This window comes from Mycobacterium asiaticum, assembly GCF_001668675.1.
In the GTDB taxonomy this organism is placed as follows: Bacteria; Actinomycetota; Actinomycetes; order Mycobacteriales; family Mycobacteriaceae; genus Mycobacterium; species Mycobacterium asiaticum_D.
In genome coordinates this window covers 1-53,593 of sequence record NZ_LZKQ01000033.1, presented here as the reverse complement: position 1 = coordinate 53,593, position 53,593 = coordinate 1, and the positions used below count along the sequence as shown (strand labels likewise).

Here is a 53,593-nt window from a genome sequence, read left to right as displayed (position 1 = left end):
ACCAGCGCTCCGGTGTGTCGGCGCGGTTCGCGATCGCCGCGGCCGAGACGGTCGCCGCGGCGGCCCGGCACCGCGGCGCGATCCTGGGCGAGACCGACCCGGTCGCCCGGGTGGTCGACCTGGGCACCATCATCGACGTGTTGCGCGGCAAGCTGGAATTCGAGTCCGGCGAGGAGGGCCGCGAGCAGGCCGTGCTGGAGCATCTGCTGCGCCGCGCCACCGCCGACACCGCCTCGCGCGTGCTGGGCGGCATCGACGTCGGCACGCTGGTGTCCGCCGTCGAGAGTGGTTCCGCGGTGACGACGGGTGAACGGGTGTCGGCCAAGGATGTGCTGGCCGCGGTGCCGGGCTTGCCGGTGGTGGAGAAGATCGCGGCGAGACTGGGCGCCGAATCCGAAGGGGAGCGGGCCGCGGCATTGGAATTGGCCCTGGAGGCGTTGTACTTGGCCAAGCGCGTGGACAAGGTCTCCGGTGAAGGGCAGACGGTTTATGGCCAATAGAGGGCACTCATCGCGATACTCGGCGTATACCGGCGGGCCCGACCCGCTGGCTCCGCCGGTGGATCTGCGTGAGGCCCTCGAACAGATCGGGCAGGACGTCATGGCCGGCACCTCGCCGCGCCGCGCGTTGTCCGAGCTGCTGCGACGGGGTACCGAGAACATGCGCGGCGCCGACCGGCTGGCCGCCGAGGCCAATAAGAAGCGGCGAGACCTGCTGCGGCGCAACAACTTGGACGGCACCCTGCAGGAAATCAAGAAGCTGCTCGACGAGGCCGTGCTGGCCGAGCGCAAGGAATTGGCGCGCGCGCTCGACGATGACGCCCGTTTCTCCGAGCTGCAGCTGGAGGCGTTGCCGCAGTCGCCCGCCAAGGCGGTCCAGGAACTCTCCGAATACGACTGGCGCAGCAACGAGGCCCGCCAGAAGTACGAGCAGATCAAGGACCTGCTCGGCCGGGAGATGCTGGACCAACGCTTCGCCGGCATGAAGCAGGCGCTCGAGGGCGCCACCGACGAGGACCGTCAGCGCGTCAACGACATGCTGGACGACCTGAACAATCTGTTGGACAAGCACTCTCGCGGCGAGGACACCCAGCAGGATTTCCAGGACTTCATGAACAAGCACGGCGAGTTCTTCCCCGAGAACCCGCAAAACGTCGAGGAGCTGCTGGACTCGCTGGCCAAGCGGGCCGCCGCCGCACAGCGGTTCCGCAACAGCCTCAGCCAGGAGCAGCGCGACGAGCTGGATGCGTTGGCGCAACAGGCCTTTGGATCACCATCGCTGATGCAGGCGCTCAACAGGCTCGACGCTCACCTGCAGGCTGCCCGTCCCGGTGAAGACTGGACCGGCGAGCAGCGCTTCTCCGGTGAGAACCCGCTGGGCATGGGCGAGGGAGCGCAGGCGCTGGCCGATATCGGTGAGCTGGAGCAGTTGGCCGACCAGTTGTCCCAGGCATACCCCGGCGCCAGCATGGACGACGTGGACCTTGACGCGCTGGCCCGCCAGCTCGGTGACGAGGCGGCGGTCGACGCCCGTACGCTTGCCGAACTCGAACGGGCGCTGGTCAATCAGGGCTTCCTGGATCGCGGTTCGGACGGTCAGTGGCGGTTGTCGCCGAAGGCCATGCGCCGTCTTGGGGAGACGGCTTTGCGTGATGTGGCACAACAGCTTTCGGGTCGGCACGGGGAGCGCGACCACCGGCGGGCCGGTGCGGCCGGTGAGCTGACCGGCGCGACCCGGCCCTGGCAGTTCGGTGACACCGAGCCGTGGAACATCTCCCGCACGCTGACCAACGCCGTGCTGCGCCAATCAGGCACGCGCATCTTCGACGGGACGCGGCCGTCTTTTAAAATCACCGTCGACGACGTCGAGGTCTCCGAGACCGAGACCCGCACCCAGGCCGCGGTCGCGCTGCTGGTCGACACCTCGTTTTCGATGGTGATGGAGAACCGGTGGTTGCCGATGAAGCGCACGGCGCTGGCGCTCAATCACCTGGTGTGCACCCGGTTCCGGTCAGATGCGCTGCAGATCATCGCCTTTGGCCGCTATGCACGTACCGTCTCGGCGGCCGAGCTGACCGGGCTCGAGGGTGTGTACGAGCAGGGCACCAATCTGCACCACGCGCTCGCCCTGGCCGGGCGCCACCTGCGTCGGCATCCCAACGCCCAACCGGTCGTGCTGGTGGTGACCGACGGCGAGCCGACCGCGCACCTGGAGGACTTCGACGGTGACGGCACGTCGGTCTTCTTCGACTACCCGCCGCACCCGAGGACCATCTCCTTCACCGTCAAGGGTTTCGACGAGATGGCTCGCCTGGGTGCGCAGATCACCATCTTCCGGTTGGGTAGCGACCCCGGCCTGGCGCGATTCCTCGACAAGATCGCCCGCCGCGTCGAGGGCCGCGTTGTGGTGCCCGATCTCGACGGGCTGGGCGCCGCCGTGGTGGGTGACTACCTGCGATCCCGACGCCGCCGTTAGCTACGCCGAGCAGACGCAAAAGTCCCCGCACGCACGGCGTGTCGGGGCCTTTTGCGTCTGCTCGTGCTAGGTCCGCAGGCCGTGTACTTCATTGGGCTGGACCTGGCCTGGGGCATGCGTAACCGCACCGGCATCGCCGTGGCCAGTGCCGATGGTGAGCTGGTATTCCTGGCCTCCGCAGTAACCGACGACGAGATCCTCTCGGCGGTATCACCGTTCGTGAAGGGCTCGTGCTTCGTCGGGATCGACGCGCCGTTGGTGGTGGTCAACCCGGCAGGAATGCGCGCCGCCGAACGGGCACTGAATCGGGACTTCCGGCCCTTTGATGCCGGCGCCTATCCCGCCCATCTGGGACTCGCGCCGTTCCGGGACGCTCCCCGCGCTGCTCGCATCGCCGAATCCCTTGGGCTGGAAGTGGATTCGCAGTCACCCGCGCAGCGCCGAGCTGCTGAGGTTTATCCGCACGCGGCGGCGGTGGCACTGTTCCGGCTGGGCCGGACGCTGAAATACAAGCGGCGCAAGGGCAGATCCCTCGAGGACCGCAAATCGGCGATGCTCCAGCTGATCGGATTGATCGAAAGTCTCGCGAACCGGGCACCGCCCATGCGGGTTACGGCCAGCGCGGAATGGCTGCGGCTGCGTCAAACCGTTGAGCGGGCGGCGCGACCGGTCGATCTGGACAGGGCGGAGGATCCGATCGACGCCGTGCTGTGCGCCTACATTGCGCTCTACGCCACCCGGCGGCCGGACGACATGACGGTCTACGGGGACCTTCCGACCGGTTACATTCTGACCCCGACGCTGCCCACGGATCTCGTGCCCGGCTGACGGCTCTACCCGCCGGCGCCGCACGGCGGCCGGCCGGGCGCGACCACGCCGGGCCGGATCAGGTCTTGCGGCAGGCCGGCGAGCACCGCGGCCATGTTGTAGCCGCTCATCCGCAGCTCTCCGTTGCTGCCCAGGCGGGCGTAATCTGAATGGCCGTACGCGCGTTCGTGAAATGCCCCGTCGCCGTTCCGTTCGCCGAACGCGTAACCGTCAAGGCTGGACAGCGCCGTCATGCCGGGCACGTCCTGAAGGGCGGGACCGAACGCGTCGAATTCGGAAAGAAACTCCGCGACCACGTCATCGACTCCGATCAGATAGTAGGCGTGGCCGGGCGCCACCCCGAGCTGCGACGCGTCGGCGAGTTCGGCGCCCGGCGAACCGTAGAGGACGACGTCGCTCACCGGTGCCCCGCCCTGCAGCGCCAGGCTGGTGGTCAGCGAACCGTAGGAATGTCCGAATGCGGTGATGTGTGGCGGTTCGGCGGTATTGCCAGCGGCCGCCAATCCCTTGAAGAAGGTGTTCAGTGGCCCCGCGGCATCACGTGCCTGCCAGTCGTGTATCACGTCGCGCAAGCTGTCGGGTGCGTCGTAACCCAGCCACGCAATGGATGCCACCGCATCGGCTCTCGTCCGGCCCGCCGCAACGCGGAGTTCACAGGCTTTGTTACGTTGTGCGGCAGCCTGATTCACCATGGCCCCGACGCTGGTGCTGACCCGGGTGTTGAGCCCGCCGACCGTGACGCCGACGCGTTCGGCGTTATCGACATCACCAACACCCACCGCCGCCAGCACTTTTCGCGGATTACTCGTGGCGTCGAGCAGGATCAGGCTGGTGCCCGGGGTTGTCACCAGTGCCTGCTGCAGTGCCTGCAGATCCGCTAACTTGTCGGGGTCGGTGCGCCAGCCGTAGGCGCCGATCCAGCCTTGCTTGAGGCGGTCGATTTCACCTTGTGGTGCAACGGTATTGAGCTGGCTGCGGACCGCGACCGGGATGCCGTCGAGGTTGCGGACGGTCTCGGGCGCCCATTGTTTGGCGCGGTCCTGCTGGGCCGGGGTCAGCGCGTGCCACCACGCGCTGACCTGGTCGGGGGTCCCACCCGACTCCAGCACGGGCAACAGGGCTGCCATCTTCGGTGGTTGATGACTGAGTTGTGCATCGACCCGATCAACGGGAAGGTCGCCGTCGCTGGCGCGGATCGCGGCGGCGAGATCTTCGTCCGCGACTTCGGCGTCGGACAACAGCTGTCGTAGCCGTTCGGTGAGCCGCACCGCGTCGTCGAGGATCCGTTGCTGGTCAGCGGGGGAGAAGGCGGACAGGGTGGACGGCGGCAGTGCAGCACCGGCCGCTTCGTCGATCACCAGGTGGGCTTCTCGCGCGAGGCCGCGAATGTCCTTGAGCCGCTGCTTGATGGCGGCGATCTCATCCGCCGCCTGTTCGGCCGCCCGCGCGACCGCCTCGCAGGCCTCGGCATGATCGTCCAGCATTCCGGTGGTGCGGGCGCCGGCTGCGTGCGCTGCCTCGGCGGCATCACCTCCGAAAGGCGTCAGCCGCATCAACTCGGTGATGGCTGCCGACGCCGTGCGGGTTCCGTGTGCGCGTCTGATCGCGGCATCGAATACGGCCCTGACGGCCTCGGGATCCCAATGTTCGATATCGGTCACCGTAAGAGTCATTGTCAGGGTCATCGCAGCGATGCGGCGTTGCGCTGGTCAAGCTCGGCGCACTCGGCGGCGGCGGTCCGCATGCCACCGGCATATTCAGCAATGCTGTTGAGGTGGCTCGCACCGGCGGCGGCCCACCGATCCAGCAATCCCGTCAACGCCGCCGCCGACGAGCCGACCCAACCGCGTTGCGCGCCGCCGACGTCGTCGTGGCAGAGTTGCTGCACCGCCAGCAGCGACTGCCCGTGGTCCGCCAATTGGTTACCGACGTGGGACAGCACGTCGGGGTTCGCTCGCAACTCTCGCGCCACAGCGACCCGCTTTCGCCGATGCCAATGTTCGGCGGAAGTGTGGCACCCCAGAAAACGCCGGGCCACTCACTCGGAGCGGCCCGTGTTGATTACTTGCGCGGCTTGCGGGGCTTGCGCTTGATGCCGACGCCGCCCCACAGGGAGAATCCGCGGATCTTGACCTGGGGTGCGCCCGGCGAACCATCACCGACGACCGCGTGGTCGAAGTTGCCCATCACGCCGCGCCCCTCGATCTCGACGTTGACCTCCGGCGGCAGCAGGATCGTTTGCGCGCCCATGATCGAGTACGCGTGAATTTCGACCTGCGTCGAGGTGAAGTCGGCGTAACGCAGATCCACCACGCCGTTGCCCCACAGCGTGAACGTGGTCAGCTTCTTCGGCACGTTCCACCGGCCGCGGCGCTCGAACCCGCTCATGATGGCCAGCAGCAACGTGGACGGCGCCGGATTGCACTGGCCCCCGCGGCGCGGGCTCACGGCTGCGCCGGGCAAATCGGCACGCAGCTGGTCGAGCTCCTGGTACGTGGTCGCTGCGTAGGCCTTGGTTAGCCGATCTTCGTACTCGTTGAGCTGCAGGCGGCCCTGCTCGGCCGCGTACGCCAGCAACTGCGCAATCTGGATGCGATCAGTGTCCTCCGCGCGCGACCGGGCGGCGCGCGCGGTTTCTACGTCACGCTGGGCTGGGTTGGTCATCTCACCCGCGAGCTTACGACTTCAAGATTTTGCTGCAAGGGGTGTTGGCTAAACTGCAACGTTCGCGCCGGGCCAACGCCTGTCGCGCGGTCGCCTCACGAAGAGGAAACCCAGCTCGGAGGCCGTTTCTGCAGGAAAGCCAGCATGCCTTCGCGGGCTTCGCTTGAAACGAACAGCCGTGCCGACTCCTCGGTGAGCCGCTCCGCATCGCGGTCGAAGCCGGCCAGGATCGCGGCGGTGGTCAGCGCCTTGGACGCCGCCAGGCCCTGCGGCGACCCCCGACCGACGTCGGCGACCAGAGCGGCCACCGCGGCATCCACGTCCTCGGCGGCCAGGGTCACCAAACCGATTTCGGCGGCTTCGCTGGCGCCGAACGTTTCGCCGGTGAGGTAATAGCGTGCCGCCGCGCGCGGCGACAGCTTCGGCAGCAACGTCAGCGAGATGATCGCCGGCGCGACGCCGATGCGAGCCTCGGTCAAGGCAAACGTGCTGCGCGGTCCCGCCACGACCATGTCGCAGGCGCCGATGAGGCCGAAGCCGCCGGCCCGTACGTGCCCGTTGATGGCACCGATCACCGGGCGCGGCGACTCGACGATGGCGCGCAGCAGCGCGGTCATCTCCCGCGCCCGCGCCACCGCCAAGTCAAAGGGATCACCCCCACCCGCCTCACTCAGGTCCGCGCCCGCACAGAAGGTGCCGCCGGTGTGGCCCAGCACCACGACCCGCACCGCCGGGTCCGCCGCGGCGTCCCGCAAACCCTGGTGCAGTTGATTCACCAGGGTGGTCGACAGCGCGTTGCGGTTGTGCGGGGAATTCAGCGTCAGGCGGGCCAGCGGGCCGCCGGTCTCGGCGGGACCCGCGTATTCGACGAGGGTGTCCATCAGTAGCTTCGGGGCAGGCCCAGCGACGTCTGGGACACGAAGTTCAGCACCATCTCGCGACTGATCGGCGCGATCCGGGCCAACCGCGACGCGGTCAGCATTGCCGCCACGCCGTATTCCTTGGTCAGTCCGTTACCGCCCATCGATTGCACGGCCTGATCGACGGCGCGGGTCGACGCCTCGCCCGCCGCGTACTTGGCCATGTTCGCGGCCTCGGCCGCGCCCCCGTCGTCGCCGTGGTCGTAGAGCGTCGCGGCCTTCTGCATCATCAGCTTGGCCAGCTGCACCTCGATGTGGCACTGCGCCAGCGGGTGCGACAAGCCCTGGTGCGCGCCGATCGGCGTTCCCCAGACCTGGCGTGTCTTGACGTATTCGACGGCCTTGCCGAGGGCGAACCGGCCCATCCCGACGGCGCTGGCCGCGCCCATGATCCGTTCGGGGTTCAGCCCGGCGAACAGCTGGGCGATGGCGGCGTCCTCCGCGCCCACCAGCGCGTCCGACGGCAGCCGCACGTCGTCCATGAACACCTGGAACTGGCGCTCGGGGCTGATCAATTCCATCTCGATCGGCGTGTAGGTGAAGCCCGGCGCGTCGGTGGGCACCACGAACAACGCGGGACGCAGCTTGCCGGTCTTGGCTTCCTCGGTGCGCGCCACCACCAGCACCGCCTGGGCCTGGTCGATGCCGGAGATGTACACCTTCTGGCCCTTGAGCAGCCAGTCGCTGCCGTCGCGGCGCGCGGTGGTGGTGATCTTGTGCGAGTTCGATCCCGCGTCCGGCTCGGTGATGGCGAACGCCATCGTCAAGGTGCCGTCGGCGATACCGGGGATCCAGCGCTTCTTCTGCTCCTCGGTGCCGAACTTGCTGATGATGGTTCCGTTGATGGCCGGGGACACCACCATCAGCAGCAGCGCGCTACCCGCCGCCGCCATCTCCTCCATTACCAGCGAGAGCTCGTACATGCCGGCGCCGCCGCCCCCGTACTCTTCGGGAAGGTTCACCCCGAGGAAGCCGAGTTTGCCTGCCTCAGCCCACAATTCGTCGGTGTGCTCCTGGGCGCGCGCCTTCTTGAGGTAGTACTCGGCGCCGTAGTTGGACGCCCACTCGGCGACCGCCTTGCGCAGCGCCTGACGGTCCTCGCTCTCGATGAAGCTGGTGTCGCTCATGACGGATCTCCTTCTGCTTCAGGCGCTTCCACTCTGGCGAGGATTGCACCTACTTCAACTTGTTGGCCGGTCTTGACATTGATCTCCGCGAGCACGCCATCCGTGGGCGCGGTGATGGTGTGCTCCATTTTCATCGCCTCCAGCCAGATCAGCGGCTGGCCGGCGGTGACGGTGGCGCCCTCCTCGGCGCCGATCCGGATGACGTTGCCCGGCATGGGCGCCACCAGCGACCCCTGCTCGACGGCCGAGCCCGGTTCGGGGAAGCGGGGCAACGCGACCAGGTGCACGGGTCCGCGCGCCGAGTCGACGTAGATGTCGTCACCGAAGCGTGCCACCGCGAAGCTGAACGCCACCCCGTTCTCGGCGAGCACCACTTCATTCGGCGATGCCGAGACCAGTTGCACGGCTGGATCGTCCGGCAACGCCAGAGCTGTTCTGGTGAAACGGTATTGGACGTTCTGTTCGGTGTCCGCGTCGTCGCGGTAGGTCTTGGTCTGGAATCCCGATGGCAGGTTTCGCCAGCCGCTGGGGACCCCGCGCAGGATTCGTGCGGTGGCGCGGTTGTGTGCGGCGTCGGCCAGTGCGGCCGCGATCGCCGAAAGCCGCACCGTGGCGGCGTCGGCAAGCGGTGCCGAGAGTTCGGTGAGGCCGTGCGTTTCGAAAAACGCTGTGTCCGTGGCGCCGTCGAGGAAGGCCGGGTGGCGTAGCACGTTCACCAGCAGTTCGCGGTTGGTGCGCAGGCCGTGCACCTGCGCGCGGGCCAACGCGTCGGCGAGCACCAGCGCCGACTGCCGGCGAGTCGGTGCGTAGGAGATGACCTTGGCCAGCATCGGGTCATAGAAGATCGACACCGCCGAGCCGTCGACGATGCCGGAATCCAGCCGGATCCCGGTCCGGTGCTCCAGCGTGCTGAACTCGGTGCGCACCCCGGGCACGTGAATCCGGTGGACCGTGCCGGCCTGCGGCTGCCAGCCGTGCGCGGGGTCCTCGGCGTAGAGCCGCACTTCGATCGAATGACCCTGCGCCGCCGGAGGTTCCGCGCTGAGCCGGCCGCCGCCGGCGACTTCGATCTGCAATTCGACCAGGTCCAGACCGGTGGTTTCCTCGGTTACCGGGTGCTCGACCTGCAGCCGGGTGTTCATTTCCAGGAAGAAGAATTCGCCGTTGTCGTCGGCGAGGAACTCGACCGTACCGGCGCCGGTGTAGCCGATCGCGGCGGCGGCCAGGCGGGCGGCCTCGAACAGTTTGGTGCGCATTCCGGGAGTCCGCTCGACCAACGGCGACGGCGCCTCTTCGATCACCTTCTGGTGGCGGCGCTGAATGGAGCATTCCCGTTCCCCGACAGCCCAGACCGTGCCATGGGTGTCGGCCATGACCTGCACCTCGATGTGGTGACCGGTGGGCAGGTAGCGCTCGCAGAACACCGTAGGGTCGCCGAACGCCGATTGCGCTTCGCGTTGGGCCGCCTCGACTTCGCCGGACAACGCCGACAACTCCCGCACCACCCGCATGCCCCGTCCGCCGCCTCCGGCGGATGCCTTGACCAGCACCGGCAGCTGCGCCTCGGTGACGGTTTCGGGGTCGAGCTCCTCGAGCACCGGCACCCCGGCCGACGCCATCATCTTCTTGGACTCGATCTTGGAGCCCATCGCGCGCACCGCATCCACTGGCGGCCCGATCCAGGTCAAACCCGCCTGTTGGACCGCCGCGGCGAATTCGGCGTTCTCCGAGAGAAAGCCGTAACCAGGATGGATAGCGTCGGCGCCTGCGGCACGGGCGGCGTTGATGATCGCCTCGGCGTTGAGGTAATCGTTGGTCTGCACCAGCCGCACCCGGGCGTCCGCTTCCGCGACATGCGGGGCAGCCGCATCCGGATCGGTGTAGACGGCGACGGTGCCCAGGCCCAGCCGACGGCAGGTGGCGAACACCCGCCGGGCGATCTCGCCGCGATTGGCGACCAGCACTCGAGTAAGCATGGGACTCACATCCGGAAGACGCCGAAGTTCGACGTCCCCTTGATCGGGCCATTGGCGATGGCGGACAAACAGATTCCCAACACGGTGCGGGTGTCGCGCGGGTCGATCACCCCGTCGTCGTAGAGCATCCCGGACAACACCATGGGCAGCGACTCGGCCTCGATCTGGCCTTCGACGGCGGCCCGCATCGCGGCGTCGGCCGCCTCGTCGACCTGCTGGCCGCGGGCTTCGGCCGCAGCCCGGGCCACGATCGACAGCACACCCGACAACTGGGCCCCGCCCATCACCGCGGATTTGGCGCTGGGCCAGGCGAACAGGAACCGGGGATCGTAGGCGCGCCCGCACATGCCGTAGTGGCCCGCGCCGTAGGAAGCCCCGATCAGCAGCGAGATGTGCGGCACGGTCGAGTTCGACACGGCGTTGATCATCATCGAGCCGTGCTTGATCATGCCGCCCTCTTCGTAGTCCTTGCCCACCATGTAACCGGTGGTGTTGTGCAGGAACAACAGTGGCGTGTCGGAGCGGTTGGCCAACTGGATGAACTGGGTGGCCTTCTGGGATTCCTCGCTGAACAGCACGCCGCGAGCATTGGCCAGGATGCCGATCGGATAGCCGTGCAGCTGCGCCCAGCCGGTCACCAGCGAGGAGCCGTACAGCGGCTTGAATTCGTCGAATTCGGAGCCATCGACGATGCGGGCGATCACTTCGCGCGGATCGAACGGGATGCGTAGATCGGCGGGCACGATGCCGATCAGCTCCTCGGCATCGAACAACGGCTCGGTCGCCGGATTGGGCTGCGGGCCTTGCTTCTTCCAGTTCAGCCGAGCCACGATGCGGCGTCCGATGCGGATCGCGTCGGGCTCGTCGACGGCGAAGTAGTCCGCCAAACCCGAGATGCGGGCGTGCATTTCGGCGCCGCCAAGCGACTCGTCGTCGGACTCCTCCCCGGTGGCCATCTTCACCAGCGGGGGACCGGCCAGGAACACCTTCGAGCGTTCCTTGATCATCACGACGTGATCGGACATGCCGGGAACGTAGGCACCACCCGCGGTGGAGTTACCGAAAACCAATGCGATGGTGGGGATCCCGGCGGCAGATAGCCGGGTCAGGTCGCGGAACATGCGCCCGCCCGGGATGAAGATCTCTTTCTGGGTGGGCAGGTCGGCGCCGCCGGATTCCACCAGCGAGATGACCGGAAGCCGGTTCTCGAACGCAATCTGGTTGGCGCGCAGAATCTTCTTCAGCGTCCAGGGATTACTGGTGCCACCTTTGACGGTGGGATCGTTGGCGACGATCATGCACTCCACGCCCGCTACGACGCCGATGCCGGTGACCGTGCTGGCGCCGACCTTGAACGGGCTGCCCCACGCCGCCAGTGGACTCAACTCCAGGAAGGGCGAGTCCGGGTCGACCAGCAGCTCGATGCGTTCCCGAGCGGTCAGCTTCCCGCGAGCATGGTGGCGTTCCACATATTTGGGACCGCCGCCCTCGACGGCGTTGGCGAATTCGGCGGCGATCTCGTCGAGCTTGGTGGTCGCGGCGGCTGCCGCCTCGGCGAAGGTGTCGGCGTTCGGGTCGAGCGTGGACCGCAGGACGGTCATGACCACCTCCGACGATTCAGAACGATCATGACTGGTAGCCAAGCAGCTTGGCCGCCAGCGCGGTCAGAATTTCCGTGGTCCCGCCGCCGATGCCGATGATCCTCATGTCCCGGTATTGGCGTTCGATCTCCGATTCGGCCATATAGCCCATGCCGCCGAACAATTGGACGCCCTGGTTGGCCACCCACTCGCCGGCCTCGACGGCGGTGTTCTTGGCGAAGCAGACCTCCGCGATCAGGTTCGTCTCGCCGGCCAGCTGCCGTTCGACCACATGCCGGGAGTACACCCGGGCGACGTCGATCCGACGGGCCATCTCGGCCAGCGTGTTCTGCACGGCCTGCCGCGAGATCAGCGGACGGCCGAAAGTTTCCCGGTCGCGGCACCATTGCGCGGTGATGTCCAGGCAGCGCTGCGCACTCGAATACGCCTGCGCGGCAAGCCCGATGCGTTCGGAGACGAATGCCTGAGCGATCTGGGCGAAGCCGCTGTTCTCCTCGCCGACCAGGTTGGTTACCGGCACCCGCACGTCGGTGTAGGAGAGCTCTGCGGTGTCCGAGGACCGCCAGCCCATCTTGTCCAGCTTGCGGCTCACCTCGAAACCGGGTGTGCCCTTGTCGACCACCAGCAGCGAAACCCCGCCCGCGCCAGGGCCGCCGGTGCGTACCGCGGTGACGACGTAATCGGCGCGGACCCCGGAGGTGATGTAGGTCTTGGCGCCGTTGACCACGTAGTGGTCGCCGTCGCGGACCGCGCTGGTGCGCAGGTGACCGACGTCGGAACCGCCGCCGGGCTCGGTGATGGCCAGGGAGCCGATCTTCTCGCCCGCCAGCGTGGGCCGCACGTAGGTCTCGATCAGCCGCTCGTCCCCGGAGGCAATGATGTGCGGCACCGCGATGCCGCAGGTGAACAGCGATGCGAACACCCCACCCGGCGCGCCGGCCTCGTGCATCTCCTCGCAGATGATCACCGCATCGGCGCCGTCACCGCCGCCACCGCCAGCCGACTCGGGAAAGTTGGCGCCCAGCAAGCCCGCGTCGCCGGCCCGCCGGTGCAGGTCGCGCGGCAATTCGCCGCTGCGTTCCCACTCGTCGATGTGCGGCAGAATTTCCCGTTCGGCAAAGGAGCGCACCGTTTTTCGCAGCTGCTCACGCTCCGGTGTGGTCCACAGATTCATAACAGTCCTTCTGGAATATCGACGTGGCGGCTGCGCAGCCATTCGCCCAGCCCCTTGGCCTGCGGGTCGAAGCGCGCCTGGTAGGCGACGCCTTGCCCGAGGATTCCCTCAATTACAAAGTTCACCGCCCGCAGATTGGGCAGCACGTGCCGGGTCACCGGCAAGTCGGCCGTTTCGGGAAGCAGTTCCTTGAGCAGCTCGACGGTCAGTGTGTTGGCCAGCCAGCGCCACTGGTCGTCGGTGCGCACCCAGACACCGACGTTGGCGGACCCGCCCTTGTCGCCGCTGCGGGCGCCGGCGATCAAACCGAGCGGCGCTCGGCGGGTGGGCCCGGCCGGCAACGGGTCGGGCAGCGCCGGTGTCTCGGCCAGCTCCAAAGCCAAGGTCTCTGTGGCCGGCGCGATTTCGCTTCTCGTGCCATCGGGGTGGACCGCGATGTGCGGCACCAGGCCGGCGTCGACGTAGCCGGGGGTGAACACTCCGTACACCTGGCCGTCGCCGGGAGGGGTGGTGGCGGTGAAGCCCGGATAGCTGGCCAACGCCAATTCCACTGCGGCGCCGGAGAATTTGCGTCCCACGTTGGCGGGATCGGGATCGCGCACCACGCAACTGAGCAGCGCGCTGGCCGCCTCTTCGGTGTCGGCGTCGGGGTGGTCGGTGCGGGCCAGCGTCCATTCCAACTCGGCGGGCTTGACCGTCAGCGTGGCTTCGAGTTGACGCCGCACCAATTCCGCCTTGGCTTCGATGTCCAACCCGGTCAGCACAAAAGTCATCGCGTTGCGGAACCCGCCGATGCTGTTCAGCGACACCTTCAGGGTGGGCGGCGGCGGTTCACCCACCACTCCGCTGATCCGGACCCGGTCGGGCCCGTCGGACGACAGCTCGATGCTGTCCATCCGGGCCGTCACGTCGGGGTTGGCGTACCGGGCCCCGGTGATTTCGTAGAGCAGTTGCGCGGTGACTGTGTCGACGCTGACCAGGCCGCCGGTGCCCGGGTGCTTGGTGATGACGGCGGTGCCGTCAACGTTGACCTCGGCCAACGGGAAGCCGGCGTACGTCAGGTCCGGTATCTCGGTGAAGAAGGAGAAGTTACCGCCGGTGGCCTGCACGCCGCACTCGATGACGTGACCGGCCACGACCGCCCCGGCGAGCTGGTTGTAGTCGGTGCGGCCCCAGCCGAAGTGCGCGGCCGCGGATCCGACGATCACCGAGGCGTCGGTGACCCGGCCGGTCACCACCACATCCGCCCCGGCATTGAGGCAGTCCGCGATGCCCCAGCCACCCAGATAGGCGTTGGCCGTCAGCGGCGAACCGAGTCCCAACTCGGCCGCCCGGGCCTGCAGATCGTCGCCTTCGACATGGGCGACCCGTGCCGGCACGCCCAGCCGCTCGGCCAGGGCGCGCACCGCGTCGGCCAGACCGGCCGGGTTCAGACCGCCGGCGTTGGCCACGATGCGCACGCCGCGCTCGTGAGCCAGGCCCAGGCATTCCTCGAGCTGGGTCAGAAAGGTCTTGGCATAGCCGCGGTCGGGGTTCTTCATCCGGTCACGGCCCAGGATCAGCATGGTCAGCTCGGCCAGATAGTCGCCGGTGAGGAAGTCCACTTCGCCGCCGGTGAGCATCTCGCGCATGGCGGACAACCGGTCACCGTAGAAACCGGAACAGTTCGCGATACGCACGGCACCAGACTCGGGGGCCAATGCGTCCTCCCTCCATTGGGATGCGCGGCGAGCGCAGTCGAGCAACCAACCAACCGGTAGGTTAGCGGGTGGCGCGGGTATCCCGCCAACTGGCTCGGCGCCTCCCGTCATTTTGGCGACCGGCGGCTCACCGACTACCCTTGACAACAACTGTCGCCGTTCGGCCGTCCAGGTCATGAAGCGCGACACACCCGTCCGTAACCCCGACCGAGGAGTTAGGCCCGACCATGGCCGTACCTAAGCGCAGAATGTCGCGCTCGAACACCCGCAGCCGGCGCTCGCAGTGGAAGGCCACCTCGACCGAGCTGGTCGGCGTCACCGTGGCCGGCCAGAAGCACAAGGTGCCTCGTCGGCTGCTCAAGGCCGCCCGCCTGGGCCTCATCGACCTCGACAAGCGTTAATACCTCGGCGCGCCTCTCAGGCCGCTCTCAGGCGTTCGTACGAAACTAGGCGACGTGCGAATACTTGTCGTCGACGACGATCGCGCAGTGCGCGAGTCGCTGCGCAGGTCTCTTTCCTTCAACGGCTACTCGGTTGACCTGGCCCACGACGGGGTCGAGGCGCTCGAGCTGATCGCCAGTGACCGGCCCGACGCGCTGGTCCTGGACGTGATGATGCCGCGGCTGGACGGTCTGGAAGTGTGCCGTCAGCTGCGCAGTACCGGCGACGACCTGCCGATTCTGGTGCTCACCGCCCGCGACTCGGTGTCCGAGCGCGTCGCCGGGCTGGACGCCGGCGCCGATGATTACCTGCCCAAGCCGTTCGCCCTCGAGGAGCTGCTGGCGCGGATGCGGGCGTTGCTGCGGCGCACCAAGCCCGACGACGCCGCGGAGTCGGTGGCGATGACCTTCTCCGACCTGAGCCTGGACCCGGTCACCCGTGAAGTGATCCGCGGGCAACGCCGCATCAGTCTGACCCGCACCGAGTTCGCGCTGCTGGAGATGCTGATCGCCAACCCGCGGCGGGTCCTGACCCGCAGCCGGATTCTGGAAGAGGTGTGGGGATTCGACTTTCCCACCTCGGGTAACGCCCTCGAGGTCTACGTCGGGTATCTGCGCCGCAAGACCGAGGCCGACGGCGAGCCGCGGCTGATCCACACCGTCCGCGGCGTGGGTTACGTGCTACGCGAAACCCCGCCTTGATACTTCGGCTCCGCCGTCCTGGCCGGGTGAGGCGCGCACCGTTGCGGGCCACCAGCTCGCTGTCGCTGCGGTGGCGGGTGATGCTGCTGGCGATGTCCATGGTGGCGATGGTGGTGCTGCTGATGTCGTTCGCCGTCTATGCGGTGATCTCGGCCGCGCTGTACAGCGATATCGACAACCAGCTGCAGAGCCGGGCGCAGTTGCTGATCGCCAGCGGCTCGCTGGCCGCCGACCCGGGCAAGGCGATCGAAGGCACCGCCTACTCGGATGTCAACGCCATGCTGGTGAACCCCGGCAAATCGATCTACACCGCCAACCAGCCGGGCCAGACGCTGCCGGTCGGCACACCGGAAAAGGCGGTCATCCGGGGTGAATTGTTCATGTCCCGGCGCACCGCGTCCGATCAGCGCGTACTCGCCATTCATCTGCCCAACGGCAGCTCGCTTCTGATCTCGAAGAGTCTGAGGCCGACCGAAGCCGTCATGGGAAAACTGCGCTTTGTGCTGCTGATGGTCGGGGGCGTCGGTGTTGCGGTCGCCGCGGTGGCCGGCGGCATGGTCACCCGGGCCGGGCTGCGTCCGGTCGGTCGCCTCACCGAAGCGGCCGAACGTGTCGCGCGCACCGACGACCTGCGGCCCATCCCGGTGTTCGGCAGCGACGAACTCGCCAGGCTCACTGAGGCCTTCAATCTGATGTTGCGGGCATTGGCCGAGTCGCGGGATCGCCAGACGCGACTCGTCACCGACGCCGGACATGAATTGCGCACCCCGCTCACGTCGTTGCGCACGAACGTCGAACTGCTGATGGCCTCGATGGAGCCGGGCGCGCCGCGGTTACCCGAGCAGGAGATGGTGGATCTGCGCGCCGACGTGTTGGCCCAGATCGAGGAATTGTCAACTCTGGTAGGCGATTTGGTCGATCTCACCCGCGGTGACGCCGGTCACGCGGTGCACGAGCCGGTCGACATGGCCGACGTCATCGACCGTAGCCTCGAACGAGTTCGCCGGCGCCGCAACGACGTTCACTTCGACGTCGATATCATCCCGTGGCAGGTCTACGGCGACACGGCGGGGTTATCGCGAGCGGCACTGAATCTCATGGACAACGCGGCCAAATGGAGTCCGCCGGGCGGTCATGTGGGAGTGGTGCTGCGCCAACTGGACCCGTCCCACGCCGAGCTGGTGGTGTCGGATCAGGGTCCCGGCATCCCCCCGCAGGAACGGCGCCTGGTGTTCGAGCGCTTTTACCGCTCGACATCGGCGCGCGCGATGCCCGGGTCCGGTCTGGGTCTGGCAATTGTCAAACAGGTCGTGCTGAATCACGGTGGATCGTTGCGCGTCGAGGACACCGACCCGCGCAAACAACCGCCGGGCACATCGATTTTCGTGTTGCTTCCCGGTCGCCCGATGCCCGCGCCGGCATATCCGGCCGAGGTCGACGACGCAACGGACGAGCCGCCCGCAACATCTGATCAGCCCGACTCCGGAGACGGCGCGGACTCACGGGGTTCGGCGAACGTCATCTCAGTCGATTCTTAGTTCGCGCACGCAAGGTGGTTGTGCAGTTAGTGTTAAAGACCAAAGCCATGCACGCAAGGCATGCGCGAGTCGGCCTTACCCGAGCCCCCGAAGTAGAGAAGAGCGTTCTAGCGTCATGACGAATCACCCGAGGTATTCGCCACCGCCGCAGCAGCCTGGCTATGGCGCCGCGCCAAACCAGCCGGTGCCGCCTGCCTATGCCCACGGGCAGCAGCACTACAACCAGCAGTTCGACTGGCGCTATCAGTCGCCGCAGCAGCCGCAGTACCGGTCCTCCTACGACCCGCTCAGCGGTACGGGCGTGGGCGCGATACCCGGCCACACCGGCTCGGGCCCGATACCGGGCAACACGGGCACGCATGCGATACCCACCGGAACCGGCTCGCATCCGATCCACACTGGGCCGGGTCCGATTCCCGGCGGGACCGGGCCGGGGCCCATCCCGGCGATGATGCCGCCGCCGATGGGACCGCCGCCCCGCCGGCGCCGGTCTGGCGGGCTGATCTTCGGTGCGCTGGCCATCGCGGTGGTGTCCGCCGGTATCGGCGGAACGGCGGCGACCGTGGTGGAGTTGGGTCACACGACTGGCGGCACCCCCGGTACGACGGCCGCGTCGGGCGGCGCGCCCAGCGTGCCGGCAGCCAACATGCCGCCGGGCTCGGTCGAGCAGGTGGCCGCCAAGGTGGTGCCCAGCGTCGTGATGCTGGAGACCGACCTGGGTCGCCAATCCGAGGAGGGCTCGGGCGTGATCCTGTCGGCGGACGGGCTGATCCTGACCAACAACCACGTCGTTGCGGCGGCCGCCAAGCCGCCCGCGGGCAGTCCTCCGCCCAAGACGACGGTGACGTTCTCCGACGGTCGCACCGCCCCGTTCTCGGTGGTCGGTGCCGATCCCACCAGCGACATCGCCGTGATCCGGGTGCAGGGCGCGTCCGGTCTGACGCCGATCGCCATGGGCTCGTCATCCGGCCTGCGGGTTGGACAGCCGGTGCTGGCCATCGGATCGCCGCTGGGCCTGGCCGGCACCGTGACCACGGGGATCGTCAGCGCACTCAACCGGCCGGTGTCCACCACCGGTGAGGCCGGCAACCAGAACACGGTCCTCGACGCGATCCAGACCGACGCCGCGATCAACCCCGGTAACTCCGGGGGCGCGCTGGTGAACATGAACGGGCAGCTGATCGGCATCAACTCGGCCATCGCCACCCTGGGCGCGGACTCGGGCGATGCCCAGAGCGGCTCGATCGGCCTGGGCTTCGCGATCCCGGTCGACCAGGCCAAACGCATCGCCGACGAGCTGATCAGCACCGGCAAGGCGTCGCACGCGTCTCTCGGGGTGCAGGTCACCACGGACAAGGGAGTGCCGGGTGCCAAGGTGATGGAGGTCGTCGGCAACGGCGCGGCCGCCAACGCCGGGCTACCCAAGGGGGTCGTCGTCACCAAGGTCGACGACCGCACGATCAACAGCGCCGACGCGTTGGTGGCCGCCGTTCGTTCGAAGGCCCCGGGTGACAAAGTGACGCTGACCTATCAGGATCCGGCCGGCGGTACCCGCACGGTGCAGGTGACGCTCGGGAAGGCAGAGCAGTGATGAACGCGGAGGGTCAGCTGTCTGACCTCGGATATACGGTGGCACCCATGGAACAGGGTGCGGAGTTGGTGGTGGGCCGGGCTCTGGTTGTCGTTGTCGACGACCGCACCGCGCACGGCGACGAGGACCACAGCGGCCCGTTGGTCACCGAACTGCTCACCGAGGCCGGTTTCGTGGTCGACGGCGTGGTGGCGGTCGAAGCCGACGAGGTCGAGATCCGCAACGCGCTGAACACCGCGGTGATCGGCGGGGTCGACCTGGTGGTGTCGGTCGGCGGCACCGGTGTGACGCCGCGCGATGTCACTCCCGAGGCCACCCGCGAAATTCTGGACCGGGAGATCCTGGGCATTGCCGAGGCCATCCGTGGCTCCGGCCTGTCCGCGGGCATCACCGACGCGGGCCTGTCGCGCGGGCTGGCCGGTGTCTCGGGCAGCACGCTGGTGGTGAACCTGGCCGGTTCCCGCTACGCCGTGCGCGACGGGATGGCCACGCTGAATCCGCTGGCCGCCTACATCATCGGGCAGCTGTCCAGCCTGGAGATCTGACTTTCGAGGCTAGGCGTCGGCGCGCGGCCCGTAGTTGGGTGGCGGTGAAACCTCGGGCGCTTCGTGGGAGCCGTGCTTTCCGGTGGAGGAATCGCCGTTGGTCTGGGCGAGCAGGTCGCGGATCTCTTGCAGCAGGACCACCTGCGCGTCGTCGGCCTGTTCGACCTCGCCCTGCTTGCGCAGCCTGCTGTAGGGCAGCACGACCAGGAAGTACACCACCGCGGCGACCAGCAGGAAGTTGATTGCCGCCGCGAGCACCACGTTGAGGTTGATGTAGAAGGCGCCGGCAACGTGGATGTTCAGGGCGCCGATATTCGGATCTTTGCCGACACCGATCGAACTGACCAGCGGCTTGATGATGCTGTCGGTGAAGGCCGTGACCAACGCCGTGAACGCCGTACCGATGACCACCGCGACGGACAGGTCGACGATATTGCCCCGCGAGAGAAACTCCTTGAACCCTTTGAGCATGAGGACGTCCCTTCCTGGACTGGACCGAGTTTGCTATCGGTCACGTGCCCAACGGTGGCAACGCGCTCAATGCAGGGTCAACGTCACCGTCTGACCCAGCGCCGAGCCCGCCACCGTGTTCGCCACGCGAGCCGGCAGCGCAACCAACACTACGCGGTCACCCTCGCTGGACTGGAGCTTTGACTTCGCCGACACGAGCACCACGATTGCGTCGGTCGCGATGACCCTGCTCACCGCGGGTGCCGACGGCTGCGCTCCGTTGGCGGGCGCGGCAAGCACATCGACCACGTCGCCGACCCGGATCAAGTCGACGAGCGCGTCGTCGGTCAGATGCAGCGGCACGATCCTTGCGCCTGGTCCTGCGGTGGACTCGGCCAGGCGGCTGTTGAGCAGTCGGACGTCGGTGAACACCTCGCCGCGGCGGGTCGGGCCGGCCAGCGTCGCGCCGAGCACCGCATGCGGGTCCGCCTGCGAGCCGTCGGGAACCGTTGTGGCCAAACGGCTTTCGGATCGCACATCAGCGGCGGTGAGTGCAGTACCGGGGCCCAGATCGCGCGCGGCGACCAGCACGTCCACGCGATCGCCGTCCGGATTGGCCCGCAGCGCGGCAATGCCGGCCAAGACGACGAGTCCGCCGGCGGCCAGCCGTCGGGCCAGTACGGTCCTGGTCCAGTCCGGACGCCACACCGTCGAGATACGGCTGAAGAGTGATGGATTCAGCGGCGGTTCATGCACGCGGTCACCGTAGGCACAGTGGACCGTCGGTTGCTGCCGGCCGCAGCCGGTGTGTGGATAACCGCTTAGGTGGACGCGGCGGCGGTGGCGGAGGCGGCCTTCTCGGTCGAGCCGGATGACTTGCTGTCGCTGGAGCTCGAGCTGGAACTCGAGCCGGAGTCGCCCGAGGACGAGCCGTTGGTCGAGCTGCCCTCTTTCTTGCCGTTCTTGCCGGATTCGCGGCTGTCGGTGCGGTAGAAACCGCTGCCCTTGAACACGACTCCGACCGAGTTGAAGAGCTTGCGCAGCCGGCCGGAGCACTGCTCGCAAGTGGTCAGCGCGTCATCGGTGAAGGCCTGCACCTTGTCGAAGCGGTGGCCGCATTCGGTGCACGCGTAGCTGTACGTCGGCACAAAAACCTCCGGTGGTCATCAAGTCTGACTTAGCACTCTACCGTCTCAAGTGCTAGAACCGCCACGTGATGTCACTCATTCCCGATCGGCAGGGCGATTAATCCTCGTCCCGGAGCGAGCGCGTGCGTCATCGGCACATCGTGTGGCTCGCTGGGCAACTCGTCGGCCAGCTCGTCGTCGCGCACCACTGCGACCAACCGGGCGCGCGGGTCGCGGGCGGCCAGCGACCGGTCGTAGAAGCCGCGACCCCGGCCCAACCGCGCGCCGCGGCGGTCGACCGCGAGGGCCGGTACCAGTACCAGGCTGGCCTCGCCCAGCGCCTCTCCCGGCAGCCAGGGCGGAGCCGGCTCGAGCAATCCCCACCGCGCTGACACCAGCCCGCCTGGCCGGTATTCCCCCCACTGCAACGGCAACGGCGTGTCGTCGACCGAGGTGCGCGCGATCGGCAGCAGCACCCGGCCCGCGCGGCGCAGCAACGCGTCAAGCATGTCGAGCGAGCCGGGTTCCGAGCCCACCGGCACATAGGCGCAGACGGTGCTGTGCGGGTCTACCAGCTGCTCCAGGTGGTCAATGAGCTTGACGGCGTCGGCGGCGCGCACCTCGTCGGGTACCCGGCGCCGGGCCGCCGCGAGTCTCTCCCGCAACGCGGCCTTGCTTGCGGTGCCCATGGCGTCAACGATGACAGACCCGGGCGGGACCCGCGTTTTCAACGCAGGACAGTGGTTACCCAGCCGGTGAGAGATATGGTGTGAGCGATGTCAATACCCTCAGCTTCACGAGTTCCGGTCCCGTTCACGGCGATCGTCCCTGCCGCCGGTCTCGGTACGCGTTTTCTGCCCGCGACCAAGACGGTGCCCAAAGAGCTGCTGCCCGTCGTCGATACGCCCGGCATCGAGCTGGTCGCCGCGGAGGCGGCCGAAGCCGGCGCCGAGCGTCTGGTGATCATCACCTCCGAGGGCAAGGACGGCGTCGTCGCGCACTTCGTCGAGGACCTGGTGCTGGAGGGCACGCTCGAGGCCCGAGGAAAAAAGGCCATGCTGGCCAAGGTCCGGCGCGCCCCAGCGCTGATCAAGGTCGAATCCGTCGTGCAGGCCGAACCGCTGGGGCTGGGGCACGCGATCAGCTGTGTGGAGCCCACCCTGGCCGCGGACGAGACCGCCGTGATGGTGTTGTTGCCCGACGACCTGGTGCTGCCGACCGGCGTGCTGGAGACCATGTCGCAGGTGCGCGCCGAGCGCGGCGGCACGGTGCTGTGCGCCATCGAGGTGTCCCCGGAGGAGATCAGTGCCTACGGTGTCTTCGACGTCGAGCCGGTTCCCGACGGCGGTGACGACGTCTTGCGGGTCAAGGGCATGGTGGAAAAGCCCAAGGCCGAGGACGCCCCTTCGCCGTATGCCGCGGCCGGACGCTACGTGCTCGACCGCGCCATTTTCGACGCGCTGCGCCGCATCGACCGGGGCGCCGGCGGTGAAGTACAGCTCACCGACGCCATTGCGCTGCTGATATCCGAGGGTCATCCGGTCCATGTGGTCGTGCACCGCGGATCCCGACACGACTTGGGAAATCCCGGCGGCTACCTCAAGGCTGCGGTTGACTTTGCATTGGATCGTGACGACTACGGCCCGGAATTGCGGCGGTGGTTGGTAGCGCGATTGGGCCTGACCGAACAGTAGCCGGCACGCCGGCGTCGGGTTCGGGCCCGCACGGCAGGAAGGCGCACGGTGCGTTCTGTAGAAGAGCAACAGGCCCGGATATCGGCCGCGGCGGTGGCCCCGAGGCCGATCAAGGTTGCCATAGCCGAAGCGCAGGGACTGTTATGCGCCGAGGAAGTCGTGACCGAACGACCGCTACCCGGATTCGACCAGGCCGCCATCGACGGCTACGCCGTGCGCAGCGTCGACGTCCTGGGCGTGGGTGATGCGGGCACGCTCGAAGCGGTCGCCGATGACGGTGGTGTCGAGGGTCGCGATGGAGTGGTCCTGCCGGTGATGGGCACCATCGAGGCCGGCGCGCGCACGCCCAGCAGGTTGCAGCCGCGCCAGGCGGCCCGGGTGCAGACCGGGGCGCCGCTGCCCACGTTGGCCGATGCGGTGCTGCCGCTGCGCTGGACCGACGGTGGGATGAACCGGGTCCGGATCCTGCGCGGGGCGCCGTCGGGCGCCTATGTGCGGCGGGCCGGCGACGATGTGCAACCGGGTGATGTCGCGGTGCGGTCCGGGACGATCATCGGCCCCGCCCAGGTGGGGCTGCTGGCCGCGGTCGGCCGGGAACGGGTGTTGGTCCATCCGCGTCCGCGGGTGTCGGTGATGGCTGTCGGCGGTGAGCTGGTGGACATCTCCCGCAGCCCCGGCAACGGCCAGGTGTACGACGTGAACTCCTACGCGCTGGCGGCGGCCGCGCGCGACGCCGGCGCCGAGGTGAATCGCGTCGGCATCGTCAGCAATGACCCCCGCGAACTCGGCGACGTCGTCCAGGGACAGTTGAACCGGGCCGAGGTGCTGGTGATCGCGGGCGGGGTTGGCGGCGCGGCGGCCGAGGCGGTCCGGGCGGTGCTTTCCGAACTCGGCGATATGGAAGTGGTGCGGGTCGCGATGCACCCGGGCTCGGTTCAGGGCTTCGGGCAGCTGGGCCGCGACGGGGTGCCCACCTTCCTGTTACCGGCCAACCCGGTGAGCGCGCTGGTGGTCTTCGAGGTGATGGTCCGGCCCCTGATCCGGCTGTCGCTGGGCAAGCGTCATCCGATGCGACGGATCGTGCAGGCCCGCACGCTGTCGCCGATCACCTCTGTCGCCGGGCGCAAGGGCTACCTGCGCGGCCAGCTGATGCGGGACCAGGAGAGCGGCGAATATCTGGTGCAGGCGTTAGGCGGGGCACCGGGGGCGTCGTCGCATCTGTTGGCCACCCTCGCCGAAGCGAACTGTCTGGTCGTGGTTCCCAGCGGCGCGGAGCAGATTCGCACGGGGGAGATCGTCGACGTTGCCTTCCTGGCTCAGCATGGCTGAGCCCGCCTTGGTCTCGTGAATCTGTTGCGGTCCAGCTCCCGGCATCCCGGCTGGCCGATGAGCGTGGGACCGCTGCGTGTCGACGCCGGGGTCATCCGGTTGCGGCCGGCCCGGATGCGAGACGGGGCCCAGTGGAGCCGGATCCGGCTGGCCGACCGCGCGCTGCTGGAGCCCTGGGAGCCCAGCGCCGACGGCGACTGGACCATGCGGCACGCGGTGGCCGCGTGGCCGGCGGTGTGCTCCGGCCTGCGGGCCGAGGCGCGCAAGGGCCGGATGCTGCCGTTCGTCATCGAACTGGACGGACAGTTCTGTGGACAGCTGACCATCGGCAACGTCACGCATGGCGCGTTGCGCTCGGCGTGGATCGGCTACTGGGTCTACAGCGAGTGCACCGGCGGCGGGGTGGCCACCGGCGCCGTGGCGCTCGGGGTCGACCACTGCTTCGGTCCGGTGATGCTGCACCGGGTCGAGGCCACGGTTCGGCCGGAGAATGCGGCCAGTCGCGCGGTGCTGGCCAAGGCCGGGTTCCGTGAAGAAGGGCTGTTGCGCCGTTACCTGGAGGTGGACCGGGCCTGGCGGGACCACCTGCTGGTGGGGCTGACCGTGGAGGAGGTCTACGGATCGGTGGCGTCGTCGCTGGTCCGCGCCGGACGCGCCAGCTGGGTCTGACTTCTCGATGTGGCCGCGCGGGCGTGCCGCTGTCGTCGAGCGTCACGCTAGCGCGACGCTCGGCGCTGACCGCCACTCAGGGGTGACGCTCGGCGGAAGCGGTGGTCGACTGGCCGCGCCGAGGACGCGCCATCTTGAGGAAACCGAAATAAAAGTGTGGCTAGCGTGACATATGTGGCGTGTGATGCTTGGAAAAGCGAAATTACAGGTGTGTAATTGCCCTGGTCGCAGTGACCGGGCCCGCGCTGGCCAGAGATGAGGCCTCGCGGGGGAGCGGAACCGAAGAGAGCAGGTCATCATGCCAAGCATCCCGCAGTCGTTGTTGTGGATCTCGCTTGTGGTGCTGTGGCTGTTCGTGCTGGTACCCATGCTGATCAGCAAGCGCGACGCGGTCCGGCGCACCAGCGACGTTGCGTTGGCGACCAGGGTGCTCAACGGTGGTGCGAGCTCCCGGCTGCTCAAGCGATCCGGGCCTGCGGCCGGGCACCGCAGCGATCCGGACTGGAAGCCCGAGGACGAGTGGGAGACCGAGCCGATCGACGCGCCGTTCGCCGACGCCGACAAAGACCACGATCAGGACATGCCGGTCCTGGAGGACGAGGACACCGACGTGGTGATGCGCCGCCGTTCGGTGATCACCGCAATGACCAAGGTGGACAAGGGCGTTGAGGTTGCCGACGAGCCGGACTACCTCGACGTCGACGTGATCGACGAGGATGCCGCCGCGCTGCCGGTGGGTGCCAGCGCGCAGGCCGAGCAACCCGAGGTGGCCGTCGTGGAAGATGGTGTGGCAGAGGCCGAGCCTGAATCCTCCGAAGCCCGTGCCGAGGCCGCTGACGACGAACTTGACGAGGACGAATACGAATACGTCGAGGACTCTTCGGGTTTGGAGCCCGAAGAGGACGACGAGGACGAGCGCGACGCTCCGCCGGCCTACGCGTCGGGGGTCAACCGGCGTCGCCGGTATGACAACAAGACCGCCGCGGCCGTCAGCGCACGCAAGTACGCCTTCCGCAAGAAGGTGCTGATGGTGATGGCGGTGGTGCTGGTGGGTTCGGCCATCGCGGCCTTCGAGGTGACGCCGGAAGCCTGGTGGCTGTGCGGCACCGCGACGACGGTCACGCTGTTCTATCTGTTCTATCTGCGCCGGCAGACGCGGATCGAGGAAAAGGTACGCCGCCGCCGGATGCAACGGATGGCTCGCGCGCGGCTCGGGGTGGAGAACACCGAGGACCGCGAATACGACCTCGTGCCGTCGCGGCTGCGCCGCCCGGGTGCGGTGGTGCTGGAGATCGACGACGAGGACCCGATCTTCGAGCATCTGGAGTACGCCACGTCCATGCGCCACTACGGCTGGCCGCGGGATCTGCCACGCGCGGTCGGACAGTAGTGCACGGTTCGGTCCTTCGGGGCTACGGCTGGTAGCCTGCTTAGCGATCAGGGGCTATGGCGCAGTTGGTAGCGCGACTCGTTCGCATCGAGTAGGTCAGGGGTTCGAATCCCCTTAGCTCCACAGAGTTTGCGCAGGTCAGGGTGTATTTGAGTGGGCTGTGCAACTTCGTCAATAGCGTGTCAGCGACGTCGACCAGGCTCGCCGCCCCACGCGTGCTGTGAACGCATCGAGTGCGGCCAGTACTTCCGGAGAACACCACACTTCGGTTCCGCGGCCCGCTGGTCGTCTCGATCAGCACTCCTAGCTCCGTGAGCGGGCAACATCCCGCACCGGGATTTCGTGGCCATGCCCAACACAGCCGCCGCCTGCCGACCCGGATGTGTGCTCAGTCCGGCAGTCCGCACACAGTAGCGGCAACAGTTGCCAATTGCCGGGCACGAGCGGGTGCTAAGTCTCGACGGCGCGCAAGGCAAAGATCCGCACCGCATCTGACTTCCCTTTCAACTCATGAAATCCCCGGTCGATGAGACCGGGCGGACGAGTGCTTAGGGCATCGGCCGATCGCTGGGTGAGCAGTATCGCGTCGCGCGTTGTCTTGGTCAATTGTTCGACGCGGGCGGCGACGTTGACAGCGTCACCGATCAGGGTGAACTCCAGTTTCCCCCCGCCGCCGATGGTGCCGGCGATCACCACGCCCGTGTTGATCCCGATGCCGATCCGAAGCTCCCCGCCGAACCGCTCGGCGACGAGGCGTTGGATCGATACGGCCGCACTTAGCGCCGCGTCAGCGTGGTCGGCAAGGTCATTCGGTGCGCCAAAGACTGCCAGCGCGCCGTCGCCGAGGAACTTGTTGACGTGCCCCCCAGCGCCGACGACGGCGGGCACGACAATCTCGAATAGAGCGTTGAGTCGGGCGACGGTGTCCTCGGCGGTATTGGCTTCCGCGTATGGGGTGAAGTCGCGGATGTCGATGAATACCACCGTCAGCTCGCGACGCTCACCCGCGAACACGTCGTCACCCTGCTCGAGTAGTCGGGTCGCGAGAACGGGATCGACGTAGGTGCCGAACGCGGCTTGAAGTCGTTGCCGCTCAGCCAATCCCGCCTGCATGCGGTTGAATGAGGCGGCCAGCGCACCCAGGTCATCGTCTTGGACTACCGGAAGACGTTGGCTGTAGTCGCCCGCCGTAACACGTTCAGTTCCTGCGGCGAGGTCCCGAATGGGTTGCAAGGACGGCGAAAACGAGGAGAGAAGGGTGATCGGCACTCCCATGCCGAAGGCCAACCCACAAGCGATTGCGACGGTAATTATGGGAACTTCACCGCTCTGAGGGAGAACCGCCGCCAGCATTGCGCCCGCGAGGGCGAACACGAAAGCGGCGCAGACCATGAACGCGTTGGTCCACGCCGCAAAAGTCGGACGCGCGCGGGGCAGAGAATCCCCAATTCCCGTACCGCCGGTCAGCGCAACTCGCGCCGGCCGTAGCGATACTTCCACGAAGCTGTGGAATGCCGCGAGTTGGGTGCTGGCGCCGAGGACGGCACCCCAAATCCCGTACTGGACAAGCCGCGAGGCGCTCGCACCCGCAATTGCACCGATGCTGACCGAAACCACGACCGCCCAAAAGGTAGTGACGATTACGCTTCGGAGAAACGCCTCCCGAACGTAGGCGTAGCTGTCCTCCAACGCCGTCGTCCGATCCACTTGCTGGCCGGCTGCCCACCGCTCAACTGACCGGATGCGGCCTAATCCGGGCAAGAAATCGCCATAAACCAACACCGGCGCGGCGGCAACGGTGACGGCGGCCGCCTGAACGTAGTGAGCAGAGTGCTCGTAAGCGGTGATCATCATCGCCGAGACCAGCCAGGTCGGGAGCACAACCACCAAGCTGATCGCGAAGATCGCCCAGCCGTACCTCGCTTTGTATCGATCCCACGCCCACTGCCAAATGCGATCCATGACGGGAGACTAAACGACAACCCAACCCTGTCATGCGCGTTTCACCGCGCAGGGTGCTGAACCGGGTTTGCCGAATGGCTAAGCTGCTCCACCGCAACGTGTTTGGCGCGTCACGACGGCTGGGCCGGCCAGCGGCACCGCCAACAACCCCGGCGCCGCGTCGATGACAGCCGGTATCGCGTTGACCGCTGCCATCGCCGTCGCGGCCACACCGGGATTGGTGGCGTCGCCTTCCGCCGGATCCAGCCGTAGGTCGAGCGTCATGCTGGGTGAGCCCTTGACCCGGAACACCATCCCACCCTGGCCGGGTTTGGCTGGGCGCGGCCAGGTTTCGGGCCACGGCGTCGACGTAACCGTCGCGAAGTACTGAACCGACACCACCGGTCGCCCTTCGCATATCGCGGCGAGCTGCCAGCGGTGCGCGCAAATCGTGTTCTGTGGAATCACACCGAGTGCCGTGTCGAGGTTTTCCGGGGCAAGGATCGTCTCCCAATCCAGCGCCACACGTTCGACGTCAACGGACAGGGTGTCAGCGATGTAGCGCACCACGGGTTCCCAGTCGTTGTTCACCTTTCCCGACGCAATGCGAATCGGAACGTGGCCGTCGGGCTTGCCGAAACCCATCGACTCATGCAGGACTTCCCAGATCGGGTAGGCCAAGTCGAGGTCGAGGGCGTACTCGTCCATGCGGTAGGAATCGACCACGCCGGCGCCCGTCAGCAGCGCGGTAGGAAGGTTCAGGCTCACGAACCCGGGTTCGCATCCGGTGGCGTAGAACGTGGCGTTGCCCTTAAGGGCGGCTTGTTCGATCGGATCGCGCCACTTCGCCGGGGCCGCTGGTGGATACACCATCGGGATCGCGGAGATGGTAACGACATTGATCCCGGCCTCCAGGTAACCGACGATGTCGGCGATCACCTCGTCCTCACGTCGCACGGCCGTCGCGCAATAGGCGACGCAGTCCGGCGCAGCCGCCAGGACGGCGGTCAAATCGCCCGTGGCGGTGACGCCCACATCCGGCCGGCCGCATAGCCGACCGGCGTCGGTGCCGACCTTCGCCGGAGTGGACACCTTCACCGCGATCAAATCCAGCGCTGGGTCGTCGATGATCGCGCGCAGCGCCACGCGGCCGGTCATGCCGGTGCCGACGTGAACCACGCGGCGCTGTGCAGAACGAGATGAGGTCACGGCCGGATCATAGGCCCACCGTTGGTAAAGCCAGGTAACTAGTTGCTGACGTGATCGGCGCAGTCGACCCGTAGGTCCGAGATCGCCATCGGGATGTCGTAGACCTTGCAGCGGAAGCTGCGGTTGTCCGCCAGCGTCGTCTCCAGGTGCGTACACGTGCTGCAGGCGCGCACCACCGGCATCAGCTGCGCGTCGTGCATCTTGGCGATGACCAGCAGCAGCGTGTCGAGCAGCTGCTCTGCCTCGAGCCGGTCCAGCTTCGAGGTGGCGATCTCGGCGGGTGCGGTCCACCTCGACAACGTCGCCGCGGTCTTGCGGCCGGCCTGGGTCAGCGTCAGATCGTGGCGTCGGCGGTCCAGCGGGTCGCGGGTGCGAGCCACCAAACCTTTGCGGATCAATGCCGCAATCGCATCGCTCACGGTGGGGTCGGAGACGTTGAGTTCCCGGGCCAGCGAGGTGCTCCGCGCCAATGGTGGCGGCCCGACGAAAAGCCAAACCAGCACCCGCATTTGGGTGCTCGACAGATCGTGGGCCTCGGCGCTGCGGCGCGCCAGGACGTGCAGCGCGTCTCCCACGCGGTCGAGGGCGGCGACGATCTTCGAGTCGAGGCTGCGGTGGCGCGCGCCGTCGGGTTTCAGGGCACAACCTCGTTGTCAGTGGCCACGCTTCTCCCTCTCGCTTCAGCCCGGTAGGCGCTCGCACCGGATCGTAACCGCGGCCGGATCCGCGGCTGAGGATGCAAATCTGCTTGATCCTAATCATTAGGACTCCTTGGAATATGCATCATCATGGACACCGTTCGCGTCATCGCAGCTAGACCGACGCCGGTCCAGCGATGGCAGCCCATGACGGACAAGGACGACTGATGCCCAAACTCACTCGCAGCGACTGGTACGACCTCGCCCGGGACACCAACTGGACCTTCCGCTACGTCACCGAAGACGAGGTGTTTCCCGAGGAACTGTCCGGAACGCACCGCGTCTCCGCCGAAGGGTGGCTCAAATGGGATGAGCCCTACAAGGTCGGCTACCGCGAGTACGTCCACAACCAGGTCACCAAGGACACCACCACGTACTCGCTGAAGAACGCGATCGGGCGCTCGAAGTTGTTCGAGCAGCTCGATCCGGGCTGGAAGTCGGTGATCGTCGCGCACTACGGCGCGATCACCATGCCCGAATACCTTGCCTCCATCGGCGAGGCCCGGATGGGCCGGTTCGGCCGCGCCGCGGCGTGGCGCAACACCGCGACGTTCGGCACTCTCGACGAGATCCGGCACGGCCAGATTCAGGCCTTCTTCCCGTTCGGCCTGCTCGATAAAGAACCGCGCGGGGACTGGGCGCTCAAGGCATTTCACACCAACAACTGGATCGTGCTCGCCGTCCGCTACCTGTTCGATGACATGTTCGTCGCCAACGACGCCTTGTCCATCGCGTTGCAGCTGACGTTCACCCTCGAGACCGGTTTCACCAACTTGCAATTCCTCGGGATGGCCGCCGACGCCATCGACGTCGGCGACCTCGAGTTCGGCGCGCTGATCAGCTCCATCCAGACCGATGAGGCACGCCACGCCCAGCAGGGTGAGCCGACCATCAAGGTGCTCACCGAGAACGGCGAAGGCGAATGGGGGCAGTTCCTCATCGACCACATGTTCTGGCGATCGTGGCGCATCTTCGCTCTGCTGACCGGGCTGTCCATGGACTACTACACCCCGCTGGAAAGCCGCAGGATGAGCTTCAAGGAATTCATCGAGGACTGGGTGGTCAAACAGTTCGCCGATCAGTTCCGCGATTATGGCCTCGATTTCCCCTGGTACTGGGACGAATTCATCAACGAGCTGACCTGGTACCACCACGCCATCCACCTGGGCGTCTGGTATTACCGCCCGACGGTCTGGTGGAACCCCGACGCCGGGGTATCCGAGGCGGAACGGCTGTGGCTCGAAGAGAAGTATCCCGGCTGGAATCGGGACTTCGGCAAGAACTGGGACGTCATCACCGAGAACATCCGAAACGGCGACATCACCGCGACGCTGCCCGAAACGCTGCCGATCACCTGCAATCTGTGCCAGCTGCCGATCGTTCGCGCCGCCGGGGTAACCGTTGGCGCCCACCAAGACCCGGCACCACTGACCCACGTGCACAACGACCGCAAGTACCTGTTCTGCTCCGAGCCGTGCCGGTGGATCTTCACCCAACGGCCGGACCGGTTCGCCGGGCACCAGTCGCTGATCGACCGGGTTCTCTCGGGCGAGATCAGCCCGCCGGATCTGGGAACCGTGCTGCAGTACTTCGGTCTATCGCCCGAAGAGCAAGGCCAGGACGCCGACGGGTATGCGTGGGCGCAGAACGGATCGAACAACGGATCGAGGGGCTGACGACCATGGCGCTGCTTCCACTGACCGCCCTTTTCGAGGGCGACGTCCTCGAACTGCTGATCCCCGTCGACGACGCCGACACCGTCGAGGCGGTGAGCGCCGCGATAGCCCATCACGTCGTCGGGCACCGCGTCGCGCAGCGTGATGCGCCGATCAGGCTGCGGCACAACGGCAAAGTGCTCGACCCCCAAGTCGGCATCGCTGCCGCCGGCGTCGGCCCGCTCGACCATGTCGAGGCCTTCTATGCCTGACGTGCAAACGTGGACCCCCGTCGCGACCGTCGACGAGTTGTGGGAAGGCGAAGTCAGCGAATTCTTCGTCGGCGACCGGTCGATCCTGTTGGCCCACCTCCGTAACGGGGAGATCCGGGCTTACGACGGCGTGTGCCCGCACGCCGGATTCCCGCTCGCCGACGGCGAAGTCGAGGGTGACGTCCTGACCTGCGCCGCGCACAGCTGGGAGTTCGACCTGAACACCGGTGCCGGCGTGAACCCCGCCAGCTGCCGCTTACACAGCCACCCGGTGCGCCGGGACGGCGACCAGATCGCCGTGGCGCTCACCGACGAAGGGATCCACTGATGACAACAACCGCAGACCAGGCCAAGCTGGTAGGTCCCGTGGTGCGAGGCTTCGACCCCGACATCGTCGCGGCGGTCACCGAGGCAATCCGCGTCGACAACCCCGATGTCGCCCTGACAATCGACGACCACGCCGGCTACGTGCGCATTCACGCGGCGCGCTTCCTGCGCGTCACCCGCGCGAGCCTGGAAGACGCTGCCGGACAACCCTTCCCGTTGGCGACGCTGGAGCCCGCACTGGTGGCATTCGCCGGGCGATTGCGCTATGTCGGCGACGACGAACTGCACTGGTACCTGGACCGAGAGGACTGACCGATGACCACAACCGTCCCAAGGCGGCTCAAGACCTGGAGCATCGCCGGCGACACCCGGCGCAAACCGACCGAGTACGAGGCCGTCACCGGCCGCTTCCACTACCACTTCGGCCGCAAGCCGGCCCCCTTCGACCTCGACCCCGACAGCGCGATCAACCGGTGGTACCTCAAGCACCGCGAAGGCTCACCGCTGCAGGCCGACGACTGGGAGGGCTTCCGGGATCCCGCCGCGCTGAACTACCGGCGTTACATTGCACTGCAACACAATCGCGAGGTCTACGCCGAGGGCGTGGTCGACCATTACGAGGCGCTCGATCACGATGCACGGTTGGACCCCGACTGGGTCGAGACACTGAACCGCGTCTACGTGCCGGCCCGCTACGCGTTTCACGTCCTGCAGATCACCAGCCTCTACGTCGGTCAGCTGGCGCCCAGCGCCTACATCACCAACGCGGCGTTCTTCCAGGCCGCGGACGAATTGCGGGCGCTGCAGTGGATCGCCTACCGGGCCAAATCGCTGTCGCTCAGCCATGGCACGCATCTGGCCAACACCGAAGCGACGCGGCGCATTTGGGAAACCGACGAGGTGTGGCAGCCGGCTCGCGAAACCCTCGAACGGCTGCTGCTGGCCTACGACTGGGGTGAGGCGTTCACCGCGCTGAACCTGGTGGTCAAACCGGCGCTGGACGCGGTGTTCAAGGAGGCGTTCGTCGACCTGGCCACCAGCAACGGTGACGGCCTCACCGCGGCCCTGCTACAGGAATCCCGGGTGGACACCACGCGCAATCAGGCGTGGAGCGTCGCGCTCGCCCGCTACGCGCTGGCCGCGAACCCCGCCAACCGCTCGGTGATCGACGGCTGGGCGGACAAGTGGCGGCCGCTGGCCGATCGCGCCGTCGAGGGTCTTGCTGCGACATTCCCGGATCCCGCCGCGGCCCGCCGCCGCGTCGCCGAATCCGTCGCAGCCCTCACCGCGCAATGGACGGACTGACCGCTGTCCTCAGGGATGGGTGACCAGGTAGGTTTCGTTGTCCAGGCCCGCCGTCAGGGCCGCGACGTCGAACGGTTGCTGCAGGCGTGCCGCTAGCTCGTCGCGGTTGACGAGCAGGCTGATTTCGACGGTCTGCCGGGCGAATAGCCGTGTGATCTGCGGATATAGCCGCCGCATGATCGCGCGTTCCGCGGCGGTGCATCGGGACGCGCAGTACCCCACATGCCCGATCTCGTCGGTGAGAATCTCCTTGTAAAGCAACTCGATTCGTTCGGCGACCGCGGGTTCATCGGCGAAGAGTTCAACGGCGACGCGGCGCAATTCGTCGAACATGACGCAGCCGGCCATCTCGGCGGCGCCAATGAACATGAAGCTGAGCCGCTCGGGGATGAAGACGCCGGCCTTGACGAACTGGCGCATCACGAACGGTGGGGGCACCACTTGGAACGTCAGGTCGAACACATCGAGCGCGTACGCCAACAGTCGGGTGTGATAGTGCTCCTCCAGCTCAAGATAGACCTTTTCCGGGGGCAGGTTTTCGTCACTGTGGAGACCGTAGGTCTCGCCGAGGCCGACTCCGAAGCGTTCCGCCTGATTGAGCTTTGCGGTGGCCAGCAGGAACAGCATCTTTCGGTCCAGGCCGGCTTCGGGCCGTCGGCGCCGCAGGTTGCGCAGGAAGACTTCACGGTCGGCGGAATGTTTCGAGCGGACCGGGTTCGTAACCAGTTGGGTGAAGAAGTCTTCGCGGTTGGCCAGGCGCCGATTGAGCAGGTCTGCCTCCCCGTCGCGGCGCTTCAAGAAGTCACGGTAACCCTCGATTCCGTTGTTGCTCATCGTGATTCCATTCCCTTCACAATTGTTGTCACGTACCGCGCCAGGATGGCGTCGGCCGCAGGATCATGCGCGCCGGTGGCGAGCAGGGCGAAGAGCCCCGTCAGGAAGAACACCGTGAGTTCACCGGCGTCCCGCTGCGCCGGGACGCGACCCGCGTTCTGGGCGTTGGTGATTGCGGCGGCGACGAAGTCCGCCAACGGATGTTCGGTGAGTTCGTCCTCTACCGGGCGGGTCGCCGAAAAGTGCAGACCCAGCATGTCCCGGAACACCACCCGGCCCAACTGGCGCTCGGTGGCGGCGATCCGAAGCACGAGGGTAGTGAGTAGGCACACCAAATCGTCACTGTCGTCCTGGCTTTCGGCCAGCTCGGCGACAATGCGGGCCTCTTCGCTGCGCTCCAATTCCACCAGGACGTGTTCCTTGGTGGGGAAGTGGAAGTAGAACGTACCCCGCACCACGCCGGCCGCCGCGGCGATGGCGCTCACGTCCGCGCCGGCCACTCCGGACCGATCGATCTCGGTGAGCGCGGCCTCGAACAGTCGGGCCCGGGTTTCCAGCCGGCGAAGCTCCCGGACGCCGCCGCCGTAGGCGCGGGCTCGTGTGGCGGCACCCGTCGGTCCCATCAGTGCAGGCTATTACCAACTACTGACAGTCGTCAATGACGACCGTCAATTGAAATCAGTCGAGGTACGCGTCGGCCCAGGCGCCGATGATCCGTCCGGCCCGCCGCGCCTGACCACGCGCGGTCAATAGGTGATCGGAACCCTCGAGGGAGACGAAGCTGCGTGGGTGCCGGGCCAGGTTGAAAATCTCGCTCGCGTTCTCGATGCCGACGGTGTTGTCGGTCGGCGAGTGCAGGATGAGCAGCGGCAGCTGCAGGTCTTTGATCTTGTCGTGCAGGTGCGCGGTGCGGACGTCCTCGACGAACGCGCGTTTGAGTGTCAGCGTCCGGCCGCCGACCATCCACTCCGCGGCGCCCTCGGACAAAGCTCGGTCGACCACTGCGTCGTAGTGCTTTTCGACGTGACTGGGGTCCACCGGCGCCGCCACGGTCACCACCGCCTGCACTCCCGGCGACCGCCGTGCCGCCGCGAGGACGGCGGCCCCGCCCCACGAGTGCCCAACCAAGAGATCGGCCGCAGTCCCGCGATCGGCCATGAACTCGCACGCCTTGACGATGTCGTCGACCTTGCCGGTGAACGAGCCGTCGCCCCAGTCGCCCTCGGAGGCACCAAGACCCAGCGCGTCGAAGCGCAGCATGCCGATGCCATCCGCCGCCAGTTGTTTACACATCCGCGCCGCGGCCGGCGAGTCCTTGCCCAGGGTGAAGCCGTGGGCAAATACGCCCCAGCCGCGCACCGCTCCCTCCGGAACTTCGATCACGCCGGCCAGGGTGGGACCGGTGCAGCTTTGGAACGTGACGCGTTCGCCCATGCTTGCGATCTAACACCTCTGCGCTGAAGAGCGTCGGCGGCCGCACCGCGGGGAGTACCGTGACGCGGTGGCACGGCGACGTTTGGCGACCAACTCCGGTCCGGTGCTGGTCGACGACGACGGGACGCTGATCCGGGCACGCGGCATTCCCTACGCGACCGCCAGTCGCTTCGGCGCCCCGGTTCCCGCTCTGCCGCACACCGACGACCTCGACGCGACCCGGCGCGGGCCGGTGTGCCCGCAGTTGCCGTCGAGACTCGAGTTCGTCACGGGCCCGGTGGTGGCCGGTCTACCGCAGCGTGAGCAATGCCAAGTGCTCAGTGTCACAGCACCTTCCAATGCCCAGGACCTGCCGGTCATGGTCTGGTTCCATGGCGGCGCCTATGTCTCGGGCAGCGGTGAAGCGCCTAAGTACGACCCGGATGCGCTGGTCGCCGAGGGCCGCGTCGTGGTGGTCACCGTCACCTACCGCCTCGGCATCTTCGGGTACCTCACCCCCGATGCCGACGGCGATGCGAACCTGGGGCTGCGCGACCAGATCCTGGCGCTGCACTGGGTTCAGCACAACATCGCGGCGTTCGGCGGTGACCGTTCCCGGGTCACCATATTCGGACAGTCCGCGGGCGGCGACAGTGTCCTGTCGCTGATCCTGAGCGACGGCACCGCGGGTCTGTTCCACCGCGCCATCCTGCAGAGCGCACCGCTGGGCTTGCGGCGTGGCCGCGAGGCGATGACCGCTGCGATGCGGGACTCGGCGAACGAGGCGTTGGGCGGTGTCAGCCCTACCGAAGCCAGCGTCGGGCAACTGCTGGACGCTCAAATGGCAGCTGTCACAACGGCGCAGCGATTCGGTGCGCGCGGTGGGTTCCCGTTCGCGCCCATCGCGGGCATGGCGCCGCTGCCGGCCGCGCACGCGGAGCGGCGCCGACTGCTCGACGTGGCGTCGGAGATCGAGATACTTGCCGGCTACACCCGCCACGACGCCGCCCCGTTCGTCGCCCTGGACCCGCGCGGCCGACGGCTCCGCTGGCTCGGGAAGGCCGGGACTGGGCTGGTCGTGCGGGCGATCACGAACCGGATCTTCGGTCGCCCCGCACTGGACCTGGCCAAGCTGTGGCTCTCCGCCGGCGGCCAAGCCGCCACCTTCCGGGTGGAGTGGTCGCCGGCTGGGGCGCCGTTGGGCGCGTGCCACTGCATTGAGCTGCCGCTACTGTTCGGCTCACCGCCATCTTGGGCCGATGCGCCGATGCTAGGTCCCGGAAGCGACCCGATCGATGCCGACCTGGCCCGCACGACGCGCGGTCGTTGGGCCGCGTTCGCACATCACAACATCTCGGCCCTGGGCGGCACAGCCCTGCGGATCTGACGCCCGGCGGTCCAGAAAACGGGTCTCAGTAGATCAATTTGGATGACGTTTGGCCAGCTCAGCGGTGCCTCTCGCGGCTCTGGCCCGCCCAGTGCCCTTACTTGTTGGCTTCGCGTGATGGATAATGGTCGAGTCGGCTCAGCACGATGCCGTGGCCATCTTCACCTGCCCGAAAGCCGACTCAATGTTTACGGTTCTCCTTGACACCAAAGACCTCGGCGAAGCCGAGGCTGTTCTGAGCGCGAACATCTCCAACATGCGCATCAGCAAAACCTCCGGTGACAAGTCGGCGCTGATGCGGATGGAGCGGGCGTTTGTCGGATCGATCAGTTACGACGCCGCCGAGTGCGGCCTCGATTTCCGATACGAGATGGACCCGCCGGACCAGATCCTGGTGTGCCGAGTGGTCTCCGGCGAGTTGCAAGAGCGACCGCGGGGGCGGGCCGCCGCTACGTTCCAACCCGGCGAGGCCGGGGCCATCGGCGCGATCCAGGGAGTGCCCAGCGAGGGATTCGTGCGGCAGGGACATTACGACCAGCTGATCGTCAAGCCCAGCCTGCTCAGCACCATTGCGGCCGAACGGCATGGTAGCGACAACCCGGTGCGACTGACGGGCTCGGTTCCTATTTCCCGACAGGCGAGCCGGCAACTATTCGAGACGATCGGATACGTCGGCCGCGTCGCCGCCAACCGGTACGCACAACAGAGCCGGTTGATCACGTCGGGGCTGGAGCGTTACGTGGCAAGTACATTGCTCGCCACCCTGCCGAATACCGCGCGGCTGGAGCCGACTCGCCTGGACCGCCGCGACAGCAGTCCGCTGCTGTTCCGCAAGGCCCTCGCCTACATCGACGACAACGCGCACACCGACATCACGCTGACTGGTATCGCGTCAGCCGTGTACGTGACTCCGCGGGCGCTGCAGTACATGTTCCGCAAGCACCGGGACTGCACACCGATGGAGTACGTTCGCAAGGTTCGGTTGCAGCATGCCCATCTCGACTTGGTTATGAGCGATCGGGATGCGACCAGTGTCGGCGAGATCGCGCTGCGCTGGGGGTTCGGCCACTTGGGCCGTTTCGCGGTTCTCTACCGCGAGACATACGGCCAGAGCCCGCACGTCACGCTGCGTAACTAGCCGGGGCTCGAGATCCCCGAAAACAACTCCGGCGCAACCGGTTTGGTGGCATACGTGCGTGTACCGGAGGACACGGTGAGCACGATGCGCGGCGACTCGTCTTCGACGGCAGCGGCGAACCGGTAGGCGTGTTGCAGCTCCGTCAGGAACAGGGCGCAACCACCGGGCGGTATGTCATGCGGAACGTCTGCGCCCGCGATCGGCTTTTCCAGCGGCACCAGCGATGTGCCGTCAGGGTCAGATCGGACCGCCCACCCGGCAACGTGGAACGGTTCGCGTCCGGCATTGACGACCTTGACCCCGATGATCAGCGGAATATCCTCCAACTGCTCGGCAATGTTGGCCAGTGACTCGCGCACATCGCGGCTGGCGTCGTTGGTCACCAGCCCGTCCCGTGTCAACCGACCAACGACAGGAGTCAGCTTGGGCCGCGGACGCTGCATTCGCTGCGTGACCAGTTGCCACCCCAGCGACACCACCGCCAGAACGGTGCCGACCAGGCCAAGAACGAAGCCGGCGACACTCATCGCACACCCCAGTTATCGACCATGCCTCAACGTTACTGGTTGCGCGGGTGGCGATTTGGGACCCATCCTGATGAGTTTCCTAAATTCAGCTGAACGTTGACTAAGAGGGCGTGGCGAACCGCCGGACCTGTCAGTAGCCGCACTTAGGGTCGCGGGCATGAGCACCAAGTACTACCTGCAAAAGGTTCCCGCCGAATCCGTGCAACCCGGCTATTCGCTGGCGATCCGCACCAACAGCAAGTTCCGTCTGTTCCAGGTGGAAAGTACGGAGATCTCCCAACGCGCGGGCCAGCCCGCAATGATCAGGCTGACTTCGGTCGCCGAGAAAACTGATCGACCGTGGATGCTGGAGTATGAAGCGGGCACGCCGGTGGTTCGCCTTTTCGGGGTCTGCGAAGCGGCGGCGTCCTGAGTTTCCTGGCTCAGCCCGGCTTGGTTGCGGTGACGAATTGCAGGGCACGCTGCGTCTGCTGCTCGACGTCGATCAGTCCTGCCTCGGTGAACAGGTCGACGAAGGCGTCCCGGTCGAACATGGTCAACCCGATCAGCCGCGCCGTGGCGTGCAGCGCCAAGTTGATCGGCGGCGGTTGGCCGGCGTAACTGGTCAGGATGGCGATCCGCCCGCCCGGTCGCAGTACCCGCACCATCTGGTGCGCGATCCGGAACGGCTCGGGCATCAGGTACAGCGCCCCGAAACAGCAAACGGCGTCGAAGGTTTCATCGCCGAACGGAAGGTCGCGGGCGTCGCCGCGGACGTAGCACGTGCGCGGTCCGCTGTTGTCCTGCACGGCGCGGGTCAGCATCGGCTCGGAAATGTCGAAGCCGACCGCGAGGCTGCCGGTGGACAGCTGTTCGGCCAGTGGCCCGGTGAAATTACCTGGCCCGCAGGCAACGTCGAGTAGCCGCTTGGCGCTGCGCAGGCGCAGGGCCTCGGCCGCGCGGCGCTCCTCCGCGCGGGTGGTCATCCCGCTGGCGAAATAGAAGGACGTCGGCCGCCACAGCCCTTCGTACACCGTCGCGACCAACGGGCTGTTCATCGCGCGCTGGGCAAACGTCGGAGCCGGTGTCGCCGTCGATTCGCCCAGCACGTCGAGGTAGCCGTGCCGCAGTACGGCCGGTTTGTTGAGCAGACTTCGCGTCAGCTCCATTCGGTCCTGGTTATCGATCACGTCGGGCCCTTTTCTGCTGTCCTGCGTCGCAGTGACGACCTGTCGTCAGGCTAGTGCGCGCGGGTGGGGACTTCTTGCAGGGGCGGCGGCGAAGCCCATAACCTGGGTCGGAGCGGACCGCGACTGGACGGGGTGGCCGAATTGAGCGGCACAGAGACCGAGGGGCTCGCGGCAATGGACGTCTTCAAGGGATGTCCCACCGAAGATCTGCTGCCGTTGGCCTCCCGTCTGTCCCCGCTGCGCGCGCCGGCCGCCCAGGTCCTGATGCGGCAGGGGGAGCAGGCCGTATCGTTCCTGCTCATCGCCTCGGGTAGCGCCGAGGTCATGCACGTGGGCGACGACAACACGGTGATCGTCGAGCAGGTACTGCCCGGCATGATCGTCGGGGAGATCGCCCTGCTGCGCGATGTTCCCCGCACGGCCACGGTCACGACGCTTGAGCCCCTGACCGGGTGGATCGGCGGCAAGGACGCTCTGGACCAGATGATGCACATCCCGGGCATCATGGAGCAGCTGGTGCGCACGGTGCGCCAGCGCCTCGCCGCCTTCATCACGCCGATTCCGGTGCAGGTCCGTGACGGCACGCACCTGTTGCTGCGCCCGGTGCTGCCCGGCGACAGCGAGCGCACGGTGCACGGGCACGTCCATTTCTCCAGCGAGACGATCTATCGGCGGTTCATGTCGGCTCGGGTGCCGAGCCTGGCGATGATGCACTATCTGGCCGAGGTTGACTACGTCGACCATTTCGTCTGGGTGATGGTCGACGGCACCGACCCGGTCGCCGACGCCCGCTTCGTCCGCGACGAGAACGATCCGACGATCGCCGAGATCGCGTTCACCGTCGCCGACGCGTATCAGGGTCGCGGTGTCGGGACCTTCCTGATCAGCGCACTGGCCGTGGCCGCCCGGGTCGGCGGTGTCGAAAGATTCTCGGCGCGAATGCTTTCCGACAACGTGCCGATGCGCACCATCATGGACCAGCATGGCGCGGTGTGGCAGCGGGAGGACATCGGGGTCATCACCACCGTCATCGACGTGCCGCGCCACCTGAGCTTCGGGCGCGATATGGAGCGACAGATCAAACGAGTGGCCCGGCAGGTCATTGAAGCCGTGAGTTGATCCGCAGGCCGGCCACCGCGGCGTGATATCAACGGTCATGCGGCCGTCACGCCTTGGCGCTGCGCTGTCCCTGCTGCTCGCCGGCTGCGCTCAGTCCCCGGCGCCGGCTCCGGCATCGGGGACAACGACATCGACGCAGCGCGGCACGGTCGTCAATCCCGCCAACATCCGCCGCGTCGGGCGTGAGCTGCCGCCTGGCTACGAGGTGTCCAACGTGCCGCGGGCCGCCTCACCCCGGGCGATCTGGGGCATCGGGGGCGACGCCGGTGCGGTGCCGCCGCAATGTATTGCGCTGGCAGAATTGCCGACCGGGCCGGACCCGGCTGCGCAAGGAGTTTCTGGTTCCGGACCGGGCGGGATCCTGGACGCGGTCGTGGTGCCGGTGGCCGTGGGATCGCGTCCCGACCGGGCTTTGGTGAGCGCGTGTGGCCGGTGGGAGCTGAGCGCCGGGCGCACCAAGGTGAGCATCGAAAACGCCGACGCACCGCACGTCGACGGCGCGGAAACCATTGGCATGGTGGCCGACATCCGCGCCGCCGTCGAATCCGGCAGCGAAATCGATTCTCGGGCATACACATTCATTGCCTACCTGGGCGAATACTGCGCATTCACCACGCTGACCACCGATCCGGGTTCGATGCTGCCTCCGCTGTCGGCGGGATTCGCCGCCGATCTCCTGGTCAAAACCGTGTCGACGTTACGTGGCTGAGCATTTCGACTTGGGTAGATTGGCGACGATGTGGAAGCTGGCGGGGGCGGTCGGGGCGGTGTGCCTGCTGGTCGGCTGCTCGCCCGGCGCGAACTCGTCGCAGCCCGTCAAGGCTGACATCGCCAAGATTCTGGACGTCAAATCCAGCTTCGGCCCCGAGTTCAAGGTCACCGATGTCACCCCGCGGGCCATCGACCCGCAGTTCTTTGCCTCCCGCAAGCTGCCCGAGGGGCTCACTTTCGACCCGGCGAACTGCGCAAAAGCCGCGACCGGACCGGAGTTGCCGTCCGGATTGCAGGGCAACATGGCGGCGGTTTCCGCCGAGGGCAACGGCAACCGGTTCGTCGTGATCGGTTTGGAGACCTCCCAGGCGTTGCCGATCAACGATCCCGGCAAGGACTGCGCCAAGGTGGGATTCTCCGGTGCGCAGCTGCGCGGCGCGATCGAGGTGATCGACGCACCGCAGATCGACGATGTGCACACTCAGGCCGTGCACCGCGTGCTGCAGGCACTCGTCGCCGGTGCCGCCCGTACCGGCGAACTTTACGACTACTCGGCACAATTCGGCGATTACCAGGTGATTGTGATCGCCAACCCGCTGGTGGTTCCCGGCCAGCCGGTGGCCAAGGTGGATACGCAGCGTGCCCGTGACTTGCTGGTGAAGGCAGTCGGGGCGGTTCGGGGTTAGACCTGCAACCTGCTAGCGCACGTTGCGCGGGCGGAATTGGAGGCTCACCCGCGGACCCGCCGAAGCGGTGGTCTTGGGCACCGCATGCTCCCAGGTGCGTTGGCAGGAGCCGCCCATCACCAGCAGATCGCCGTGTGCAAGCGGCAACCGCAACGACGGGCCGCCGCCACGTCGGCGCATCGCGAACGTCCGAGTGGCGCCCAGGCTGACGATGGCGACCATGGTGTCCTCGGAACTGCTGCGGCCGATGGTGTCACCATGCCAGGCCACGCTGTCCGATCCGTCCCGGTAGCAGCACAATCCGACGGTGGTGAACGGTTCGCCGAGCTCGCCGGCATAAATGTCGTTGAGCCGCCGTCGCAGCCGGGTCAGGGCGGGATGCGGTGGATCCTCGACGGTCAGGTCGTGGAAGCTGACCAGGCGGGGCACGTCGACCACCCGGTCGTACATCTGGCGGCGTTCGGCCCGCCACGGGACCGTGGTGAGCAGGGCCTGCAGCAGCTCGTCGCCGTCCTTGAGCCAGTTCGCGCGGACGTCGATGAAGGCTCCGTCACCGAGCTGCCTGCGCTCGTTGTGCTCGAACAGCGAGCCCTGAACCGCGATCGCCACGCCCCCAATTCTATCGCACACCCGTTCGATCGATCGGCGTGTGGCGCGCCCGGTCGCGTCCGCCCCGCTACGGTTTGAGCTGTGGGTGTCGTGCTGGGGACCAATTCTGAGGTGGGCGCATTACGGGTCGCCATCCTGCACCGGCCCGGCGCCGAATTGCGGCGGCTCAACCCGAGCAACAGCGATCAGCTGCTGTTCGACGGACTGCCGTGGGTGGACCGCGCACAAGACGAGCACGACCAGTTCGCGGAGCTGCTGCGCGCCAACGGTGTGGAGGTGCTGCTGCTCTCGCAGCTGCTGACCGAGGCGCTGCAGCACAGCGGAGCGGCCCGCATGCAGGGCGTGGCGGCAGCGGTCAACGCCCGGCGCCTCGGAGTGGCTCTGGCGCAAGATCTTTCGGCATATCTGCGGGGCCTCGAGCCCGCGGCGCTGGCGCAGGTGTTGACGGCGGGCATGACCTTCGAGGAGTTACCGCCCAGCATCCGCACCGACGTGTCGCTGGTGCTGCGCATGCACCACGGCTCGGATTTCGTAATCGAACCCCTGCCCAACCTGGTATTCACCCGGGACTCCTCGATCTGGATCGGACCGAAGGTGGTGATCCCGTCGCTGGCGCTGCCGGCGCGGGTGCGGGAAGCGTCGCTGACCGACATCATCTATGCCCACCACCCGCGATTCACCGGCGTGCGGCGGGCCTACGAGTCGCGCACCGCCCCGGTCGAGGGCGGGGACGTGTTGTTGCTCGCCCCCGGTGTGATTGCGGTGGGTGTGGGTGAGCGGACCACACCTGCGGGCGCGGAAGCGTTGGCGCGCAGCCTGTTCGACGACGATCTCGCGCACACCGTGCTCGCGGTGCCGATCGCTCAGAAGCGGGCGCAAATGCACCTGGACACCGTGTGCACCGTGGTCGACGTCGACGCGGTGGTGATGTACGCCAACGTCGTCGACACACTGTCGGCCTTCACGATTCGACGCACCGCCGCTGGGGTCGCCATCGGCGACGCCGCCCCGTTCGTGGAGGCCGCCGCCGCCGCGATGGGGATCGAGAAACTGCGTGTCATCGATACCGGCCGCGATCCCGTCGTCGCCGAGCGCGAACAATGGGATGACGGAAACAACACGTTGGCCCTGGCGCCCGGGGTGGTCGTTGCGTACGAGCGCAATTCGCAGACCAATGCGCGTTTGCAGGACGCCGGCATCGAGGTGCTCACCATCGCGGGCTCCGAACTGGGCACCGGCCGCGGCGGCCCGCGCTGCATGTCCTGTCCGGCCGCCCGCGACCCCCTCTGAGGTGTGCCGAGCGTCTGCTCGCTACCCGGCGTCGTTGACTTCGAGCACGCGTCGGCGCAACCCATCAGTCGCGGCCCGCATCAACCACTGAGCCGCCTTGCGAACCAGAAACCCCGGCACGGGCGCGGCCAGATCCACCATCAGCTCCAGCCGCACCCGGGTGGCATCGCCCTCGGGAGTCAGGGTGTAGCGGCCTTTCTGGCCACGTAACTGCTTGGCGCTCAACAACTCCCAGCTCAAGCCGTCATCCTGCAGGTGATACTGCACCACCTGTTCATCGGTGGCGCCCATCACCTTGACCGTCTGCCGGCACTGGCTCGGCTGGCCCCGCTCGTCGCGGGTCAGGATTTCGATCTTCTCGTGCAACGCGGACCACTCGGGCAACGACTCGAGGTCCAGCAGCACCGCCATGATCTGTGCGGGCGTCGCGTCCACCACGACCTCACGGGAATCCGTCATGGCCATCGGGCCAGCATAGTGAGCTGGGTCCGGATGCCCGGCGAGCAGACGCAAACGCACCCAATTTCGGCACGAAATGGGTGCCTTTGCGTCTGCTCGGCCAACTAACGCCAGCTGGGCAGCCAGATCTCCATGTCCCACGTCTCCTGGGAAATCGGCAGCCCGGTCAGCACCGGGAACAGCCAGGCGAAGTTCGTCACCACCAACGCCACATAGCAACTCACCAGGATCAGCCCCAGCGTGCGCCGCTCCTGGTTCTGCCGGGGCTGATGCAGGATGTCGCCCAGGATCAGCGCGATGGCCATCACCAGGAACGGCCCCATCGTCGCCGCATAGAAGAAGTACATCTGCCGGTCGATCTCGGCGAACCACGGCAACCATCCGGCGCAATACCCCACCCAGACCGCGGCGTAGCGCCAGTCGCGGCGCACGAACATCCGCCACGACGCGTAGAACAACACCGGCACCGCCAGCCACCACATCGCCGGAGTGCCCACCAGCATGACCGCCTTGACGCACGACTGCGCGCCGCAGCCGGGCACATTCTGCTGATCGATGGCATACAGCACCGGCCGCAGCGACATCGGCCAGCTCCACGGCTTGGATTCCCAGGGATGGTGGTTGCCCGCCGAATTCGTCAGCGTCGCATGGAAATGGAAGGCCTTGGTGGTGTAGTACCACAGCGAGCGGATGGCGTCGGGCAGCGGGACGACGCTGTCGGGGCCGATGGTCTGGCCGACCTGGTGACGGTCGATCGCGGTTTCGGAGGCGAACCATCCCGCATAGCTGGCGAGGTAGACCCCGAACGGGATGAGCACCAACGCATACGCGCTGGGCACCAAATCGCGCCACAGTGCTCCCACCCAGGGTCGTGGGACCTGATACTGACGGCGCGCGGCGATATCGAAGGCCAGCGACATCACGCCGAAGAACGCAATGAAATACAGCCCGGACCACTTGGTCCCCAACGCCAATCCCAACAGCACGCCGGCGCCGAACCGCCACCAGCGCACCCCCAGCCGCGGGCCCCACACCGTCTCGGCGATGCGGCCCTCGGCGAACGCGATGTGCATCCGCTGTCGGACCTGGTCACGGTCGACCATGAGCGCGCCGAACGCCGCGACGACGAAGAACGTCAGGAAGCCGTCCAGCAAGGCGGTCCGCGCCGTTACGAAGCTCACGCCGTCGCAGATGACCAGGATCCCGGCGATGGCGCCCACGAGCGTGGACCGGCTGATCCGGCGCACGATGCGCGTCACCAGCGCGACCAGCAACACCCCCAGCAGCGCGCCGGTGAACCGCCAGCCGAACCCGGTGTAGCCGAACAGCGCCTCGCCGATCGCGATCAGCTGCTTACCGACCGGGGGATGCACCACCAGGCCGAAACCCGGATTGTCCTCCACCCAATGGTTGTTCAGTACCTGCCAGGCCTGAGGTGCGTAGTGCTTCTCGTCGAAGATCGGCGTGCCGGCATCGGTCGGCGAGCCCAGGTTGAGGAAGCGGGTGAATGCGGCGAGCAGGGTGATGACGGCGGTGGTGACCCAGCCGCGCATCCGGTCCGCCGGGCCGAAATCGGCGAGCGGTACCAGGGGACCGGGGCTGATCAGCGGGGTCTGACGAGGCGCCGCGCGCTCCTCGAGCACGACAGGGGTTTCTCGGGGCGGGGCGGACATCACGTCGATCGTAGGCTGTGCGGTGTGACCACTGGGCGCCTATTGCTGGGTGCGACGCCGTTGGGCCAACCCACGGATGCCTCGCCCCGCCTGATCGAAGCGCTGGCCGACGCCGACGTCGTGGCCGCCGAAGACACCCGTCGGGTGCGGAATCTGGCCAAGGCGCTCGACGTCCAGATCGGCGGGCGGGTGCTGAGTCTGTTCGATCGGGTCGAGGCCACCCGGGTGGCCGCCCTGCTGGACGCCATCGGCGCCGGGGCGACCGTGCTGGTGGTCAGCGACGCGGGCATGCCGGTGATCAGTGATCCCGGCTATCGGCTGGTCACCGCGTGCGTCGCGGCGGGACTTCCGGTGCAATGCCTGCCCGGCCCGTCGGCGGTGACGACCGCGCTGGTGGTGTCCGGCCTGCCGGCGGAGAAGTTCTGCTTCGAGGGCTTCGCGCCGCGGCGCGGCTCGGCGCGCCGGACGTGGCTGGCCACGCTGGCCGACGAACGGCGCACCTGCGTGTTCTTCGAATCCCCGCGGCGGCTGGCTGCCTGCCTGCGCGACGCGGTCGAGCAACTCGGGGGCGCCCGTCAGGCGGCCGTTTGCCGGGAACTGACCAAGGTGCACGAGGAAGTGGTGCGCGGGTCGCTCGATGAGCTGGCGGCGTGGTCGGCCGGGGGAGTGCTGGGCGAGATCACCGTGGTACTGGCCGGTGCCACTCCCCGGGCCGACGTCTCGACCCTGCTCACCGAACTGGTGGCGGAGGTGGAGAACCTGATCGCGGGCGGAATCCGGATCAAGGACGCGTGCAGCCACGTGGCGGCCGGGTATCCCGAGGTGCGCTCGCGCCAGCTTTACGATGCGGTGCTCGCCTCACGCCGCGATGCGCAGCAACCCGAGGACGACTCCGACGACTAAGGCGGGGCGGCGTCCGTCAGGACGTCAGAAGCAGGGCCCGCCCGGTATCGGGCAGATCGGCGGGTGCGGGGGCGGTCCCGGCAGGGCGGGCAGCGCGGGCAAGCCAGGCAGGCCGGGCAAGCCAGGCAGTCCGGGCAACGCAGGCAGGCCGGGCAACCCCGGCAGGCCGGCGGGTAGCGCGGCCGCTATCGCCGGCAGCGCGGCAGCCAGCGCGGCCGGGTCGACGCCCGGAAGCGCCGGCAGGCCCGGCAGCCCGGGCAGGCTCGGCAGCCCCGGCGCGCCTCCGCCGACCAGGGCGGGCAATGCCGCGGCAACCAATCCGGGATCCACGCCGGGTACGCCGCCGGCCAGGGCGGGCAGCGCGGCGCTCAGCATTGCCGGATTCACACCCGGGACCCCACCGGCCAATGCCGGTAGCAGCGCGGCCACCATCGCCGGATCCACGTTGGGGATCCCACCCGGTATCGCCGTGGCCAGGGCGGGCAGCGCCGCCGACAGCATCGCTGGGTCGAGGCCGGGGACCGGGGGCAGCCCCGGGATGCCGGCAGCCAGCGCCGGCAGGGCCGCGGCGATGATCGCCGGGTCGACGCCCGGTAGGGGCGGCAGACCCGGAATGCCGCCGCTGGTCGCCAGTGCGATCAGGTCGGTGGGAGACACACCCGGCAGACCCGGCAGGCCGTTTGCCGCCAGCGGCAGCAGGCTGGCCGCTGACACGCCCGGCAGACCCGGCAGGCCGGGCAAGCCGCCAGCGCCGGCGAGCGCGATCAGCCCTGCGGGGGACATGCCCGGGAGGCCGGGGAGGCTCGGTAGGCCGGGGAGGCTGAGGCTGGGAAGTGCCGCAGCCGGCAGTGCAGCCGCGCCTGGGAGCAGCAGGTTGCCCAGCGAGCCGAGGCTGTTGTTGACGGCGGGCAGCAGCCCGGAGCTCTGCAAGGCGTTGTAGGCGAGCACCACGTAGGTGACGGCCAGTGCGCCAGAGGTCACCGCTCCGGAAACAGTGTTGCCCACCCCGATCAGCCCGTTGACGATCGAAAAGGCGGCGTTGGCGCCATAGGGGATTCCGGCCAGCCCGGCTACCCCACCGGCCACGCCGTAGAGGTCCGGTACGCCCGGGATGCCGACGCCGGGGATGCCACCGATGCCAGGAAGGGTGGGGTAGGCGTCGATGGGCGGCAACGCCGACGCCGCCGGCGGGGTGGCCGGACTGATCGCGCTCGACGCGGGGGGCAAGAAACTCGAACCGCCGCTGGACCCGGCGGGCGGCGTGTAGGCGGCGGGTGCGGGGTTTCCGGGCGTTTCGGGCCGCGGCGCGATGGCAGGTGAGGGAGGAGCCGGCGGCTCGACCGCTGACGGCACCCGCGGCGCCTGGGCTCCGGACTGTTTGCCGGCCTCGGGCATCAGGACCGACGCCAGCCGGTCGCACTGCTTACCTGCGCTGCAGGTGCCGCCCGACGGCAGCGTCCTCGATTGGTTGGAGACGGTCAACGGCGCAACCGCCAGCGCACCACCCAAAACAGCGGCCGCCGCTGCGCCGACGATGGCGACTCTCATGCCGATCCCCTCCAAACTCGCTCCTGCAGACCCCGCCGCGTTTGCGCGCGGACAGCCGGGTCGATGGCTGAAGCTTATGCGCACGCGGGAAATCGCGTGGGCGTTCCGCGAAATTAGCCGGGCCGGATTACCTGCTCCGGAATTTGCTGAGCTAACTTACCGACTTGCCGCGACGGCGGCCGGCGGTCCGACGACGGGGGCCGCCTTGTGCAAGCACTCCTGCCACTCGGCGTCGGGATCCGAGTCGGCGGTGATGCCGCCGCCGACCCCCAGCACCGCGCCGCCGTGGGGGTCGAATTCAACGGTGCGGATCGCCACGTTGAGCTCACATCCCGCGACGGGAGATGCTAAACCGATGGTGCCACAGTAAATTCCGCGCCGCTGTCGCTCCCACTGCGAGATCAATTGCCGGGCACGTATTTTGGGTGTTCCGGTAACGGAGGCGGGCGGGAAGGCGGCGTCCAGCAGCGCGGTGTTAGGCAGGTCGGGCAGTATGTGTGCAGACACCGTCGACACCAGGTGCCACACGCCGGGTGCCCGGCGGACCACGAGTAGCTCGGGCACCTTGACGGAACCGGTAATCGCCACGCGGCCAAGGTCATTGCGCACCAGATCCACGATCATGATGTTCTCCGCCACTTCCTTCGGAGATGCCCGCAACGCTGACGGCCACGCGTGCAGGGGCAGGGTGCCCTTGATCGGGCTGGAAGCCACGACGTCGCCGTGGCGCCGCAGGAAAAGTTCGGGTGACAGCGATGCGACAGCACCCCAGTTACCGGCGACGTACGCCGCCCGCGCCGGTGCGGTTCGGGCCACCCCGTCGGCGAAGAAATCCAGCGGGGATCCGCTGGCTGTTCCGGTGAACTGGGTGCAGACGCAGGCCTGGTACACCTCGCCCGCGGTAATGGCCTCCAAGCACGCCAGCACACCCGCGCGGTGTGCTGGGCGATCGGCGGGCTGCCAAGTGATCTGGCACAGCGGTGCCGTTCTCGGGCCCGGCCCGGCGCACGACCCCAGCGACTCGGCGAGCCAGTCCGGCATGCGCTCACCCGACAGGCTTTCGTACCACCACTGGCCGTCCCGGTCGCGGCGCAGCACGCTGTCCGTCCAGCCGCCGGCGGCCTCGGGGATCCGGGGCGGGAGTCCGTCGGCACCCGCATCCGGATAGGACAGGTAGCCGATCCAGCCACCGCCCACGGCGCCTACCTGCGGATTCACCGGGTGGGTGGGTCCGGCGTCGAACACATTGTCGGCAGCGACCGGCTGCACGGACACACTCGGCGCGATGACGGCGAGCGCGCCGAACCATTCCCCGGTCAGTGCGGCCGGCGGTGGCAGGCCGAGCCGACCGGCGGCGCGGCCGACGGCGCGCAGCACCTGTGGCGCGCCGCCCAGGTCGCCGAGCCGGTCGATTCGCACCGACCTAGCTTGACAGAACGACGGATATTCGCACGCCAGGGACTAGCCGCGACTGATCTCACGTGCGTTCACCAGAGCGGCCAGCTTGTCGGGGTTGCGCATCACATAGAAGTTCGTGATCTTTTCGTCGACGATCTCCACGGTGATCACCCCTTCGAGCCGTTCGTCCAGGTAGAACAGGACCGCGGGAGCGCTGTTGCAGGTTACCGTCTCCACCCGGAGTTGTCCCTGCGCCTTGCGCATCAGCCCGGCGACGGCCCTGGCTACCCGCTCCGCGCCGACCACCGGCTTGCGGGCGGCGCTGACCTTGCCGCCGCTATCGGCCGTCCAGACCGCGTCGGGCGCCAACATGGCCAACAGTGCCTCGACGTCTCCGCTGGCCGCGGAGGCCAGGAACTGCTGGGTGATCTGGGCGTTGCGCTCGGGGTCGATGTCGTCGAACCGTTTGCGGCGGGCATGCACGTGTTCACGGGCCCGGTGGGCGACCTGCCGCACGGCGGGCTCCGACTTGTTCACGGCCTCCGCGATCTCGCCGTAGTTGAACCCGAACACCTCGCGCAGCACGAATACCGCTCGTTCGTCCGGCGTCAGCGTCTCCAGCAGCACCAGCATCGCCATCGAAACCGATTCCGCCAGCACAACATCGGCCGACGCGTCCTGATCCTCGAGCAGAAGCGGCTCGGGCAGCCAGGGCCCTACGTACTCCTCACGGCGACGCGCTTGCGCGCGTAGTGCGTTGAGCGCCTGACGGGTGACGAGCCGGGCCAGATAGGACTTGGTGTCGCGCACCGTCGAGAGGTCGACGTCGGCCCAACGAAGGTAGCTGTCCTGCAGTACGTCGTCGGCCTCGGTGGCCGAGCCCAGGATCTCGTAGGCGATGGTGAACAGCAGCGGGCGCAGCAGGGAGAACCGGTCTGCGTGCCCGCCGCTGTCCGTCATCGAACTCACCGCAGCGCAGCCTGCTGTTCGGTGGCCAGCTGCGCGGGGCGGTTGCCGCCCTTGATCCAGCGGTACCAGCCGGGCTTGGCCGCCTCCTTGCGCAGGCCCCAGAGCGTGCCCTTGCAGACCAGCTCCTTGATGGAGGCGGCGGTCCGGCCGCCGATGTAGAGCCTGATCGGGGTGTCATCAAGGCGGGCCAGCTGCACGGTGCCGTAGCTGCGCCCGACGCTGATGCACTGGCCGGTGAACGCCTGGTTCAGGTTGGCCGGGGTGGTCCCGGCGATGCGAGCCAGGACCGTGTTGGCCGCCTGGGCGGCCATCGGGTTGGCGGCCTGGCAGCTCATCCGCAACGGCTGGTTGGACGGCGCTGCTGCGTCGCCGGCGCCGACGATGCGCTCGTCGCTGATGCTGGTCAGCGTCTCGTCGGTGAGCAGGCGGCCGATCGAGTCGGTGCGCAGCCCGCTGCGGGTGGCCAGGTCAGGGACGCCGAAGCCGGCCGTCCAGACGGTCACCGCGCTGGGCAGCACCGCGCAATCGTTGAGCACCACCGAATCCCAGCGCACCTCGTTGACGGTTGCGGTTTCCAGGATGGTGACCCCAAGCTTGCGCAGCTGCTTTGCCACCGAGCGCCGACCCGGACCGCTCAGCGACGGACCCAGGATGCCGCCGCACACCAGGGTGACGGCCCGGCCCTCCTCGCCCAGCTCGCCGGCGGCCTCGATGCCGGTCAGGCCGCCACCGACAACGGTGACGGGGGCGTTCGGCGGCAGATCGGCCAAGGCGTAACGCAGCCGTTGTGCGCCTTCGAGTTCGGCGAGTACGAATGCGTACTCGTCGGCGCCCGGCACCGCAACGGGAGTCGCGCCGGTGCTGCCGACGGCGTAGATCAGGTAGTCGTATTCCAGTTCGGCACCCGAGGCCAGCTGCACGCGCCGGGCGTCGGCGTCGATGTACTCGGCCTTGTCGACGACCAGCTCGATGCCGTTGCCCAGCAGCGTGCCGTAGTCGGCGGTGGCGGTGCCGGTCCCGGCCGCCAGCTGGTGCAGACGGATGCGTTCGACGAACTGCGGCCGAGCGTTCACCAGGGTGATGTCGACGTCGGCCCGCAGCCGCAGGTGGTTTGCCGCCATGGTGCCGGCGTAGCCGCCGCCGATGACGACGACGCGTTTGCGGGGCCCGGTCGGTTGTAGCTCAGACATCTTTGTCTCCTTTGGTCGCGAGCGTTACGACCTTCAGACACCGCAGCCCGGCCATCCGTGACAGCGCAGACCGCAATTGTGACCTGTTTCACCCCGCTATGGGCCGGACCCCTGGGCTGGTTCGAAGACGAAGTTGTTGACGTAGACGCCGGTCGCCGCCCAGTCATCCTCCGCTCCGCCGATGTTTGCGGAGTTCTGATGTGCGGCGGCGTCGAATTCCTCGATGGGCCGGCGCTGCCCGTCCAGGGTGAAATGGCCGCGGAAGCCCAGGCCGCTCAACAGCTCGGTGATGTCGGCGACCGCGTTGGCGTGGTGACGTTCTTCGGCTTCGACGACGATCGATGGCCGATTGCGGCGCAACGTGTCGAGGGCACCGCGCAGGACGGCCAGTTCGTGGCCCTCGACGTCGATCTTGATCAGCCCGACGTTCGTCAGCTGGTAATCGTCGAGGCACCTGACCGGGACCTCGATCGACTGGACGGCGCCGCCGATCGCGGTGTCCAGCACGTTCTCGCCGTCGATGGTGCTTCGCCCCGGATCGGATTCGACCACCCGCATCGTGGTCACACCGGGTGCGTCCGACAACGCCACCGCCTCGACGCGCACGTTTGCGCCGACCGCATCGAACATTGCCGTCAGGTCGCGGGCCTGAGCCGGACGCGGCTCGAACGCGACCACCGATTGCGACGCACTCAGCATGGCGATTGCGAATTCGCCGACGTCGGCGCCGATGTCGAGGGAGATGCGTCCTGGGTCACAGAGGGATTGCACCAGCGCGACGTCCGGGCGGGATTCGCCGAGACGCTGCAAAATCCGGTATTTGCGCCGCCAGAACAGGCGGGGTGTGAGCGCCTTCGCCGCGGGCGCGAGCAACCGTTTGGCGGACGCTGCGACTGACACAAGCCGACCCTAGCCGACCTCGGCCGTCGCCACCGCCGGCCGCGGTGGAGGACGGAGTTAGCACAGGGCACCAGGGCCTTTGCGTGATAGTCTTCGCTGACTACTAATCCATCCGTGACCTGCGCCGGCTACGGGCGACCGCCGGTCATCAGACAGTCTTGGCGGCCGCTGTATCTCAATGCCTGCCGATGCGCATCGAAGCGGCCTCAAGAGTCGCCTGGAAGCCCTGGGCAGTACCCGGACCGACGCAGGTCACGGATGGATTAGTAGTCAGCGAAGACTATCACGCAAAGGCCCTGGTGCCCTGTGCTAACTCCGTCCTC

The 53,593-nt window shown here is 67.5% G+C and carries 53 protein-coding genes, 1 tRNA gene and 1 pseudogene; 26 read left to right on the top strand and 29 right to left on the bottom strand.

Annotation, left to right across the window (positions count from 1 at the left end; all coding sequences use genetic code 11):
- The 3 genes and pseudogenes from A9X01_RS03055 to A9X01_RS03045 all read left to right on the top strand — a co-directional run.
- Window positions 1-500, top strand: a pseudogene (locus tag A9X01_RS03055) (magnesium chelatase); the annotation flags it as partial.
- The gene (locus A9X01_RS03050; RefSeq protein WP_065119228.1) at window positions 490-2,475 is read left to right on the top strand and encodes a vWA domain-containing protein; all 1,986 of its coding nucleotides are present in this window, start codon (window positions 490-492) and stop codon (window positions 2,473-2,475) included. The pseudogene A9X01_RS03055 and the gene A9X01_RS03050, both read left to right, overlap by 11 nt.
- Window positions 2,476-2,538: 63 nt before the next feature.
- Window positions 2,539-3,303, top strand: coding sequence for a DUF429 domain-containing protein (locus tag A9X01_RS03045; RefSeq protein WP_253848901.1), 765 nt, complete (start codon window positions 2,539-2,541; stop codon window positions 3,301-3,303).
- A 5-nt stretch (window positions 3,304-3,308) separates the two neighbouring features.
- Here A9X01_RS03045 and A9X01_RS28730 read toward each other — a convergent pair whose 3' ends face one another.
- From A9X01_RS28730 to A9X01_RS03000, 9 genes are all read right to left on the bottom strand, one after another.
- Window positions 3,309-4,964 carry an alpha/beta hydrolase gene (locus A9X01_RS28730; RefSeq protein WP_253848899.1) on the bottom strand — a complete coding sequence of 552 codons (1,656 nt, stop codon included), beginning with the start codon at window positions 4,962-4,964 and terminating at the stop codon, window positions 3,309-3,311.
- Window positions 4,965-4,984: 20 nt separating this feature from the next.
- Window positions 4,985-5,275, bottom strand: coding sequence for a WXG100 family type VII secretion target (locus A9X01_RS03035; protein ID WP_253848898.1), 291 nt, complete (start codon window positions 5,273-5,275; stop codon window positions 4,985-4,987).
- 89 nt (window positions 5,276-5,364) lie between these two features.
- Entirely contained in the window at window positions 5,365-5,967 is a 603-nt protein-coding gene (locus A9X01_RS03030; RefSeq protein ID WP_065119226.1) for a DUF1707 SHOCT-like domain-containing protein, read from the bottom strand.
- Between the two features lie 95 nt (window positions 5,968-6,062).
- The gene (locus A9X01_RS03025) at window positions 6,063-6,848 is read right to left on the bottom strand and encodes an enoyl-CoA hydratase family protein (RefSeq protein WP_065119225.1); all 786 of its coding nucleotides are present in this window, start codon (window positions 6,846-6,848) and stop codon (window positions 6,063-6,065) included.
- Window positions 6,848-8,014 (bottom strand): acyl-CoA dehydrogenase family protein, encoded by a 1,167-nt coding sequence (locus tag A9X01_RS03020; RefSeq protein ID WP_036364360.1) that lies wholly within the window; start codon window positions 8,012-8,014, stop codon window positions 6,848-6,850. Before A9X01_RS03020 ends, A9X01_RS03025 begins: the two co-directional genes overlap by 1 nt.
- Window positions 8,011-9,990 carry an ATP-binding protein gene (locus A9X01_RS03015; RefSeq protein ID WP_065119224.1) on the bottom strand — a complete coding sequence of 660 codons (1,980 nt, stop codon included), beginning with the start codon at window positions 9,988-9,990 and terminating at the stop codon, window positions 8,011-8,013. The genes A9X01_RS03020 and A9X01_RS03015 overlap by 4 nt, the downstream gene beginning before the upstream one ends.
- Before the next feature lie 5 nt (window positions 9,991-9,995).
- On the bottom strand, window positions 9,996-11,591 hold the full coding sequence (locus A9X01_RS03010; protein ID WP_065119223.1) for an acyl-CoA carboxylase subunit beta: 1,596 nt from the start codon (window positions 11,589-11,591) through the stop codon (window positions 9,996-9,998).
- A gap of 25 nt (window positions 11,592-11,616) precedes the next feature.
- On the bottom strand, window positions 11,617-12,765 hold the full coding sequence (locus A9X01_RS03005) for an acyl-CoA dehydrogenase family protein (RefSeq protein ID WP_065119222.1): 1,149 nt from the start codon (window positions 12,763-12,765) through the stop codon (window positions 11,617-11,619).
- Window positions 12,762-14,444, bottom strand: coding sequence for an acyclic terpene utilization AtuA family protein (locus A9X01_RS03000; RefSeq protein WP_155771897.1), 1,683 nt, complete (start codon window positions 14,442-14,444; stop codon window positions 12,762-12,764). The genes A9X01_RS03005 and A9X01_RS03000 overlap by 4 nt, the downstream gene beginning before the upstream one ends.
- 248 nt (window positions 14,445-14,692) lie before the next feature.
- On the opposite strand from A9X01_RS03000, the gene rpmF reads away from it, so the two are divergent.
- The 5 genes from rpmF to A9X01_RS02975 all read left to right on the top strand — a co-directional run bounded on the left by rpmF (window position 14,693) and on the right by A9X01_RS02975 (window position 19,281).
- On the top strand, window positions 14,693-14,866 hold the full coding sequence (gene rpmF / locus A9X01_RS02995) for a 50S ribosomal protein L32 (RefSeq protein WP_036364355.1): 174 nt from the start codon (window positions 14,693-14,695) through the stop codon (window positions 14,864-14,866).
- Between the two features lie 54 nt (window positions 14,867-14,920).
- The gene (mprA, locus tag A9X01_RS02990) at window positions 14,921-15,607 is read left to right on the top strand and encodes a two-component system response regulator MprA (RefSeq protein WP_065119220.1); all 687 of its coding nucleotides are present in this window, start codon (window positions 14,921-14,923) and stop codon (window positions 15,605-15,607) included.
- A gap of 80 nt (window positions 15,608-15,687) precedes the next feature.
- A complete protein-coding gene (locus A9X01_RS02985; protein WP_253848902.1) occupies window positions 15,688-17,145 on the top strand; it encodes a HAMP domain-containing sensor histidine kinase in 1,458 nt (485 codons plus the stop codon).
- Between the two features lie 115 nt (window positions 17,146-17,260).
- Entirely contained in the window at window positions 17,261-18,736 is a 1,476-nt protein-coding gene (locus tag A9X01_RS02980; RefSeq protein ID WP_065119219.1) for a S1C family serine protease, read from the top strand.
- The gene (locus A9X01_RS02975) at window positions 18,736-19,281 is read left to right on the top strand and encodes a MogA/MoaB family molybdenum cofactor biosynthesis protein (protein WP_065037151.1); all 546 of its coding nucleotides are present in this window, start codon (window positions 18,736-18,738) and stop codon (window positions 19,279-19,281) included. The genes A9X01_RS02980 and A9X01_RS02975 overlap by 1 nt, the downstream gene beginning before the upstream one ends.
- A gap of 9 nt (window positions 19,282-19,290) precedes the next feature.
- On the opposite strand, the gene mscL is transcribed toward A9X01_RS02975, so the two are convergent.
- From mscL to A9X01_RS02955, 4 genes are all read right to left on the bottom strand, one after another.
- On the bottom strand, window positions 19,291-19,752 hold the full coding sequence (gene mscL, locus A9X01_RS02970) for a large-conductance mechanosensitive channel protein MscL (protein WP_065119218.1): 462 nt from the start codon (window positions 19,750-19,752) through the stop codon (window positions 19,291-19,293).
- A gap of 66 nt (window positions 19,753-19,818) precedes the next feature.
- The gene (locus A9X01_RS02965) at window positions 19,819-20,487 is read right to left on the bottom strand and encodes an SAF domain-containing protein (protein ID WP_065119217.1); all 669 of its coding nucleotides are present in this window, start codon (window positions 20,485-20,487) and stop codon (window positions 19,819-19,821) included.
- Window positions 20,488-20,552: 65 nt separating this feature from the next.
- Window positions 20,553-20,879 (bottom strand): FmdB family zinc ribbon protein, encoded by a 327-nt coding sequence (locus A9X01_RS02960; protein ID WP_065119216.1) that lies wholly within the window; start codon window positions 20,877-20,879, stop codon window positions 20,553-20,555.
- Between the two features lie 71 nt (window positions 20,880-20,950).
- A complete protein-coding gene (locus A9X01_RS02955) occupies window positions 20,951-21,547 on the bottom strand; it encodes a 5-formyltetrahydrofolate cyclo-ligase (protein WP_065119215.1) in 597 nt (198 codons plus the stop codon).
- Between the two features lie 87 nt (window positions 21,548-21,634).
- Here A9X01_RS02955 and A9X01_RS02950 point away from each other — a divergent pair, with 87 nt between their 5' ends.
- The 5 genes from A9X01_RS02950 (at window position 21,635) to A9X01_RS02930 (ending at window position 26,063) form a co-directional block, all read left to right on the top strand.
- A complete protein-coding gene (locus A9X01_RS02950) occupies window positions 21,635-22,552 on the top strand; it encodes a UTP--glucose-1-phosphate uridylyltransferase (protein WP_065119214.1) in 918 nt (305 codons plus the stop codon).
- Between the two features lie 48 nt (window positions 22,553-22,600).
- Complete coding sequence (gene glp, locus A9X01_RS02945; protein WP_065119213.1) at window positions 22,601-23,881, top strand: molybdotransferase-like divisome protein Glp; 1,281 nt, start codon at window positions 22,601-22,603, stop codon at window positions 23,879-23,881.
- A 15-nt stretch (window positions 23,882-23,896) separates the two neighbouring features.
- Window positions 23,897-24,550: a GNAT family N-acetyltransferase gene (locus A9X01_RS02940; RefSeq protein ID WP_081282185.1), complete on the top strand. Its 654-nt coding sequence runs from the start codon at window positions 23,897-23,899 to the stop codon at window positions 24,548-24,550.
- A 298-nt stretch (window positions 24,551-24,848) separates the two neighbouring features.
- Window positions 24,849-25,940 (top strand): divisome protein SepX/GlpR, encoded by a 1,092-nt coding sequence (gene sepX / locus A9X01_RS02935; protein WP_065119211.1) that lies wholly within the window; start codon window positions 24,849-24,851, stop codon window positions 25,938-25,940.
- A gap of 50 nt (window positions 25,941-25,990) precedes the next feature.
- A tRNA-Ala gene (locus A9X01_RS02930) sits at window positions 25,991-26,063 on the top strand.
- A 327-nt stretch (window positions 26,064-26,390) separates the two neighbouring features.
- Here A9X01_RS02930 and A9X01_RS02925 read toward each other — a convergent pair.
- The 3 genes from A9X01_RS02925 to A9X01_RS02915 form a co-directional block, all read right to left on the bottom strand.
- Window positions 26,391-27,902: an adenylate/guanylate cyclase domain-containing protein gene (locus A9X01_RS02925; RefSeq protein WP_065119210.1), complete on the bottom strand. Its 1,512-nt coding sequence runs from the start codon at window positions 27,900-27,902 to the stop codon at window positions 26,391-26,393.
- Between the two features lie 78 nt (window positions 27,903-27,980).
- Entirely contained in the window at window positions 27,981-29,090 is a 1,110-nt protein-coding gene (locus tag A9X01_RS02920) for a dihydrodipicolinate reductase (RefSeq protein WP_425311925.1), read from the bottom strand.
- 38 nt (window positions 29,091-29,128) lie between these two features.
- Entirely contained in the window at window positions 29,129-29,665 is a 537-nt protein-coding gene (locus A9X01_RS02915) for a MarR family winged helix-turn-helix transcriptional regulator (protein WP_253848896.1), read from the bottom strand.
- Window positions 29,666-29,955: 290 nt separating this feature from the next.
- Here A9X01_RS02915 and A9X01_RS02910 point away from each other — a divergent pair, with 290 nt between their 5' ends.
- Genes A9X01_RS02910 through A9X01_RS02890 form a run of 5 tightly spaced genes read left to right on the top strand, consistent with a single transcriptional unit; the run spans window position 29,956 to window position 33,347 of the window.
- Entirely contained in the window at window positions 29,956-31,464 is a 1,509-nt protein-coding gene (locus A9X01_RS02910) for an aromatic/alkene/methane monooxygenase hydroxylase/oxygenase subunit alpha (protein ID WP_065119209.1), read from the top strand.
- Complete coding sequence (locus A9X01_RS02905) at window positions 31,425-31,715, top strand: toluene-4-monooxygenase system B family protein (RefSeq protein WP_244892491.1); 291 nt, start codon at window positions 31,425-31,427, stop codon at window positions 31,713-31,715. Before A9X01_RS02910 ends, A9X01_RS02905 begins: the two co-directional genes overlap by 40 nt.
- Window positions 31,708-32,043, top strand: a complete 336-nt coding sequence (locus A9X01_RS02900; RefSeq protein WP_065119208.1) for a Rieske 2Fe-2S domain-containing protein — start codon at window positions 31,708-31,710, stop codon at window positions 32,041-32,043. The genes A9X01_RS02905 and A9X01_RS02900 overlap by 8 nt, the downstream gene beginning before the upstream one ends.
- Window positions 32,043-32,354 carry an MmoB/DmpM family protein gene (locus tag A9X01_RS02895; RefSeq protein WP_065119207.1) on the top strand — a complete coding sequence of 104 codons (312 nt, stop codon included), beginning with the start codon at window positions 32,043-32,045 and terminating at the stop codon, window positions 32,352-32,354. The genes A9X01_RS02900 and A9X01_RS02895 overlap by 1 nt, the downstream gene beginning before the upstream one ends.
- A 3-nt stretch (window positions 32,355-32,357) precedes the next feature.
- The gene (locus A9X01_RS02890; RefSeq protein ID WP_065119206.1) at window positions 32,358-33,347 is read left to right on the top strand and encodes an aromatic/alkene monooxygenase hydroxylase subunit beta; all 990 of its coding nucleotides are present in this window, start codon (window positions 32,358-32,360) and stop codon (window positions 33,345-33,347) included.
- Between the two features lie 9 nt (window positions 33,348-33,356).
- Here the strand turns inward: A9X01_RS02890 and A9X01_RS02885 are convergent, their stop codons facing one another.
- From A9X01_RS02885 to A9X01_RS02875, 3 genes are read right to left on the bottom strand one after another with little or no spacing between them, the layout of a single operon-like run.
- Window positions 33,357-34,181 carry a hypothetical protein gene (locus A9X01_RS02885; RefSeq protein ID WP_065119205.1) on the bottom strand — a complete coding sequence of 275 codons (825 nt, stop codon included), beginning with the start codon at window positions 34,179-34,181 and terminating at the stop codon, window positions 33,357-33,359.
- On the bottom strand, window positions 34,178-34,804 hold the full coding sequence (locus A9X01_RS02880; RefSeq protein ID WP_065119204.1) for a TetR/AcrR family transcriptional regulator: 627 nt from the start codon (window positions 34,802-34,804) through the stop codon (window positions 34,178-34,180). The genes A9X01_RS02885 and A9X01_RS02880 overlap by 4 nt, the downstream gene beginning before the upstream one ends.
- Window positions 34,805-34,859: 55 nt before the next feature.
- Entirely contained in the window at window positions 34,860-35,615 is a 756-nt protein-coding gene (locus A9X01_RS02875; protein ID WP_065119203.1) for an alpha/beta hydrolase family protein, read from the bottom strand.
- 67 nt (window positions 35,616-35,682) lie between these two features.
- Between A9X01_RS02875 and A9X01_RS02870 the strand changes: the two genes are divergently transcribed.
- The gene (locus tag A9X01_RS02870) at window positions 35,683-36,981 is read left to right on the top strand and encodes a carboxylesterase family protein (protein ID WP_065119202.1); all 1,299 of its coding nucleotides are present in this window, start codon (window positions 35,683-35,685) and stop codon (window positions 36,979-36,981) included.
- 124 nt (window positions 36,982-37,105) lie between these two features.
- Entirely contained in the window at window positions 37,106-38,119 is a 1,014-nt protein-coding gene (locus A9X01_RS02865) for a helix-turn-helix transcriptional regulator (protein WP_155771894.1), read from the top strand.
- Here the strand turns inward: A9X01_RS02865 and A9X01_RS02860 are convergent.
- Entirely contained in the window at window positions 38,116-38,646 is a 531-nt protein-coding gene (locus A9X01_RS02860; RefSeq protein WP_065119201.1) for a hypothetical protein, read from the bottom strand. The genes A9X01_RS02865 and A9X01_RS02860 overlap by 4 nt on opposite strands.
- Before the next feature lie 157 nt (window positions 38,647-38,803).
- Between A9X01_RS02860 and A9X01_RS02855 the strand changes: the two genes are divergently transcribed.
- Complete coding sequence (locus tag A9X01_RS02855) at window positions 38,804-39,058, top strand: hypothetical protein (protein ID WP_065119200.1); 255 nt, start codon at window positions 38,804-38,806, stop codon at window positions 39,056-39,058.
- Between the two features lie 10 nt (window positions 39,059-39,068).
- Here the strand turns inward: A9X01_RS02855 and A9X01_RS02850 are convergent, their stop codons facing one another.
- The gene (locus A9X01_RS02850; protein WP_253848894.1) at window positions 39,069-39,815 is read right to left on the bottom strand and encodes a class I SAM-dependent methyltransferase; all 747 of its coding nucleotides are present in this window, start codon (window positions 39,813-39,815) and stop codon (window positions 39,069-39,071) included.
- Between the two features lie 123 nt (window positions 39,816-39,938).
- Here A9X01_RS02850 and pat point away from each other — a divergent pair, with 123 nt between their 5' ends.
- Genes pat through A9X01_RS02835 form a run of 3 tightly spaced genes read left to right on the top strand, consistent with a single transcriptional unit; the run spans window position 39,939 to window position 42,331 of the window.
- Window positions 39,939-40,934, top strand: a complete 996-nt coding sequence (gene pat, locus A9X01_RS02845) for an acetyltransferase Pat (protein WP_155771896.1) — start codon at window positions 39,939-39,941, stop codon at window positions 40,932-40,934.
- Window positions 40,935-40,971: 37 nt separating this feature from the next.
- Complete coding sequence (locus A9X01_RS02840) at window positions 40,972-41,643, top strand: DUF5642 family protein (protein ID WP_065119197.1); 672 nt, start codon at window positions 40,972-40,974, stop codon at window positions 41,641-41,643.
- 28 nt (window positions 41,644-41,671) lie between these two features.
- Window positions 41,672-42,331, top strand: coding sequence for a DUF5642 family protein (locus A9X01_RS02835; protein ID WP_065119196.1), 660 nt, complete (start codon window positions 41,672-41,674; stop codon window positions 42,329-42,331).
- Between the two features lie 12 nt (window positions 42,332-42,343).
- On the opposite strand, the gene A9X01_RS02830 is transcribed toward A9X01_RS02835, so the two are convergent.
- Window positions 42,344-42,940 carry an alpha-ketoglutarate-dependent dioxygenase AlkB family protein gene (locus A9X01_RS02830; protein ID WP_200869766.1) on the bottom strand — a complete coding sequence of 199 codons (597 nt, stop codon included), beginning with the start codon at window positions 42,938-42,940 and terminating at the stop codon, window positions 42,344-42,346.
- A gap of 81 nt (window positions 42,941-43,021) precedes the next feature.
- Between A9X01_RS02830 and arcA the strand changes: the two genes are divergently transcribed.
- Window positions 43,022-44,230, top strand: a complete 1,209-nt coding sequence (gene arcA, locus A9X01_RS02825; RefSeq protein WP_065119194.1) for an arginine deiminase — start codon at window positions 43,022-43,024, stop codon at window positions 44,228-44,230.
- Between the two features lie 21 nt (window positions 44,231-44,251).
- Here the strand turns inward: arcA and A9X01_RS02820 are convergent, their stop codons facing one another.
- Both A9X01_RS02820 and A9X01_RS02815 read right to left on the bottom strand, forming a co-directional pair.
- Window positions 44,252-44,695, bottom strand: a complete 444-nt coding sequence (locus tag A9X01_RS02820; RefSeq protein WP_065119193.1) for an SRPBCC family protein — start codon at window positions 44,693-44,695, stop codon at window positions 44,252-44,254.
- A 98-nt stretch (window positions 44,696-44,793) separates the two neighbouring features.
- On the bottom strand, window positions 44,794-46,362 hold the full coding sequence (locus A9X01_RS02815) for a dolichyl-phosphate-mannose--protein mannosyltransferase (RefSeq protein WP_065119192.1): 1,569 nt from the start codon (window positions 46,360-46,362) through the stop codon (window positions 44,794-44,796).
- 24 nt (window positions 46,363-46,386) lie between these two features.
- Between A9X01_RS02815 and rsmI the strand changes: the two genes are divergently transcribed.
- A complete protein-coding gene (rsmI, locus tag A9X01_RS02810) occupies window positions 46,387-47,265 on the top strand; it encodes a 16S rRNA (cytidine(1402)-2'-O)-methyltransferase (protein ID WP_065119191.1) in 879 nt (292 codons plus the stop codon).
- A gap of 24 nt (window positions 47,266-47,289) precedes the next feature.
- Here the strand turns inward: rsmI and A9X01_RS30805 are convergent, their stop codons facing one another.
- The 5 genes from A9X01_RS30805 to A9X01_RS02785 form a co-directional block, all read right to left on the bottom strand.
- Window positions 47,290-48,813 carry a hypothetical protein gene (locus A9X01_RS30805; protein ID WP_065119190.1) on the bottom strand — a complete coding sequence of 508 codons (1,524 nt, stop codon included), beginning with the start codon at window positions 48,811-48,813 and terminating at the stop codon, window positions 47,290-47,292.
- Between the two features lie 156 nt (window positions 48,814-48,969).
- Window positions 48,970-50,232: an aminodeoxychorismate synthase component I gene (locus A9X01_RS02800; RefSeq protein ID WP_065119189.1), complete on the bottom strand. Its 1,263-nt coding sequence runs from the start codon at window positions 50,230-50,232 to the stop codon at window positions 48,970-48,972.
- Window positions 50,233-50,274: 42 nt separating this feature from the next.
- A complete protein-coding gene (locus A9X01_RS02795; protein ID WP_065119229.1) occupies window positions 50,275-51,171 on the bottom strand; it encodes an RNA polymerase sigma-70 factor in 897 nt (298 codons plus the stop codon).
- 5 nt (window positions 51,172-51,176) lie between these two features.
- Window positions 51,177-52,370 carry an NAD(P)/FAD-dependent oxidoreductase gene (locus tag A9X01_RS02790; protein WP_065119188.1) on the bottom strand — a complete coding sequence of 398 codons (1,194 nt, stop codon included), beginning with the start codon at window positions 52,368-52,370 and terminating at the stop codon, window positions 51,177-51,179.
- Window positions 52,371-52,466: 96 nt separating this feature from the next.
- A complete protein-coding gene (locus tag A9X01_RS02785) occupies window positions 52,467-53,270 on the bottom strand; it encodes an FkbM family methyltransferase (protein ID WP_065119187.1) in 804 nt (267 codons plus the stop codon).
- Between the last annotated feature and the right edge of the window lie 323 nt (window positions 53,271-53,593).

Coding starts and splice junctions, on each gene's coding strand:
- A9X01_RS03050 (WP_065119228.1), top strand. CDS start 490: ATGGCCAATAGAGGGCACTCATCGCGATACTCGGCGTATACCGGCGGG.
- A9X01_RS03030 (WP_065119226.1), bottom strand. CDS start 5,967: ATGACCAACCCAGCCCAGCGTGACGTAGAAACCGCGCGCGCCGCCCGG.
- A9X01_RS03025 (WP_065119225.1), bottom strand. CDS start 6,848: ATGGACACCCTCGTCGAATACGCGGGTCCCGCCGAGACCGGCGGCCCG.
- A9X01_RS03020 (WP_036364360.1), bottom strand. CDS start 8,014: ATGAGCGACACCAGCTTCATCGAGAGCGAGGACCGTCAGGCGCTGCGC.
- A9X01_RS03015 (WP_065119224.1), bottom strand. CDS start 9,990: ATGCTTACTCGAGTGCTGGTCGCCAATCGCGGCGAGATCGCCCGGCGG.
- A9X01_RS03010 (WP_065119223.1), bottom strand. CDS start 11,591: ATGACCGTCCTGCGGTCCACGCTCGACCCGAACGCCGACACCTTCGCC.
- A9X01_RS03005 (WP_065119222.1), bottom strand. CDS start 12,765: ATGAATCTGTGGACCACACCGGAGCGTGAGCAGCTGCGAAAAACGGTG.
- rpmF (WP_036364355.1), top strand. CDS start 14,693: ATGGCCGTACCTAAGCGCAGAATGTCGCGCTCGAACACCCGCAGCCGG.
- A9X01_RS02985 (WP_253848902.1), top strand. CDS start 15,688: ATGCTGCTGGCGATGTCCATGGTGGCGATGGTGGTGCTGCTGATGTCG.
- A9X01_RS02980 (WP_065119219.1), top strand. CDS start 17,261: ATGACGAATCACCCGAGGTATTCGCCACCGCCGCAGCAGCCTGGCTAT.
- A9X01_RS02975 (WP_065037151.1), top strand. CDS start 18,736: ATGAACGCGGAGGGTCAGCTGTCTGACCTCGGATATACGGTGGCACCC.
- mscL (WP_065119218.1), bottom strand. CDS start 19,752: ATGCTCAAAGGGTTCAAGGAGTTTCTCTCGCGGGGCAATATCGTCGAC.
- A9X01_RS02955 (WP_065119215.1), bottom strand. CDS start 21,547: ATGGGCACCGCAAGCAAGGCCGCGTTGCGGGAGAGACTCGCGGCGGCC.
- A9X01_RS02950 (WP_065119214.1), top strand. CDS start 21,635: ATGTCAATACCCTCAGCTTCACGAGTTCCGGTCCCGTTCACGGCGATC.
- sepX (WP_065119211.1), top strand. CDS start 24,849: ATGCCAAGCATCCCGCAGTCGTTGTTGTGGATCTCGCTTGTGGTGCTG.
- A9X01_RS02925 (WP_065119210.1), bottom strand. CDS start 27,902: ATGGATCGCATTTGGCAGTGGGCGTGGGATCGATACAAAGCGAGGTAC.
- A9X01_RS02910 (WP_065119209.1), top strand. CDS start 29,956: ATGCCCAAACTCACTCGCAGCGACTGGTACGACCTCGCCCGGGACACC.
- A9X01_RS02900 (WP_065119208.1), top strand. CDS start 31,708: ATGCCTGACGTGCAAACGTGGACCCCCGTCGCGACCGTCGACGAGTTG.
- A9X01_RS02895 (WP_065119207.1), top strand. CDS start 32,043: ATGACAACAACCGCAGACCAGGCCAAGCTGGTAGGTCCCGTGGTGCGA.
- A9X01_RS02890 (WP_065119206.1), top strand. CDS start 32,358: ATGACCACAACCGTCCCAAGGCGGCTCAAGACCTGGAGCATCGCCGGC.
- A9X01_RS02885 (WP_065119205.1), bottom strand. CDS start 34,181: ATGAGCAACAACGGAATCGAGGGTTACCGTGACTTCTTGAAGCGCCGC.
- A9X01_RS02880 (WP_065119204.1), bottom strand. CDS start 34,804: ATGGGACCGACGGGTGCCGCCACACGAGCCCGCGCCTACGGCGGCGGC.
- A9X01_RS02875 (WP_065119203.1), bottom strand. CDS start 35,615: ATGGGCGAACGCGTCACGTTCCAAAGCTGCACCGGTCCCACCCTGGCC.
- A9X01_RS02865 (WP_155771894.1), top strand. CDS start 37,106: ATGGTCGAGTCGGCTCAGCACGATGCCGTGGCCATCTTCACCTGCCCG.
- A9X01_RS02860 (WP_065119201.1), bottom strand. CDS start 38,646: ATGAGTGTCGCCGGCTTCGTTCTTGGCCTGGTCGGCACCGTTCTGGCG.
- A9X01_RS02855 (WP_065119200.1), top strand. CDS start 38,804: ATGAGCACCAAGTACTACCTGCAAAAGGTTCCCGCCGAATCCGTGCAA.
- A9X01_RS02840 (WP_065119197.1), top strand. CDS start 40,972: ATGCGGCCGTCACGCCTTGGCGCTGCGCTGTCCCTGCTGCTCGCCGGC.
- A9X01_RS02835 (WP_065119196.1), top strand. CDS start 41,672: ATGTGGAAGCTGGCGGGGGCGGTCGGGGCGGTGTGCCTGCTGGTCGGC.
- A9X01_RS02820 (WP_065119193.1), bottom strand. CDS start 44,695: ATGGCCATGACGGATTCCCGTGAGGTCGTGGTGGACGCGACGCCCGCA.
- A9X01_RS02815 (WP_065119192.1), bottom strand. CDS start 46,362: ATGTCCGCCCCGCCCCGAGAAACCCCTGTCGTGCTCGAGGAGCGCGCG.
- A9X01_RS30805 (WP_065119190.1), bottom strand. CDS start 48,813: ATGAGAGTCGCCATCGTCGGCGCAGCGGCGGCCGCTGTTTTGGGTGGT.
- A9X01_RS02795 (WP_065119229.1), bottom strand. CDS start 51,171: ATGACGGACAGCGGCGGGCACGCAGACCGGTTCTCCCTGCTGCGCCCG.
- A9X01_RS02790 (WP_065119188.1), bottom strand. CDS start 52,370: ATGTCTGAGCTACAACCGACCGGGCCCCGCAAACGCGTCGTCGTCATC.